Annotated in this window: 46 protein-coding genes (2 of these 46 cut by a window edge); 16 read left to right on the forward strand and 30 right to left on the reverse strand. The window is 38.7% G+C overall.

Translation table 11 applies throughout. The features are described 5' to 3' along the window. The 3 genes from ACJJVX_RS00565 to ACJJVX_RS00575 form a co-directional block, all read right to left on the reverse strand. Positions 1-360, reverse strand: the 5' portion of a protein-coding gene (locus ACJJVX_RS00565) for a sigma-70 family RNA polymerase sigma factor (RefSeq protein WP_054203783.1). 264 nt of this gene lie to the left of the window's left edge; the window shows 360 of its 624 coding nt (coding positions 1-360); the start codon lies at positions 358-360; its stop codon lies beyond the left edge, outside the window. Between the two features lie 66 nt (positions 361-426). Then, a complete protein-coding gene (locus ACJJVX_RS00570; protein ID WP_054203784.1) occupies positions 427-1,005 on the reverse strand; it encodes an LON peptidase substrate-binding domain-containing protein in 579 nt (192 codons plus the stop codon). 206 nt (positions 1,006-1,211) lie between these two features. Next, entirely contained in the window at positions 1,212-1,505 is a 294-nt protein-coding gene (locus ACJJVX_RS00575; RefSeq protein ID WP_054203785.1) for a hypothetical protein, read from the reverse strand. Positions 1,506-1,762: 257 nt separating this feature from the next. Between ACJJVX_RS00575 and ACJJVX_RS00580 the strand changes: the two genes are divergently transcribed. Continuing rightward, on the forward strand, positions 1,763-2,398 hold the full coding sequence (locus tag ACJJVX_RS00580) for a hemolysin III family protein (RefSeq protein ID WP_405629544.1): 636 nt from the start codon (positions 1,763-1,765) through the stop codon (positions 2,396-2,398). A 1-nt stretch (position 2,399) separates the two neighbouring features. On the opposite strand, the gene ACJJVX_RS00585 is transcribed toward ACJJVX_RS00580, so the two are convergent. Then, a complete protein-coding gene (locus tag ACJJVX_RS00585; protein ID WP_054203787.1) occupies positions 2,400-2,705 on the reverse strand; it encodes an MGMT family protein in 306 nt (101 codons plus the stop codon). Position 2,706: 1 nt separating this feature from the next. After that, positions 2,707-3,600 carry a LysR family transcriptional regulator gene (locus ACJJVX_RS00590; protein WP_054203788.1) on the reverse strand — a complete coding sequence of 298 codons (894 nt, stop codon included), beginning with the start codon at positions 3,598-3,600 and terminating at the stop codon, positions 2,707-2,709. A 123-nt stretch (positions 3,601-3,723) separates the two neighbouring features. Between ACJJVX_RS00590 and ACJJVX_RS00595 the strand changes: the two genes are divergently transcribed. Next, on the forward strand, positions 3,724-4,809 hold the full coding sequence (locus ACJJVX_RS00595) for an efflux RND transporter periplasmic adaptor subunit (protein ID WP_054203789.1): 1,086 nt from the start codon (positions 3,724-3,726) through the stop codon (positions 4,807-4,809). Between the two features lies 1 nt (position 4,810). After that, a complete protein-coding gene (locus tag ACJJVX_RS00600; RefSeq protein ID WP_405629548.1) occupies positions 4,811-7,873 on the forward strand; it encodes an efflux RND transporter permease subunit in 3,063 nt (1,020 codons plus the stop codon). A 421-nt stretch (positions 7,874-8,294) separates the two neighbouring features. On the opposite strand, the gene ACJJVX_RS00605 is transcribed toward ACJJVX_RS00600, so the two are convergent. Next, positions 8,295-12,221, reverse strand: a complete 3,927-nt coding sequence (locus ACJJVX_RS00605) for a response regulator (protein WP_405629550.1) — start codon at positions 12,219-12,221, stop codon at positions 8,295-8,297. 178 nt (positions 12,222-12,399) lie between these two features. Between ACJJVX_RS00605 and ACJJVX_RS00610 the strand changes: the two genes are divergently transcribed. Beyond that, a complete protein-coding gene (locus ACJJVX_RS00610) occupies positions 12,400-13,521 on the forward strand; it encodes a response regulator (RefSeq protein ID WP_054454664.1) in 1,122 nt (373 codons plus the stop codon). A 57-nt stretch (positions 13,522-13,578) separates the two neighbouring features. Here ACJJVX_RS00610 and rluF read toward each other — a convergent pair whose 3' ends face one another. The 11 genes from rluF to ACJJVX_RS00665 form a co-directional block, all read right to left on the reverse strand. After that, positions 13,579-14,460 carry a 23S rRNA pseudouridine(2604) synthase RluF gene (gene rluF, locus ACJJVX_RS00615; protein ID WP_054203793.1) on the reverse strand — a complete coding sequence of 294 codons (882 nt, stop codon included), beginning with the start codon at positions 14,458-14,460 and terminating at the stop codon, positions 13,579-13,581. Between the two features lie 63 nt (positions 14,461-14,523). Then, positions 14,524-15,594 carry an ABC transporter substrate-binding protein gene (locus ACJJVX_RS00620; RefSeq protein WP_054203794.1) on the reverse strand — a complete coding sequence of 357 codons (1,071 nt, stop codon included), beginning with the start codon at positions 15,592-15,594 and terminating at the stop codon, positions 14,524-14,526. A gap of 46 nt (positions 15,595-15,640) precedes the next feature. After that, the gene (locus ACJJVX_RS00625; RefSeq protein WP_212760595.1) at positions 15,641-16,720 is read right to left on the reverse strand and encodes a DUF418 domain-containing protein; all 1,080 of its coding nucleotides are present in this window, start codon (positions 16,718-16,720) and stop codon (positions 15,641-15,643) included. Positions 16,721-16,732: 12 nt separating this feature from the next. Next, positions 16,733-17,944 (reverse strand): EAL and HDOD domain-containing protein, encoded by a 1,212-nt coding sequence (locus ACJJVX_RS00630; RefSeq protein WP_054203795.1) that lies wholly within the window; start codon positions 17,942-17,944, stop codon positions 16,733-16,735. A gap of 113 nt (positions 17,945-18,057) precedes the next feature. Continuing rightward, positions 18,058-19,599, reverse strand: a complete 1,542-nt coding sequence (locus ACJJVX_RS00635; RefSeq protein ID WP_405629553.1) for a glycogen synthase — start codon at positions 19,597-19,599, stop codon at positions 18,058-18,060. Positions 19,600-19,877: 278 nt separating this feature from the next. Continuing rightward, positions 19,878-21,179, reverse strand: coding sequence for a glucose-1-phosphate adenylyltransferase (gene glgC / locus ACJJVX_RS00640; protein WP_054203797.1), 1,302 nt, complete (start codon positions 21,177-21,179; stop codon positions 19,878-19,880). Positions 21,180-21,193: 14 nt separating this feature from the next. Then, complete coding sequence (locus ACJJVX_RS00645; RefSeq protein ID WP_405629555.1) at positions 21,194-23,719, reverse strand: glycogen/starch/alpha-glucan phosphorylase; 2,526 nt, start codon at positions 23,717-23,719, stop codon at positions 21,194-21,196. Then, positions 23,712-25,769, reverse strand: a complete 2,058-nt coding sequence (gene glgX, locus ACJJVX_RS00650; RefSeq protein ID WP_054203799.1) for a glycogen debranching protein GlgX — start codon at positions 25,767-25,769, stop codon at positions 23,712-23,714. The genes ACJJVX_RS00645 and glgX overlap by 8 nt, the downstream gene beginning before the upstream one ends. Further along, complete coding sequence (glgB, locus tag ACJJVX_RS00655) at positions 25,753-27,984, reverse strand: 1,4-alpha-glucan branching protein GlgB (RefSeq protein WP_405629558.1); 2,232 nt, start codon at positions 27,982-27,984, stop codon at positions 25,753-25,755. The genes glgX and glgB overlap by 17 nt, the downstream gene beginning before the upstream one ends. After that, positions 27,985-29,979 carry a 4-alpha-glucanotransferase gene (gene malQ, locus ACJJVX_RS00660; RefSeq protein WP_405629560.1) on the reverse strand — a complete coding sequence of 665 codons (1,995 nt, stop codon included), beginning with the start codon at positions 29,977-29,979 and terminating at the stop codon, positions 27,985-27,987. It abuts the gene before it with no gap. 9 nt (positions 29,980-29,988) lie between these two features. Continuing rightward, the gene (locus ACJJVX_RS00665) at positions 29,989-30,288 is read right to left on the reverse strand and encodes an isoamylase early set domain-containing protein (protein ID WP_054203802.1); all 300 of its coding nucleotides are present in this window, start codon (positions 30,286-30,288) and stop codon (positions 29,989-29,991) included. Positions 30,289-30,767: 479 nt separating this feature from the next. Between ACJJVX_RS00665 and ACJJVX_RS00670 the strand changes: the two genes are divergently transcribed. Further along, complete coding sequence (locus tag ACJJVX_RS00670) at positions 30,768-32,693, forward strand: bifunctional diguanylate cyclase/phosphodiesterase (protein WP_231658973.1); 1,926 nt, start codon at positions 30,768-30,770, stop codon at positions 32,691-32,693. An 87-nt stretch (positions 32,694-32,780) separates the two neighbouring features. After that, a complete protein-coding gene (locus ACJJVX_RS00675; RefSeq protein WP_054203803.1) occupies positions 32,781-33,710 on the forward strand; it encodes a hypothetical protein in 930 nt (309 codons plus the stop codon). On the opposite strand, the gene ACJJVX_RS00680 is transcribed toward ACJJVX_RS00675, so the two are convergent. After that, a complete protein-coding gene (locus tag ACJJVX_RS00680) occupies positions 33,702-34,727 on the reverse strand; it encodes a GGDEF domain-containing protein (RefSeq protein ID WP_054203804.1) in 1,026 nt (341 codons plus the stop codon). The genes ACJJVX_RS00675 and ACJJVX_RS00680 overlap by 9 nt on opposite strands. A 445-nt stretch (positions 34,728-35,172) precedes the next feature. Then, complete coding sequence (locus ACJJVX_RS00685; RefSeq protein ID WP_054203805.1) at positions 35,173-35,601, reverse strand: Lrp/AsnC family transcriptional regulator; 429 nt, start codon at positions 35,599-35,601, stop codon at positions 35,173-35,175. Between the two features lie 201 nt (positions 35,602-35,802). Here ACJJVX_RS00685 and ACJJVX_RS00690 point away from each other — a divergent pair, with 201 nt between their 5' ends. Genes ACJJVX_RS00690 through ACJJVX_RS00705 form a run of 4 tightly spaced genes read left to right on the forward strand, consistent with a single transcriptional unit; the run spans position 35,803 to position 40,436 of the window. Continuing rightward, positions 35,803-37,008, forward strand: coding sequence for an aspartate aminotransferase family protein (locus ACJJVX_RS00690; RefSeq protein ID WP_054203806.1), 1,206 nt, complete (start codon positions 35,803-35,805; stop codon positions 37,006-37,008). A 42-nt stretch (positions 37,009-37,050) separates the two neighbouring features. Continuing rightward, complete coding sequence (gene astA, locus ACJJVX_RS00695; protein WP_054203807.1) at positions 37,051-38,085, forward strand: arginine N-succinyltransferase; 1,035 nt, start codon at positions 37,051-37,053, stop codon at positions 38,083-38,085. An 18-nt stretch (positions 38,086-38,103) separates the two neighbouring features. Beyond that, positions 38,104-39,585, forward strand: a complete 1,482-nt coding sequence (gene astD / locus ACJJVX_RS00700; RefSeq protein ID WP_405629565.1) for a succinylglutamate-semialdehyde dehydrogenase — start codon at positions 38,104-38,106, stop codon at positions 39,583-39,585. A gap of 47 nt (positions 39,586-39,632) precedes the next feature. Further along, entirely contained in the window at positions 39,633-40,436 is an 804-nt protein-coding gene (locus ACJJVX_RS00705) for a DUF1338 domain-containing protein (RefSeq protein ID WP_054203809.1), read from the forward strand. 134 nt (positions 40,437-40,570) lie between these two features. On the opposite strand, the gene ACJJVX_RS00710 is transcribed toward ACJJVX_RS00705, so the two are convergent. Continuing rightward, positions 40,571-41,851 carry a flavohemoglobin expression-modulating QEGLA motif protein gene (locus ACJJVX_RS00710; RefSeq protein WP_054203810.1) on the reverse strand — a complete coding sequence of 427 codons (1,281 nt, stop codon included), beginning with the start codon at positions 41,849-41,851 and terminating at the stop codon, positions 40,571-40,573. Between the two features lie 66 nt (positions 41,852-41,917). Then, entirely contained in the window at positions 41,918-42,811 is an 894-nt protein-coding gene (locus tag ACJJVX_RS00715) for a TlpA disulfide reductase family protein (RefSeq protein ID WP_054454685.1), read from the reverse strand. 155 nt (positions 42,812-42,966) lie between these two features. Here ACJJVX_RS00715 and ACJJVX_RS00720 point away from each other — a divergent pair, with 155 nt between their 5' ends. The 5 genes from ACJJVX_RS00720 (at position 42,967) to ACJJVX_RS00740 (ending at position 46,713) form a co-directional block, all read left to right on the forward strand. After that, on the forward strand, positions 42,967-43,224 hold the full coding sequence (locus ACJJVX_RS00720; protein WP_054203812.1) for a DUF3081 domain-containing protein: 258 nt from the start codon (positions 42,967-42,969) through the stop codon (positions 43,222-43,224). A 2-nt stretch (positions 43,225-43,226) separates the two neighbouring features. Further along, positions 43,227-43,529: a hypothetical protein gene (locus ACJJVX_RS00725; RefSeq protein WP_170172815.1), complete on the forward strand. Its 303-nt coding sequence runs from the start codon at positions 43,227-43,229 to the stop codon at positions 43,527-43,529. Positions 43,530-43,635: 106 nt separating this feature from the next. Further along, positions 43,636-45,234, forward strand: coding sequence for an AbgT family transporter (locus ACJJVX_RS00730; RefSeq protein WP_054203814.1), 1,599 nt, complete (start codon positions 43,636-43,638; stop codon positions 45,232-45,234). A gap of 68 nt (positions 45,235-45,302) precedes the next feature. Then, the gene (locus tag ACJJVX_RS00735; protein ID WP_405629569.1) at positions 45,303-45,842 is read left to right on the forward strand and encodes a fused DSP-PTPase phosphatase/NAD kinase-like protein; all 540 of its coding nucleotides are present in this window, start codon (positions 45,303-45,305) and stop codon (positions 45,840-45,842) included. An 82-nt stretch (positions 45,843-45,924) separates the two neighbouring features. Continuing rightward, positions 45,925-46,713, forward strand: coding sequence for a hypothetical protein (locus ACJJVX_RS00740; RefSeq protein ID WP_054203816.1), 789 nt, complete (start codon positions 45,925-45,927; stop codon positions 46,711-46,713). A 77-nt stretch (positions 46,714-46,790) separates the two neighbouring features. On the opposite strand, the gene ACJJVX_RS00745 is transcribed toward ACJJVX_RS00740, so the two are convergent. Together ACJJVX_RS00745 and fdxA are read right to left on the reverse strand one after the other, a co-directional pair. Further along, on the reverse strand, positions 46,791-49,028 hold the full coding sequence (locus tag ACJJVX_RS00745) for a carbohydrate binding family 9 domain-containing protein (RefSeq protein WP_099458977.1): 2,238 nt from the start codon (positions 49,026-49,028) through the stop codon (positions 46,791-46,793). Between the two features lie 133 nt (positions 49,029-49,161). Then, positions 49,162-49,485: a ferredoxin FdxA gene (gene fdxA, locus ACJJVX_RS00750; RefSeq protein WP_054203897.1), complete on the reverse strand. Its 324-nt coding sequence runs from the start codon at positions 49,483-49,485 to the stop codon at positions 49,162-49,164. A gap of 166 nt (positions 49,486-49,651) precedes the next feature. Between fdxA and ACJJVX_RS00755 the strand changes: the two genes are divergently transcribed. Continuing rightward, a complete protein-coding gene (locus tag ACJJVX_RS00755; protein WP_405629574.1) occupies positions 49,652-51,262 on the forward strand; it encodes an NAD(P)/FAD-dependent oxidoreductase in 1,611 nt (536 codons plus the stop codon). 331 nt (positions 51,263-51,593) lie between these two features. On the opposite strand, the gene ACJJVX_RS00760 is transcribed toward ACJJVX_RS00755, so the two are convergent. The 7 genes from ACJJVX_RS00760 to ACJJVX_RS00790 all read right to left on the reverse strand — a co-directional run. Further along, complete coding sequence (locus ACJJVX_RS00760; RefSeq protein ID WP_054454692.1) at positions 51,594-52,895, reverse strand: DEAD/DEAH box helicase; 1,302 nt, start codon at positions 52,893-52,895, stop codon at positions 51,594-51,596. 67 nt (positions 52,896-52,962) lie between these two features. After that, positions 52,963-53,394: a hypothetical protein gene (locus tag ACJJVX_RS00765; protein WP_054454694.1), complete on the reverse strand. Its 432-nt coding sequence runs from the start codon at positions 53,392-53,394 to the stop codon at positions 52,963-52,965. 2 nt (positions 53,395-53,396) lie between these two features. Next, complete coding sequence (locus ACJJVX_RS00770) at positions 53,397-54,200, reverse strand: MipA/OmpV family protein (RefSeq protein ID WP_212760594.1); 804 nt, start codon at positions 54,198-54,200, stop codon at positions 53,397-53,399. A 1-nt stretch (position 54,201) separates the two neighbouring features. After that, complete coding sequence (locus ACJJVX_RS00775; protein ID WP_064435598.1) at positions 54,202-55,431, reverse strand: beta-ketoacyl-ACP synthase; 1,230 nt, start codon at positions 55,429-55,431, stop codon at positions 54,202-54,204. Beyond that, complete coding sequence (gene fabG, locus ACJJVX_RS00780) at positions 55,431-56,156, reverse strand: 3-oxoacyl-ACP reductase FabG (RefSeq protein WP_064435599.1); 726 nt, start codon at positions 56,154-56,156, stop codon at positions 55,431-55,433. Before fabG ends, ACJJVX_RS00775 begins: the two co-directional genes overlap by 1 nt. Then, the gene (locus tag ACJJVX_RS00785; RefSeq protein WP_064435600.1) at positions 56,156-56,611 is read right to left on the reverse strand and encodes a hotdog family protein; all 456 of its coding nucleotides are present in this window, start codon (positions 56,609-56,611) and stop codon (positions 56,156-56,158) included. The genes fabG and ACJJVX_RS00785 overlap by 1 nt, the downstream gene beginning before the upstream one ends. Positions 56,612-56,613: 2 nt before the next feature. Beyond that, positions 56,614-57,671 carry the 3' portion of a beta-ketoacyl-ACP synthase gene (locus ACJJVX_RS00790; RefSeq protein ID WP_064435601.1) on the reverse strand. It continues 112 nt past the right edge of the window, so only the last 1,058 of its 1,170 coding nucleotides appear in the window; its start codon lies off the right edge, out of view — the gene reads right to left on this strand; the stop codon is at positions 56,614-56,616.

Below are 57,671 nucleotides of genomic sequence, written 5' to 3' on the forward strand. Positions count from 1 at the left end.
ATTATCCTCTTTGTTACTTTTCATTTTACGAAGCATATCAAAGGAGGCATTTCGCATAACAGTGTAAATCCACGTTGTCGCAGCGCCCTTATCGTTGTTATATAAGTGAGCTTTTCGCCATACTGAAGTGAGTGTTTCCTGTACAAGCTCCATAGCTTGTGCTTCAGAATTAAACTGTTTTATACCGAAACGTTTAATTTTTGGTGAAAAATACGCGAATAAATAAGAAAATGCTTTTTTGTCTCTTTTAGTAGCAACGGCGAATAGAGCATCAGCAAGTTCTTTGCTTGGTGTATCTGGCATGGCAGTGTAGTTACCTGTTCTAGGTTTACAACGTATTGACGGTTGTTGACTCACCATTTTTATATTCCCCTTAATGTTCTTATTTTTCAATACGCATCTGAAGAACATATGGATCATATATATTTAGGTAAATTCGTTATTAATGACAGTATGTAGGAAAGTGTGGATATTCGCAAAGTCAGATTTATACGCAAGCTGTTGTTTTTTATCTATTGAAATAGGAAGAAGTTCAAGCCATCGTGCAATCACCCAATTAAAGTTATCAAATTGGGTTTCTCGGTACAAATTACGCAGTTGCTTATTATCTGCAAATAAATCTTTTAGTGCGCTCACCAAACATGTATCACTGCGTTCAATTGTGTGGGGCTCTGTGAACCAATTTGGTTCTTTCGTCTTCGATGTTTGACCATAGCGTAGTTTATTTTTATCTTGAACCACATCTGTTATCTCAACAGCATACATCGCCGCCACGTCAATAACTAAAACCCCTCCTTCATCTAAGGTAAAATCGACGATCTCAACTAGGCAACCGCGGGTAGGTGTATTTAGGTAACAATCAATATCATATTGGCATAATACAAAACCACTCCCACTTTTGAGCGACTCTTTGACCATGTCAAGGTAACGCTGTTCAAAAATGCGTAATCGTGTATACCCATGTGGTAATAAAAAAACAGGTAATGGGAAGATTGCACGTTTCATAAGGCCTACTACATCAATTAACTATGCATTACTCTACGTGCCTTGCAGTAAATAAGATCAATTCACCTACTGTTGTTATACCTGTTTAACAGATATTAAACCACTGCCCCACATTACGGATAAGCTCAAACGATGCATATACACCTAATAAACTGAAAACAGGTGCTAACATTAAGGCTAATAATCCTAGTTCACTGCTCATTAGATTACCCTTCATTTGATTGAGATTGAACAGCTACCAACTCAGTTTTTACTATTTTTTCTAGATCTGAACCCTGAGTACGGCTTGTGTTTTGTACAACTTCAGTCATCAATAACTGCGAATTAATTGATAGGCTTTGTTTCAGTGAGTTACTTAATTCTTTATTCATCGTCTTTATATAGCTTGCTATATTTTGTGTTAATACTTGTGTAATCTCAAACTCACCTTCATTTGCACTTGCATGTGTAGAACCGACAATTAAAAGTGCTGCTACTGCTGATTTAATAATGCTTTTCATAATGGTATTCCCTGTTGTGTTATTAAGTTAGTCGCTATTACTTAATCAAAGGTTGTGCCAACTAGAAAATAAAAAATAAACCACTGATTTAAAAAGAAATAAATAAATTAAAATTCATACACCATTCATTGTATGATATTTTTAACCAATCATTTTAGTCAAAAAAACCAAAAAGTAGTGCATTAATTTAGATTGCCAAACTCAGCGTACACTTGTACACTGAAACTCGTTTTTGATTATTATTTTTAGAGCTTTATATGTCGATTGATCATGCTTATTCCCCAAAGGAAGAGCAACTTAATACCGTGTCTCACGGGGCTGGCGTTCTATTTTCAATTTATGTGTTGTGGGAGTTGCTTTCAAAAGCACAAAACTATGCAGAAATAATAAGTGCGGGGATCTACGGCACAAGTTTATTTCTACTTTTTTTATCATCAACTTTATATCACGCAAGTACAAGGAGCGAAGTTCGCGCATTTTATAAAAAATGTGACCACTGCGCTATTTACATTCTCATTGCAGGAACCTATACCCCATTTTTAGTGCTATCACTACAAGGTATATGGTCGGTTGCCACCCTATTATTTATTTGGTCTTTAGCACTTGGCGGAGTCGTTTATAAACTAGTAGTCAAAAACCAAAGTAAAAAAGTTTCACTATCAACATACTTATTAATGGGTTGGTTTGCAGTCGCAATCATCTACCCTATGTACTTAAATGTAGACGTTAATGCATTATGGTGGTTACTTGCAGGTGGCATATTCTATAGCTTAGGAACATTCTTTTACAGCGCAAAACACCGTCAGTTTAGTCATGCTATTTGGCATATTTTTGTGATTGCAGGCTGCGTTTGTCACTATATTTCAATTAGTAGATATTTATTAACGCGCTAATTTAAAGCCAGCGGTAAATTCGCATATTTACACGGTTATTTTTAAACGTCACTCCCTCACAGATGAGCAATTGGTGTTGTGTTATATACTGTGAAGAGCCTTCAGGGAAAGAAATTTTACCCTGACTATTGATAACACGATGCCATGGAATGGTAGAATCTTTTGGCATCAGTTTTAATAAACGCCCTACTAACCGTGCGTTGCTAGGCAACCCAGCCATTGCAGCAACTTGACCATAGCTGGCTACTTTCCCTAATGGAATATTAGCCATCACAGTATAAATCTTTTCTTCTTTGCTTAACTCCATATCATTTCCCTAAATATTCTTTACTTAAGCGTTTAAAATCACGCCATATAGCCCTTGCAACAGGCCCATGATGCGTTGAGTTTTGTCTAAAAACACGAATTTGAGCACTAAAAGTGTGCTCCCTATCGATTATGTTTATTTGCTGTAATGCACCACTATCTAACTCATTTTGACAATGAGCAAGGCTTATTATTGCCCAACCTGCGCCTGATAATAAAAATGACTTTAATGTCGAAACGTCATCTATTTTCATCATCGCAGACCCTTTCGAATAAGATAGACGTTCACTATCAAAACTCATATCACTTTCAAACATGGCTAAACATGGGTACTGCTGTAATTGTTCATAGTCAACTTTATTTGGTAACAACCCATTAGCACTAACAATGCCTATGTCTAACTTCCCAATAGGTAGACTCTCTAAATCTCCTGTTGCATGAAATAAATCAAACCAAGGACCAATCCCCAAATCCACTTGTGCCTTATTTACTTGCTCTAAAGACGCAAACCGCTTACCGCTTGTTACACTAAACTCCGTGCTTGTATACTTTACAAACGCATCACAAATAATATCGTTATAAAACGGTTGATGGCATAGTTGCTCATAGCAAATTTTGTAATTTGCTTCATTCCCTAGTGCCAATTCGTTGGCTAATTGCATTAAATGAGACTCAGCACCTAATAATAGTGCTGCTTCTCGATGAAAAATACGCCCTTTTTCGGTCAATTGGAGACGATAATAGTTACGGTCAAGTAATTCAAAACCCACTTCATTTTCAAGCTTTTTTACTGCAAGTGTCAAAGCGGGTTGGGATTTATGCAGCGCAAGTGCAGCCTGCGATAAACTTTGAGTGCGCACTATCGCATCGAGCATTTTTAATTGGACTAGGTTCATAATAACTTCAACCAAAACATCATTATTTTTATTTATGATCTTTTTAAAATTTAATAATTTTTATTTTATATGTTTGCGGCGTATGCTGCACGTAATATATTGTTTTATGACACGGAGAAGATAATGAAACTGGTGCCTGCCTTTTTACTCTCAGCATTAATGCTCACTTTAATTGCCTGCAAAGAAGATCCAATTCAAGTCGATCAGCAAGCTACAATTCGACCCGTTAAGCTTTTTAAGGTTGGCAGTGACTCTGACGAAACGATTCGAAGTTTTCCTGCTGAAGTTGTGGCTAATCAAGGGTCATATTTAGCATTTAGAGTAAATGGTGAGTTACTTAAGTTTCCAGTTCTGGCTGGGCAGCATGTTGAAAAAGATCAATTACTAGCTAAATTAGACCCTGAAGATTTTCAGTTGCAATACGAAGAACGTAAAGCACGCTACGAATTAGCACACTCTCAACTTGACCGCATAAAAAAATTATTTGATAAATCAATTACCAGTCAATCTGAACTTGATCAGGCACTTGCTAATAAGCAGGTGGCGGAATCTGCATTAAAAATAGCTCAAACAAATTTAGATAATAGTGAATTACGTGCGCCATTTAGCGGCACTGTGGCAAAAGTATTTGTTAAAAACTTTGAAAATATCCAAGCGAAACAAAATATTTTACGCCTTGAGACTCGCGATCTCATGGACGTCGTTATTCAAGTACCTGAAAAACTCATTGCACGTATAGATAAAGACGCAAACTATCAGCCTAGTGTGGTATTTGATGGTTTTCAAAATAAATCATACACACTCACAATCAAAGAATTTGATACGCAGGCAGATCCTATTACACTGTCATATAAAGTGGTTTTTTCTTTACCTGTGCCAAAAGACTTCAATTTACTCGCGGGCATGACTGGTCGTGTTGATATTGATTTAAGTAAGATCACTCACTCTCAATCACAGTATGCATTATTGCCTGTTGAAGCCGTATTTTCAGAACCAACGGAGTCTTCAAACAACAATAGTTACGTATGGGTTTACGACGCTGTTAGCGAAAAAGTAACTAAACAAGCTGTAGAAGTTGGTCAACTCCATAAAAGCGGAATAGAGGTTCTTTCTGGTGTTACAAAAGATCAACAGGTTGTTGCAGCGGGTGTGCATTATTTAAAAGAAGGTATGCAAGTTCGTCCTTGGCAAAAAGAGCGAGGCTTATAATATGAGCATTGCTGAACTTACCATAAAAAGAAAAGTAATTAGCTGGATGTTCGCACTGCTACTTTTAATTGGCGGAGCAGTCTCTTATTTAGGCTTAGGGCAATTAGAAGACCCTGAATTTACACTAAAAAAAGCGATGGTTATTACTCTGTATCCCGGTGCATCACCGCAACAAGTTGAAGAAGAAGTTACATTTCCTATTGAAAACGCCATCCAACAATTACCTTACGTAGATTATGTGACTAGTATTTCCTCCCCTGGTAAATCACAAATTACGGTTGAGATGAAAAGTACTTACCGCAAACAAGACCTGCGACAAATATGGGATGAATTACGCCGTAAGATAAACGATCAAGCCTCCGCTTTACCAAGTGGTGTATACCCAAGTACCGTAATGGATGATTTTGGTGATGTCTATGGCGTTATGTATGCTGTTACAGGCGATGGTTACTCTTATGATGAGCTAAAAAATTATGTTGATTTCTTAAAGCGTGAACTCGTTCTCGTCGATGGTGTAAGTAAAGTTACTGTTGCTGGTGAACAACAAGCGCAAGTAATGGTTGAAATTTCAACTCGAAAACTCGCTCAGTTAGGTATAGCACCAAATAGAATTTATCAATTATTACAATCACAAAATACTGTATCTAATGCAGGAAAAGTCCGCGTTGGTGACGAATCAATTCGCTTGCACCCAACAGGTGAATTTAAAGACGTTAAAGAACTTGAGAGTTTACTTATTTCAAAACCAGGTGCTAGCGAGCTAATTTATTTAGGTGACGTAGCGAAGGTTTATAGAGAGTACGCTGAACTTCCTAACAATATTATGCGCTTTAACCAACAGCAAACGTTACTGGTTGGCGTATCTTTCAGTACTGGTGTTAATGTTGTCGATATTGGTAAGAATATAAAAGCCCATTTAGCATCAATGGAGTATCAACGCCCCCATGGCATGGAAATTAACACCGTATATAACCAGCCCGTGGAAGTCGAAAAGTCAGTTGATGGCTTCATTATCAGCTTATTAGAAGCTATTGGTATTGTTATCGTTGTACTTTTAGTTTTTATGGGAATTAAAAGTGGTGTGTTAATTGGCGCTATTTTATTATTAACGGTTCTGGGTACTTTCATCTTTATGAAACTATTTGCAATCGACTTACAGCGAATTTCTTTAGGTGCACTTATCATTGCGCTTGGCATGCTCGTTGATAATGCAATCGTTGTGACCGAAGGCATTTTGATAAACCTAAAGCGTGGTCAAACAAAAATTAAAGCGGCAGTAAACATTGTAGAGCAAACGAAGTGGCCACTGCTCGGTGCCACGGTTATTGCCATCACTGCATTTGCTCCTATTGGGTTAAGCGCTGATGCCAGTGGGGAGTTTGCTGGAAGCCTTTTTTGGGTGTTGTTAATTTCACTATTACTTAGCTGGATAACCGCCATAACGTTAACCCCTTTTTACGCTGACTTAATGTTTAAGCAGTCTGAAGTTAAAGAAGATAGCCACGATGATGACCCTTATCAAGGAGTGATCTTTAACCTATATAAAAGCTTACTAAGTAACTCGATGCGATTTCGTAAAACAACATTACTCCTTATGGTCGTGCTGTTAATGAGCGCTATATTTGGGTTTAAGTTTATTAAGCAATCATTCTTTCCAGCTTCAAATACGCCTATGTTTTATGTTGATTACTGGCATGCTCAAGGTGCTGACATTCATACTACATTAGATGGTGTAGCAAAACTTGAAGCCTTTTTACAAAAAGATCCCCTCGTTGAAGATGTAACAACGACCATCGGCCAAGGTGCTCCGCGCTTTATGCTTACTTACGCACCTGAAAAGTCATATCCCGCATACGGACAATTGATTATTCGCGTAAAAGATAGAGAAGCCGTTGCTACCATGATCAAAAAAGTACGTGATTATGAATACAATAATGTTCTCGATGCTAAATTAAAAGTAAAGCGCATGGAAATTGGCCCTTCAACAGATGCAAAAATTGAAGCTCGTTTTTCAGGGGCCGATCCTGTCATATTACGCCAATTAGCAAAACAAGCTAAAGACATATTAAGTAGTGACGCAGGTTCATTTAATGTACGTGATGATTGGCGTGAACGCTCTAAATTAATCCGCCCTCAATTAAACGAGCAAAAAGCACGTCGTTTAGGCATCGGAAAAACAGATTTAGATCAATTACTGTTAACCAGCTTATCCGGTAAAAAGGTAGGTGTATACAAAGACGGTACGCAACTATTGCCTATTATTGCCCGCTCACCTGCTGAAGAACGGCTCAATGTTGAAAGCTTACGTGACTTACAAATCTACAGCCCTGTTTTAGGTGTATTTGTTCCGGTTACTCAAGTAGTCGATGATTTTATTGTTGAGTGGGAAGATAGTTTAATAATGCGCCGTGACCGAAAGCGTACAATCACTGTTATGGCCGATCATGACGTTATTGGCGACGAGACCCCCGCTAAACTATTCGCCCGGGTTCGTGCTGATATAGAAGCAATTACATTACCCCATGGTTACGAGTTACAATGGGGTGGAGAGTTTGAGTCATCCAGCAAAGCGCAAAAAGCAATATTTGGCTCGCTGCCACTGGGTTATTTAGCTATGTTTGCAGTGACTGTATTACTATTTAACTCGGTTAAACAGCCTCTCGTTATTTGGGCAACGGTGCCGCTGGCAATTATTGGTGTAAGCGCGGGGCTATTATTAATGAACGCCGCATTTAGTTTTATGGCTTTATTAGGCTTATTAAGCTTAAGCGGGATGTTAATAAAAAATGGCATTGTATTAGTTGATCAAATCAACCTTGAGCTAGCCAGTGGAAAAGACCCATACCAAGCGGTGTTTGACTCTGGGGTAAGCCGTGTCCGCCCTGTTGCAATGGCTGCAATTACAACTATTTTAGGTATGATCCCTTTACTGTTTGACGTATTTTTTCAATCTATGGCCGTCACAATCATGTTCGGATTAGGATTTGCAACTGTACTCACACTCATTGTCGTACCCGTACTTTATACTCTACTGTTTAAAATCGAAGTACCTAAAAACGCATAATAGGCTCTGCCCAAGTAATAAATCCCCTCCTTTATTACTTGGGTTTAAAGTTTTTTGATTACTAAGGCGTGTTGACCTTTCGTGATTGATTTTGCAACAGACTGTTTGGTATTTAGGCAAGGCAGCGCCTATGCAGTGTGGTTGTTCCCCATAAATAGGCGATAACGCAGTATAAATGCCAAACATGCGCTGCCCAAAGGGTTCTTCCTAGGGCGATTAACTCTTTGTTATCTACACGGATGTCGGTAAGGGGCGTGAGCAGGACGCGGAAGCTTTGCTCGGTTTTTACTTATTCTCACATGGATGTGAGCCAGTAGAATCACGCAGGAGCAGTTATCGAGCCCACTCGATTCCAAACCTCGCGTCGCGATTAAATCGCCCCTAGATTGAACAAATCTCAACCCACAAAGGTCAACATGCCCTAGGCCAAGCACTGAGTCAAATACATATCTGCTTTAACATATTCAAAACGACTCACCATTTCTTGTAGTTTATTTATTTGCTGTAGCTCTAGGGTATCACTAACAGATAAGCATTGGACGATTTCACTAGCCTCAGTATCAAAATCTTTAAGCGCTTGCGATAGTTTTTGGATAAGCCCTCCCTGATTATCAACTTCGTTGATTTTTTGCTTACTCGAACTAATTGATTCTATAATTGCTAAACATTGTGGGTTTATTTTCTTCACGTATTCAATAAGACTGTCAATATCATGAGCATCGATCAGGTTAGCTTTTAAGCTTTGTTCTAGGTTCTTCATTTTATCTGCGATCACATAAACAGCTAAGTTCGCAGCGGCACCTTTAATTGCATGCAATAAATTTGACGCTAGCTCATAGTTTTCTATAGTAATTGCCTGTTTAAGGTTTATTAGCTCTTCCACTTGTTGCGATAAAAATTTTGATAGTATGCTGAAATAGGCCAACTCATTACCTGCCGCACGCTCAATTCCTTCATCTAAGTTAACCCCATCTAAATACTTTTCAACTACTTTCGTTTTCGCAATAGATGTCAAGTCAGGCTCAATATAAGTTGGCTCCCTCATCTTTTGTATAGGGGGTTTTGCAACGTGCAGCAAAATTTGTTCAACAAGCATATTTACATCTATTGGTTTTGCTATATGACCATTCATTCCAGCATTTGTGCATCGATTTATATCTTGTTGCATAGCATTTGCTGTCATCGCTAAAATAGGGAGTGCCGTATTTGAAAGTCCCTCTCTGATGATTTTAGTCGCACTGATCCCATCTAATACGGGCATCTGCATATCCATTAAAACAAGGTCATACTTTTCCTTTTCTATTTTCTTTATAGCTTCTTCACCATTATTTGCAATATCAACATGTGCCCCAAAGCTGGTTAAAATCTCATAGGCGATTTCTTGATTTACAGGTTGGTCTTCAGCTAAAAGAAGCTTTATGTTTAAAAGCGCATCATGTGCGTAAGTTTGTTCTTTTAACGGCTGTTCTGATGTATATGTGCCAAAGCATGCAACTAAAGAATCAATTAAATAAGAAGGGTTTATTGGCTTTAATATAATTGCATCTAATAAGCGTTTTTGATCTTCATTTAATTCAAGTTCTCTTCCATACGCTGTTGTTAACATAACCTTTGTATTAGCTAATAAGTCTTCATTCTTAAGTAACTCTATAGCATTCAAACCATCCATTTCTGGCATTTGCCAATCCATGATTAAAAGATCGAAATCATCATTAGCGTGCCTTAACAACTCAATTGCGGCAGTTGCATTATCTCGTCTCGTTATTTGTAATCCGGCATTTACAAGGATACCTTCCAAAACATCTAATGCTTGAGAATTATCATCAACTATCAATACCTGATAATTTGCAAATGATTTGGGTAAAGTACCATTTAATTCACATTCATCTTTTATAGGTAAATTCACATTAAAGTAAAATTCTGATCCCTCACCTAATGTGCTCTCTAAATAAATCTCGCCTCCCATTAGTTTTACTAACTGTTGAGAGATTGTTAATCCTAATCCTGTGCCACCATATTTCCTTGTGATAGATGAGTCAGCTTGGGAAAACGAACTGAACAACCTTTTTTGTTGCTGCCTATCCATACCTATGCCAGTATCTTTGACAGAGAATTTCAATTCAGTATTTTTATCGTCAATTGATTCAGCCACAATCTTAATTGTTACACTTCCTGAATCTGTAAACTTTACCGCATTACCAACTAAGTTGATTAATACTTGGCTTAATCTTAGTGGATCGCCTATAAAACTATTGGGCAAAGAAGGGGGGATATCGAATACCAATTCCAAGTTTTTTTCTTGTGCTTTAATACTGGTAACTGTTGATACTGTTTCTAATAATTTATCCAATCCAAAAGCCGTTTGCTCTATCTCTATTTTTCCCGCTTCTATTTTAGAGTAATCTAGAATGTCATTGATTAATCTTAATAATTGCTTCGCAGCAATGTCTATTTTATTAACATAATTAGCCTGTTTTTCATTTAATTGAGCCCCCATCGCTAAATGTGCCATGCCAATTATCGCATTCATTGGCGTTCGGATTTCATGACTCATATTGGCAAGAAACTCACCTTTTACTTTTGCAGAACGGTCCGCCGTTTCTTTAGCTTCTACAAGATCTCGCTCAAGTTCATTGCGTTTTGTAACGTCTAAAAACATCCCAACAATTCCTGACACAACTCCTTTGTTATCAAAAAATGGAGCTTCATAAATCACTAATTCAACGGGCTGATCATTACCGCTCATTGTCACCATGCTATATTCTACATTAGCTCGATCTTTGATAATTTCATTCGCTTGTTCATTAAATACGGCAGCCGCTTGCTGTTCGAAAATAAAGTCAACCGTAGTGCCAATAACGTCAGCTTCAAATTTATCTATAAAGTTTAAAAAGGCTTTATTAACCCCCATAAAGCACCCTTGCTTATCTCTGTAGTATGTTGGGTTTGGAATCGCATTAATAATATGATGATTAAGCTCTAGCTGTTGTGATAAGGCAACCTCAACTGCATTTTGCTTTTCAATATTGACTCCTAATTTAATTGCAATCGCTAAGTCGTTACATACTTCTTCAAGTGTTTCTATTTGCGCTTTATGGTAAGTAGATGTTGAGGCTATGTAGAGTGCACCTATACATTGTTCACTGACGATTAAAGGCATTAAATGGGCTTCTTGAATTAGGATTTGCTGCCCATTGACAATGATCTTAATTGAATTATTTTCCAAAGCAGTCATCGTCTGAACGTTTTGGTTTTTTAATAACGCCTTTGCTTGTGCACTGCTTTCATCAAAAATAGGGATATGACCTATATATTCATCTAATATTAGGTTATTCCCGTTTACTTTAAATATCGCGCAGCTAGGCGAATTAAAGTTTAGTGAAATAAATTGTAATGACTCTTCGATGATGTCTTTAGGTTTGTGAATTCCACGAATAGCATGATTAAAAGCTTTAATGTGTTTAGATGCACTAATTTTAAAATTTAACTTTTTAAGCGTTAACTCAAATGCACCAATAAGCTCACCCAGCTCCCCTTTAACATCATTTGGTAAAACAATTTGGTGATTATGTAGCTTAATAGATGTAAATACAGCATCGTGGATCCGTTTAATCGGTGAAAAATATCTGCCTTTTAATAACGTATATGAAAAAAGCAGCAGGGCTACTATCCCTCCAAAACACAAAATACCGAGGGCTTTTATTAACTGTAAATGCTCCGCGGCTTTTTTTAAATCTAAGGACTTTCGTGCTTCTATTTCAGCAAGTACACTATTTATTGAAAACATGACTTTACTTTTTTCTTTTATATATACTTCTCCAAACAACAAAAGCCGAGCGTTAGCAACGTTTTCTTGTCCTCCTATTTTAATTAAATCAAACGCTTGCTGCTCAATATCAATCAAAACATTTGAGCTATCCAACGCACTTTTAAAAGCGGCAACTTCATTACGGCGCGCATCATTACTTTGAATTATTTCAAGTAATGATGGCCATGACTTTTGTACAGTACGATGGGGAATTGTACTTTTAGGCGCCAAAGATAAACGTTCCCAATATATGGTCGGGTTTTCAACTGGTGAGGCAAAGCCTGTGCGTATATCAACAACATGATCAAATAACATGCGCCACTTTTCATCCATGGTTATTACGTACATTCTTGCAAACCGTGTTAATGAATCTGAGCTTGTTTTTAATTCAGTCGACATCGCAGTCAATTTTTCTAAAGCAACGAGATTTTTAGTTTGCTTCAAGTTATGCTGAAGAAATAAAACAACAATAAAAACCGACATTAGTAAAAAGGCACAAAACACGATATAGAGGATATTTAATACTTTCTTTGCAGTCATCTCATACGCTCGAATTACTTAATGCTCATATAAAAAATAGTCGTATTAAAAATATAAACAAGCTAAATACACTATAAGCATTTTTTGATGTGTTGCTGATGAAATAATAACTCATATTAAAAAAATAAATATTCTAACTATGGCTATACTTGATGAGATAATGTTAACGGGGTAATAAATGGCTAATATTTTGATTGTAGATGATATTGTGGAAAATTTACATGTTCTCCAATTAATTTTAAAATCTGAAAACCATACTGTTAGAGCTGCCACCAATGCAGCTCTGGCTTTGCAACTCGTTGAAAAAAAACGACCAGATATTATTATTACCGATATAAAAATGCCTGTTATGTCTGGTATAGAGCTATGTCAAACCCTTAAATCCAAAGACGAATCTAAACATATCCCCATTATTTTTGTAAGTGCTCAAACTGACACTGATAACATAGTGCAAGCATTAGAGGCTGGTGGCGTAGATTATTTAACAAAACCATTTCGCCCTGCCGAAATAGTCGCGCGCGTTAGCACTCAGATTAAATTAATTGAAGCTCATAATTTACGTGTAGGCCAAGAGTTATCGCACGCAATTAATCAAATGGTTGTTGGTGTTGCCCATGAAATAAACACACCTTTAGGTACAAGCATTACTGCTGTAACCCATTTAAAGAGCATCATTGAATCGCTTATGTCTAGTTATATGCACAAAACTTTATCCGCAACTCAACTAGAAGCCAAGTTAAAAGATGCAAGTGAAAGCATAACTTTATCTGAGAACAATTTGATGCGTGTAGCTGAGTTCGTTAATTTATTAAAAATGATCTCTAGAGCGAAGGGGCCTAGAAAACTTAAAAATACTAACTTAGAGAGTTTTATTAAAAATATCCTCACTCTATCTCAAGAGCTATACCATGGTCTGACGTTTAATTTACAGTTGAATATCCACCAATCAGATTTTAATCTAGATACTGAGTTATTAGCGCTCGTATTTAATAATTTAATCCAAGACTCTTTTACCCACGCACCACAAGCGGATAAGACACAGATTAATATAATTATTACTGAAAAAAATGATGGATTTGACATTCTCTACTCTGATAATGGTAATGGCTTACAAGGGCTATCGATTGAGCAACTGCTAAAGCCATTCTATACGAGTAAAAGAGGTAATAGTGGGCATGTCGGGCTGAGTGCTCCCATGGTTGCAAGTATTATTTCAGGCCCACTTAATGGTAAATATCAAATAACGAGTTCAAAAAATGGTATTGAATGGGTAATAGAACTCCCCCATCTAAATGCTTAATTAAAAATCACACTAAAAGTAACGCAAGCTGCGTCAATTTTAGTGTTAATTATGTCATTATTTTTTTAAACTCAATGTGCCGGTCACACGTTTTGTACTTGTGCGGGGGGATGTTCTTTTTATAGTACTTTTAGCGACGCTTTGCGTGTTTGTAACTCGTTTTTTAAAGGTTTTTTTATTATCGAAAATCAGGTTATTTTTATTCTCATCAATTGAATGTTCTTGAGTTTTCCCTGAATCCATTATTGAGTTGTTAATCTCTGCCATTTCTAAATCGCTAAGATGGCGCCACTGCCCAACCTTTAAGCCCTTTAAAGTAACATTCATAATTCGAACACGTTTTAGCGTAACAACTTCATACCCTAAATATTCACACATTCGACGAATTTGTCGATTCAAGCCTTGGGTAAGCACTATGGTAAATTGCTGCGCACCTGTTTGAGTTACTTTACATTTTTTAGTAACAGTATCCAAAATTGGTAGGCCACCCGACATTTTACTTACAAATTGTCGATTTAGCGGCTTATCAACGGTAACAACATACTCTTTCTCGTGGTTATTACCCGCTCGAAGAATTTTATTAACGATGTCACCTTCGTTTGTTAAAAAAATCAGACCTTCTGAAGGACGATCTAACCGCCCAATTGGAAATATACGGTCGGGGTAGTTAACTGCTTTGACAATATTACTTTGAATTTTGCGTTCAGTTGTACAGGTGATCCCTACAGGCTTGTTATAAGCTATATAAGCTCGCTTAGGGACCTTTTTTAATGCTTTACCATCAATAAGAACATTATCACTCGCTGAAACTTTAACGCCCATTTCAGGGCGAATGCCATTAACAGTAACACGACCATCTTCAATATATTTATCAGCCTCTCGTCGCGAACAAAAACCGGTATCGCTAATAAATTTATTTAATCGTTTTAAGTCTGTCATGAGCCATATTCATATTAATTTCAAAGGCCGATAGTTTAAACCAGCGATAAAAATATTGCGCGGTTATTTTTCTAGATTAAGGTTATCTTTACGCAGGCTTTTTATATCAAAGCGGTAGCTAAGTTGTTCGTTATCGAGAAGGCGATAGCGGTTAAAATCTACAAAAGACCAATTATTCACATCGATAAGATACTCATATTGATTGATATTGTCTTTTGTGATCACATCAAGATCTATTTCAATATTGGTGTTATTTTTCCAGTAATCGTGGCCGTTTCTTAAATCAACCAATGTTATCAACGCCCAGCCTGCCATCATAAAGTGACCTCCAACACTTGCAGCCAATTTATCCTGCTTTATTAAGCGTAAATTATCTTTTAACCAATCAAAGCCACCCATTGAATAATTTTTCGCATTAGAAACCCCTGTGTAAGCTCCCAATGCCATTAAATCAGATGCACTCCAAATTACGTTAGTTTTTGGATACCGTTGAATTAATTTTTTTGTCTTGGTGATAGCTTCAAGTTTTGACCAGCCCGCATAGACTGTTTGGCTTAATTGCAATTTGTTATCAGCTAAATAGGCTTTTAAACCATCGCTTCTTGCATCTGACTCAGTACCATAATGCCCATTTATAGCCACAACGTGAGGCTGGCGACCTTGATTTTTAGAATGAGTGATTAATGCATCAGCCAAACCCCGGCCTGCTTTAAAATTATCATGATAAATTTCACCTAGCCAATTTTTATAACGTGCTTGTGGTTCGCCAATTGATCCCCGTTCATCGCCTGTAATTGTTTGTTCTAGAGTAATAAAATTAACGTTGTACTGCTTAAGCAAATTCATTGATTGCTCAGCCCCACCGGGGTAATTCAGCAATACTACATAGTCAGGCGTAGCGCGATATTGTAAGTATTTATTAAGCTCCGAGAGCTGAATATAACGATTGCCTTCTCCATAGATCACATCCAGGCTTATATTGTTTTGTTTTGCAGCCACCTCTGCAATACTTTGTACTTTCTCCCAAAATGGGTCCCCTTTAACTGAAGGGTTCACAAATAGTACAGAAAAAGGCTCAACAGCACTTAAGTGCAATGAAATACACGATAGAATGATAAATAAATAGCGCTTCATCTATTTCTCCAGTTTATTACTACCTCTGAGAATAGTCCCAAATAAACTAGCTAGCCAATTTACGCCAAATAAACTCCAAGGGCCCTTGGTCAAAGTAACGTCTATAAAGTACACTAAAAACGAGCTGAAATAAGGCAATTGAAGTAGCAATTAACCAATAATCAATTCGATCGAATGTCAGAACCCATTCCGGATAAAGCATTTTAAATAACATCACTAACAAAACACTTTGCATAATATACAAGGTTAAAGCCAACCGCCCAACGGATTGCAAGCCTGTAAGTAGAATCCCTTTCACTGTTACTAATTTAACCACAACATGTATAATAATTAAAGCCATGAACAAAGCTGAGAACCACGTTATAGGTTCTAAGATCGCAATATCGAATGTGCTATTTTGAGATTCTAGTAATATTCTAGTGCAGCTTAAAATCCCGGAACAAAACAGCGAAATGATTAACACTTTTTTAGGTAAACCATTTTCAAACACATTATTTTTGTAAGCATAAATACCAAGCAGCATAAGCCCTGCGGTCATCCATACGGTAATAAAAGGAAGTATCACAAGCATAAAGCCAAACATTGCCATGTTGCTCAAATACACAGAGCTTCCTGATTCACTATACGTATAAAAATGGTCTAAAAACTCAGCTGAATCACGTGTAATAACGATTGGGGGGGATAATAAACCTAATAAAACGGTGATAACTGAACCGAGTAAAAGAAATTGAAAACCACGCTTTAATTGCATGTTACTTTCTGCGTCGAGGTATTTAATTACGACCCAACCTGCGCATGCGTAAATGAATAATATATCACCAGCCCACAGTAAAAAACCGTGAAGTAAACCAAACACGGCGAGTATTTTTAAACGCTTAGTTAAACGTGATAAATCATTATTTCGTTGCCATTGAATATATAACCCAACCCCAAAAAGAATACAAAATAGGCTCCGAAAACGTCCATCGACAAATAAGAGACTGCTCAATTTAATAACATGATCTGAAAACGGAGGTGACGCTGAAGCAACATAGCCAAATTCAAATAGCCCGAATGAATATGCATTCATATACATTAAGCCAAGCACAGCAATACCACGAATAACATCTATACTGTGATTTCGCATTGTTAAATCCTTTTAATTATATTTATGGTTGTTAGACCATTCTAAAGCATTTTTATATAAACTTGGCAGTATATCACTTGGGATATTTAATAATATTACGGCTTGCTCTAGCGCCCACCAGCTTCCAGATTCATATGCTTTAACAATTTCGAGGATATAATAAAGATTATTCTTTTCTTCCATTAACGCCGACTTGATTATGTCAGGGAAAGGTAAACGTAAAAGCAACTGATCCATCGGCCTATCTAATATGGCATCCAACAATGAAAATAACCCTGTTAAGAATGCACTATTCGCATTGGCTGGTGCCACTTTTTTTGCTATCAATTCACAAAATCGCGCTCGAATTATGCACATTTTAATTAATTCATTTGGCTTACTTTGCGCTACATGGGCCGTCACTAAAAGACTGATAAACTTTTTGATATGATCATGACCCAGATACACCAATGCTTGCTTTAATGATTCTATTTCTTTTTGAACCGGGAACACCCCACTGTTTATCAACCGTAATAATTTGAAAGCAAGGGCAGTATCAAGCTGAAAAAGAGCTGCTATCGCATTAATATCAGGATTCTCTTTCATCGCTTGAGCATAGATAGACAATGCCAGCGCATGATTCATATCGATATCTTTTTGTTGAATCAACAGTGGTTTAGCAAAAAAATACCCTTGAAAATAGTCGAATCCCATTGCATGAGCGACTTTAAAATCAGCAAGCGTTTCTATTTTCTCTGCTAATAGTTTTAAATTTTTGTATTTTTTAAAGCGCACTATAAGCGATTCGATTTGGTTTAGAGGAGTGATTTGAATATCAAACTTTATCAACTTAACAAATTTCAAAAATCGATCCCATTTAGGATCATAGATAAAATCATCTAAAGCTAATGTAAACTCTTTTTTAAACAACTCTTTACATAATTGATAGTTTTCTTCTGTCGGCTCTATAGTTTCTAATAATTCAAGCACAACGTCTTGGGGGGGTAAAAAGCTGCACAAATCCATTTTTAATGAATCTGGGCCTATATTAATAAGCGCTTTCTTACCACATGTAATATGGCGAGTGCCGAAGTTTAGTTGATTTTCTACAATTAATTTGGCTGTAGCTACACTTTCGTCAATATTAGGAAAGCAATTATTAATGCTATTACGAAATAATAACTCGTAGGCAACCACAGACTGCCGACGATTAAAAATTGCTTGCCTTGCTACAAATACTTCCACTAGTCAGCCTTTTACAGTATTTTTTATTAATCAAGCCTATAAACCAATAAAAAAAGACTAGGCCACCTTGAAATATAAACACATTATAACTAGAAAGGTGGCAAATTGCAGTACTAACAATAAAGTTTACTAATGTACTCCTGAGCGACTTTCGACCATGTAAAGCGAGCCGCCCTCGCTTGTTGCACTATATTCTGCCATTGCTTTGGCTTGTGGGCTCGTAAATTAAGGGTATCTGAAAAGCAATCAATCAAGCCTTCACATTGAGTTTCAAGTGAGTTACCAGTAAAACTGAAACCCGTTTCTAAGTGATTTATCGTATCTTTAAGGCCGCCAACGCCATGAACTAAACAGGGTTGCCCAGCACGCATAGCTAACATTTGACTAATTCCACATGGCTCGAATGAACTTGGCATTAAGAATAGATCGCCAAGCTCATAAAGGTCCTCCCCCACTTTATGTCCATACCCTTTAAGGAACAGCAAATTACAATTGCGAGCCATGGCTTCTGTCATTATCTGCTCTAATTTTTCATCCCCAGAGCCTAAAATAATCATATTGCCTTGGTGCTGTGCTAATTTTTCACAAAGATGATCAATTACATATTTATTTTGATAGGTTTGGTGTAATAACAATACCTTTTGATCAGTCAATCGGCCTACACTGGTGATCAAAGGTCCTTTATTTTTTTGTTTTTGAAAGCCTATTAATCGTTGGTGAGCAATATAAAAACTACTAACTAATGTAGTTTTTTGAGCGATCCAACCAAATAGAGTTGACTCTATTTCTTCATATAAGTCAGTTAATTGAAGTGTTGAATTTGCTTCATGAGTTGGGTACTCACAGCCATTTAAAATACCAACGACTTTATTTTCTTCTGCTCCCTTTTGTAAATCTTTCTCAAGGCCTTCACCACCGAAGAAACCATTTTCAGGTGAACTTGCAGCTAAAACTTCCAGCGCATAAGTGGGTGATACTAAATGTACTTTATCTGCAAGATTAATCGCGGTACGCATTGGATTAAAACAATGCGGGTACCTAGGATCACACAATAAATGGCCGTCATAACTTAATGATGGAAACCAAGCTTCAAGGCTCGAATCATCGCCTTTAAAAGGTCGGATCCCCTGTAAAGCTATATTATGTACTGTAAACACTGTTTTTAATTGTGAAAATGCAGTAAAACGATGATCAAACTTTAGCAATAATGCCGCGCAGGCACTATGCCAATCATGTAGGTGCAACACGTCAGGGCGTATAAATATACCTTGTAATAATGCTTCACAAACGCCAGCATTAAACAGTGCAAACTTAGTTGCATCTGTAGCGAATGGCCTACCAGGTTCGTCATTGCAATATACCGCGCCATTATGCTGACTAAAATAAGGGTGAGACAAAACTAATTGCCTTACCCCATTATCAACTGAGTTAATTTCCCATGCATGTATTTCATGAATGTAGCCTGCAAATGGCACATATAATAATCCAAGATGCTCTTTGCTCAATACGCTAAAACCATAATCAGGTATAACAACATCAACTGTTAGCCCTCTTTGTGCTAATGCTTTTGGACTATCTCTAATCACATCAGCAACACCGCCGACTTTAGCATTTGGTAACGTGTCATTTTCGGCTGCAACCATTAATACATGCATATTTTCTTTATTTCCTACAACTGATTTATTAGGGTCTTTTGACCTTTCAAGATTAAAACTCGTTCAATCTAGAGGCGATTTAATCGAGCGGGCTAAGTAAAATCGAGCAAAGCTTGTGCGCCCTACTCACGCCCCTTACCTACATCCGTGTAGGTAACAAAGAGTTAATCGCCCCTAGGAAGAACCCTTTGGGCAGCGCATGTTTAGAATTCATACTGCGTTATTACCTAAATACCAAACATACTGCTGCAAAATTAATCACAAAAGATCAACACGCCCTAGGCTAATTGCTTTTTATCACGCTCTTGGCGCTCAAGTTTTTTTGCAAGCTCAGTGAGCATATCACGGGTAACTAGTACAATACCCTTTTTAGATACTCTAAAACCATTTTCTTCATCTGCTTTACGGTCAAAACCAATCTCAACCCCTGCTGGGATCTCGCACCCGCGATCTATTATGGCACGGCGAATACGACAGTTTCGCTGTATGATGGCACCTGGTAATATAACCGACTCTTCAATTTCACAATATGAACGTATATGTACATTTGAGAACAGCAGTGATTTTCGCACAACCGAGCCCGAGATGATGCACCCGCCCGAAACGGTAGAATCAACGGCCATACCACGACGCTCATCATTATCAAAAATGAATTTTGCAGGAGGTAGTTGCTCTTGGTATGTCCAAATTGGCCATGTTGGGTCATATAAGTCTAGCTGAGGCTCTGGCATTACAAGCTCCATATTTGCTTCCCAAAATGAATCAAGGGTGCCCACATCACGCCAGTAAGGTTGACCTTCATGGCCTGGATCTCTAAATGGAAAGGCAAATACATTATGCTCCTCAATGATAGCAGGGATAATATCGTGGCCAAAATCACGTCCAGACCCTTCATTTTCAGCATCTTTTTTCAATTGCTCAAATAAAAACTCGGTATTAAATACATAATTCCCCATTGATGCTAAACATGTACCCGGTTTGCCTGGAATTGAACTTGGTGCCGCTGGTTTTTCATCGAAGCGACGAACACGCTTTTCTTCATCTACCGTCATAACGCCGAATGTGTCTGCAGCTTCTTCACAAGGAACTTCAATACAACATACCGTCATATCCGCGCCAGTTTCCAAATGCTTTGCTAATAAACCACCGTAATCCATGCGGTATACATGATCCCCAGATAAAATCATGACATACTTTGGTAACTCATGGCGGATAATATCCATGTTTTGAAAAACGGCATCCGCAGTACCACAATACCATTCGTCACCATAACGCTGTGATGCTGGTAAAATTTCAACAGACTCACCAAGCTCTTTTTTGAAGTGTCCCCACGCGCGATTAACATGACGGATCAACGAGTGTGACTTATATTGCGTCGCAATGCCCACACGTCGTATACCCGAGTTAATACAATTAGACAGTGGAAAATCGATGATTCGATGCTTGCCACCAAAATAAACGGCTGGCTTGGCCCGCCAGTTTGTTAACTCATGCAGGCGTGAACCTCTGCCGCCCGCCAGAATTAGTGCATAAGTTTCCCTTGTTAAACTACTAATATAGCGATTTGCATAACTTGGCATAATTTATCTCCGTATTAATCTAAGCTGTTACTAGCGACTTGATTGGCCGAACTAGTTGTTGTTAATGCTTCTAGATGCCAAATATCATTACTGTATTGGCTTATCGTTCTATCACTTGAGAAAACACCACTGGCTGCCGTATTTAAAATACTCATCTGTGTCCAATGCTGTTGATCTAAGTAGGCGTGCTCAACGGCACGTTGGGCGTGTACAAAGCTCTCAAAATCATGCGCTACAAGCCATGGATCATGAGGGCTTTTAATTGCATTTATAATGTCGTCAAATAATCCTGGCTCAAATAAATTGAAGTGGCCACTTTCTAGCAACTGCATTACATTAAGTAAATCAGGGGTATTATGAATTAAATGTAACGGATTATAACTTTGCTTAATACCGTCAATTTGTTCAGTTTGTGCGCCAAACAAGAAGAAATTATCAGCGCCAACAGCATCTCGAATTTCAATATTTGCACCGTCTAACGTACCAATTGTCAATGCACCATTCATCATAAATTTCATGTTACCAGTGCCCGAAGCTTCTTTTCCGGCAGTTGATATCTGTTCAGAAAGATCGGTTGCAGGACAAATAGTTTCCATGGCTGTGACGTTATAATTTGGTAAAAAGGCAACTCTTAAAAATGGCTTAGCAAGCGGGTCTTTATTTATTACATCAGCGACATTATTGATAAGTTTGATAATCCGCTTTGCCATGTAATACCCTGGTGCTGCTTTACCACCAAGTAGTACACAGCGAGGCACTAAATTAGCAGTATCACCACGGCGAATGCGGTCATAAAGGTGAATTACATGGAGGACATTAAGTAGTTGGCGTTTGTATTCGTGAATACGTTTTACATGCACATCAAACATCATACTCGTATCGAACTCAACACCGCATCGCTCTTTAACTAAATCAACTAAGCGCTGCTTATTTTCAAGCTTAACTGCTTGCCATTGTTGGTGAAATTTAGCGTCATCAAAATAACGACGTAACTGACTGATTTGTGAAAAATCACCCACCCAATTATCTCCTATTTTTTCGCCAATTAGTTTGGTTAATTTAGGGTTACAATGGGCAAGCCAGCGCCTAGGTGTGACACCGTTTGTTTTATTGTTGAATTTTTCTGGCCATAACTCATAAAATGTTTTAAATAGCCCTTCTTTTAATAGTTCTGTGTGAAGTGCTGCAACACCATTGACAGAAAAGCTACCAACAATCGCTAAGTAAGCCATACGAACCTGTGGCTCAGGACCTTCTTCAATTAAAGAAAGTGCTTGTTGTTTTACCACATCCCCTGGCCACGCAAGCGCAACGTGAGCAAGAAAGCGTGCGTTAATTTCATAAATAATTTCTAAAATGCGTGGTAATAAACGTGCAAATAGTGACACCGACCATTTTTCAAGTGCTTCTGGTAATAATGTATGATTAGTATATGCCATTGTTTTGGTTGTTATTTCCCAAGCATCGTCCCAATCTAGATCATAATCATCAATTAACAGCCTCATTAATTCAGCTACGGCTATACTTGGGTGAGTGTCGTTGAGTTGGAAAACATGAAAGTCTGCAAAGTCACTAAAATCTTCACCGTGTTGTGAAACCCATACACCGATGATATCTTGCAAGCTGGCTGACGATAAAAAGTACTGTTGCCTTAAGCGTAATTCTTTACCATTTTCACTGGTATCATTGGGATACAATACCATCGTAATTTGTTCAGCAAGATTTTTGTGAGCAACCGCTTCCGAATAACTACCCGCATTAAATTCGCTTAAATCAAATTCATCCGTGGCTTCGGACTTCCATAATCTTAATGTGTTAACTATGTTATTTTTATAACCAGGAATTGGTACATCATAAGGGACAGCGAGTACATCATGTGTGTCTAGCCATTGACGATGAACACGTCCTTTTTTATCAGTATAGCTCTCTACGTGACCAAAAAATTTAATTCGTTTAGCTTGTTCTGGCGCGCTGAGTTCCCATGGATGCCCTTCACGTAACCAATTATCTGGTTGTTCAATTTGATGACCATTTTCAATTGATTGGTTAAACATGCCGTATTCGTAACGAATACCATAACCCGTTACAGGTAAAGCAAGGCTTGCACAGCTATCTAAAAAACATGCAGCTAAACGCCCTAAGCCGCCATTTCCTAGGCCAGCGTCATGCTCGGCTTCTGCCACATCTTCTATTTTGGCACAGTACTGATTGAGCGCATCCTTAACCTGATCATCTAAATCTAAATTTAGAATTGCATTACCAAGTGCACGGCCCATCAAAAACTCTAATGAGATATAAGCTGTTTTACGACGTTTTTCGCTATTCATTTGTTGCTTCGTTGCTCTGCAACGAGCTACTAAACGATCACGAATTGTCAATGCTAACGCATTATATAAATATAGTTGAGATTTACCGACTCGATCACGCCCTAAGGTATAGTAAAAATGGCGTGATAAATCATCTTCAAGCGTACTTTCATCAATTAAAGGAGCATCTTGCCATCCTTTAGCTACACACATTTGTTCACCATTATTAGCCATGACATTCGTCCTCTAAATTGGCAGTAAAAACCCAGCTGCTTTGTGCAGCAACCTCAAATTCATCCGTACTTTTGATCATTGCTTGATCAACACTCGATATCGCTAAACTCCATGTAGATAACCCATTACTCACGGGTAATTGGCATTTGACCTTCACTTTACTGGCATTCAATATAATGAGTAGTGCTGTTTTGGCCTGTAAATCCCGCAGGCTATACATTAAAAATTGCTTAGAGCCATCATGCCAATCACTTTCTTCCATCGCTTTACTTTCTTCAGAATACCAATCAACGCAAAATCGATTATCGCTGTCATGCAAAAACACACTGTGCTTAAAAACATTATGCTCTTTACGTATACTCAACACGTCGTCAATAAAACGGGTTAAGCTGTGTTGACGTTGAGAGTCTTTCCAAGCTAACCAGCTGGTACGATTGTTCTGGCAGTATGCATTGTTATTACCGCCCTGCGAGTGACCCATTTCGCTGCCGGCCGACAGCATAGGAACGCCTTTAGAAAGTAATAATGTAAGAAGTAGGTTCTTTTGTTGCTGTAAGCGTAATTTGGTAATTTCTACATCATCAGTGAACCCTTCAAAACCACAATTAAACGAATAATTTGCACTATGACCATCACGGTTTTGTTCACCATTAGCTTCGTTATGTTTTTGCTCATAGCTAACGAGATCTGTTAATGTAAAGCCGTCGTGGCTAGTTATAAAGTTAATACTATTTAACGGGCCTCGTAGATTATGTTCAAACAAGTCAAATGAACCATGCAAACGCTTTGCAAGCTCAGGTAACATATTGCCTTCACCTTGCCAAAATCGTCTGACAACATCTCGATATTTATCGTTCCATTCACGCCAAGGAGCAGGAAATGCACCAAGCTGATAACCACCGGGCCCTATGTCCCAAGGCTCTGCGATAAGCTTTACTTGGCTTAAAACAGGATCTTGGTTTATTGCTTGTAAAAAGCTATGTGTTTGACTAAAACCATGAGGAGTACGCCCTAGAATAGTGGCTAAATCAAATCTAAAACCATCAACCCCCATCACTTCAACCCAATAACGCAGACTGTCTAGCACCATTTTCAAAGTATAGGGGTCATCTATATTCAACGTATTACCACAACCGGTATCGTTAATATAAACTTCTGGGTTGTTATTAATTGAACGATAATAACCGAGGTTATTTAACCCACGCCAAGACAAAATTGGACCATCACTGCCTGCTTCTGCGGTATGGTTGTATACAACATCTAAAATAACTTCAATATCTGCTTTATGTAGCTTAGTTACCATTTGCTGAAACTCTGCTACTTCGCCATTTACTAAGTAATCTTTATGCGGGGTAAAAAAATTTAAAGAGTTATAACCCCAATAGTTTTGCAAACCTTTCGCTGTTAAAAATTGTTCACTGATAAAACTATGAACAGGTAAAAGCTCTAATGTTGTTACCCCTAGCTTTCGTAAGTGTTCTATAAAACTTGCATGACTCAAGCCCAAATATGTACCTTGGAGCTGACTTGGAATTGATGGATGTCGAGCTGTCGCGCCTTTTACATGACATTCATAAATAACTGTTTTACTCCAGTCATGCGCGGGCTTTTTACCTTTATAAGGCTGTAATTCAGTGACTTTAGATTTAGGCATGTCAATTGCGTTGTTTACTGCACTGAATGTTCCAATAGGCATTTGACCATAATGACGCTCACTCCATGTAAACTCACCAAATAAATCTTTTGCGTAGGGGTCTATCAATAATTTTTGGCTGTTAAAGAATAAGCCTTTTTTAGGCTGATAATCGCCTTCAGCTCGATAGCCGTATAACGTACCTGGCGCGAGTGGACTGATATATAAGCTCCAAATTCCACCTTCATTATTATTCATCGCCAATTTCAGTACTTCGGTATGCCCACTTGCATCAAACAAACATACATATAATTGCTTAGCAAAAGGTGCATAAACAGCAAAATTAACACCCGAGTCAACGACGTTTGCCCCCAACGGAGATATATGACCTTGATTTAACTCAATTGATAGGCTCATCAGACACCTTTTTTAAATAAATTGTCGCAAGCGCAGGCAAAGACAATTTAATACTATGTTGATGGCCATGACTTGCAGTCGCAACAGTACTTATTACTTGCTCCGTTAATGCTACAACATGCACTCCTGAACCAAATAACGCTTCCTCATCTGTATTTAAAATGACCTTAAACTCACCAGCACTTGGCACACCAATACAATAATCATGATAAACCGTGGGTGTTAAGTTACTGATCACGACAACATAATCGCTGGCTTTTTTAGCGAATCGAATAAAACTAAAAATACTTTGCTGTGCATTTTGGCTATCAATCCAACTAAAACCTCTTGGATCATTATCTAGTTGATGTAGCGCTGGTTCAGAGGTATATACTTTGTTAAGTTGACTAATCGTACGCTGTACACCTTGATGCGAAATGTGTTCCAATAAATGCCAATCGAGTGATTGATCGTGGTTCCATTCACTGCGCTGAGCTATTTCCCCCCCCATAAACAATAGCTTTTTACCTGGATGCGCCCACATAAATGCATAATAAGCACGTAAGTTTGCAAACTTTTGCCAATCATCTCCGGGCATCTTTTCGAGTAATGAGCCTTTACCATGCACCACTTCATCGTGGCTCAAAGGTAAAACATAATTTTCACTAAAGGCATACACCATTGAAAAAGTTAATTCATGATGATGATGCTGGCGATACAAAGGATCACGTTGCATATAATGCAAACTGTCATTCATCCAACCCATATTCCATTTATAACCAAAACCTAAGCCATCTTGATCTACTTGACGTGTAACTCCTGGCCACGCTGTTGACTCTTCAGCAACCATCATGATGCCAGGGTTATTGGCATAGCTGCGTAAGTTGACTTGTTTTAGGCATTCAATCGCTCCTAAATTCTCACGACCACCATAGCAATTTGGGATCCATTGACCTTCTTTACGGCTGTAATCTAGGTAGAGCATCGACGCTACCGCATCAACACGTAAGCCATCAATCGCAAACTCTTCAAGCCAATACATTGCATTAGCAACTAAAAAACTACGAATTTCAGGACGATCATAGTTATAGATGTATGTATTCCAATCTGGGTGAAAACCCTGGCGCGCGTCAGCATGTTCAAATAAATGCGTGCCATCAAAACAATGTAGGCCATGCGGATCACTTGGGAAATGACCGGGAACCCAGTCAATAAGCAAACCAATATTTTTTAAGTGGCATTGCTCTACAAAATATCTAAAATCATCCAAACCGCCAAATCGACTCGTCGGTGCAAATAAACCAACCGGCTGGTATCCCCAAGAACCATCAAATGGGAATTCACTAATTGGCATTAATTGAATATGCGTGAAGCCTTGCTCAATTACATACCCAATTAAGCGCTGTGCTAATTCTCGATAATTTAAGTAACGATCCCCAGCCTCTCGCTGCCATGAGCCCAAGTGGACTTCATAAATACTAATGGGTGCATCTATTGCATTTCGCTTGACCCTTTGCGCTTGCATTTCTTTAGTCAACGCTATAGCAGGTGGGCGAATTTGTAATACTGATGCTGTCCCTGGCGCTTGTTGCATTTTAAAAGCAAATGGATCAGCTTTTTCAAGCACCTCACCACTTAACGTTGTAATTGCAAATTTGTAGCACTGGCCTTGTGTTAATTCAGGAATAAATAGATCCCACACACCCGATGCTGGATGAAAACGCATAAAATGCTGGCTTTTTTGCCAGTGGTTAAATTCACCAATAACAGAAACACTACTCGCATTTGGTGCCCACACGCTAAAACGCACCCCTTGTTTACCTGATAATTCAATAAAATGCGCACCAAGGTGTCGATATGCGTGCTCTAATGTCCCTTCATTAAACAAATACATCGCGCTGTCATCAAGGCTACTTTCGAAGCTGTAAACGTCATCGCAAATAATTTCGTATTCACCATAATCAACCACAAATTGATAAGTGCCCATATCTTTACTATTAACATCTGCTATGAATAAATCTGACTCAGAGTATCGTGCGCACTCTAATCTTTGCTCACCAAGCTTTAAACTTACTTTGCCAGCGCCTGGCATGTAACAACGTACTTCACTTTTTGTTTCAGAAATTGAATGCGTTCCTAAAAAGCTAAATGGGTCTTTAAAACAACCACGCTGTAATGCATTAACTTGCGGGCCATAGTGCTGCAACGTCGATTGTTTACGAACAATACTGTTCATTTAATTAGTCCTTATGGAATTAATAGCACGCAGGAATTCACGATGACGATCGAAAATGCTTTCACTTGAATAAGTGAGCACTCTACGCCAATTAGGGTATTCCTTATCTGTCCCTGGGATATTTACAGGTAGGGTTTGATCATCTAAATCGTCTAGTTGGATAGTAAATAAACGTGCGGGTGAATGAGCTAAACTTAATGTTAGCGCCTGATAAACATCACTCACTGGGCTTTGTAAACACAGTGATTTTCCACAGTTTGCCAAGAAACGTAATAATCGCTGCCTTTCTAAGTCTCTTGCTTGTTGTTGTTGAATTAATTGCGATTCATCAATTAATTCATAGTCATATTTTAAACTCAGATCACAGCCTTGCCACCAGCCAAAAAAAGGCGGTACATCATGATTTGCAACCATCAATAATGATTGCGCTGAAAAAGAACTAACAGGTAAAAATTCACCGTCACAATCCTTTTCAAAGTAAAATAAGCCATTTGAGAAGATTGCTTTGTCAGCTAATGCAGCTTTGACTTCAGGCGGTACGACACCCAAATCTTCACCAATTACAATACATTGATTTAAATGAGATTCAATGGTTAAAACAGCCAGCAAATGTTCAAATGGATAATAAACATAACAGCCATCTTGCTGGTATTGGTTGTTAAAACACCACCATAAACGGCGAATAGCCATTACATGGTCAATCCGTAAGCCTCCCACGTTTTCCATATTGGCGCGGATCAATGCTCGATAATAAGCAAAGTTATTATCGCTAATCTTAATCGGGTTAAGTGCTGGTAGCCCCCAATTTTGACCTTGTTCAGCCCAAGGGTCTGGTGGCGCGCCAACATAAGCAGAATCTGTAAATAAGTGTTGCTGATTAAGATACTCACTACCATCACCAGCACAGCCAACAGCTAAATCATTAATTAAACCTATACTCATGCCACTTTCACGCGCAACCACTTGGCACTGCTTTAATTGTAGGTGGGCCTGCCACTGAAGATAGCTCGCAAACTCAAGATCATCCACTTTCAAAGTCGCGAGTGTTTCGCTATGTTGCAGACAAAAATCTGCAAATAACTGCTTACGGACACGACTTCCAGATTGACAAAAACCTTGATACAGCAACTTAAAAACAGCATATTTAAAATAATTTACAGCTGTGTAATCAATATATTGCGCCTGCTGATTAGTAACTTTAAAATCCAGAATATCTGCATTTTTCATAAAAATCGCAACTGATTCATTATCAAGATAATCTTCACATGACTCAACAGCAATATAAAGCGGGTTTAATAATGCTCGGCTATTTGGACTATAAGGGCTTGCTCGTTCTGGCTGTTCACAAAACAGTAAGTGCAATGGGTTTAATAGGATGTAATCGAGCTGGTGTGTTGCAGCTTGCTTAACTAAATCAAGCAAATCAGTAAAATCGCCTATTCCTAATCCCGCTTTATTTTTTAAACTGTAAAGTTGGATTGAAAGCCCGCTTTGTTTTTTTTCTGTTACTTGGTAACTGTGCTTTGGTGTTACCCACAATTGGGTCACTCCAGATATTTCAGCAACGTCAACACGAACATGGTGATAACCGATTGGTAGTTTAGGTAATGGACAAGCAAGTTCTAAATATTTAATACCGTTAAATATATAATCGCCAGTACACATTAAATCAGCCAAACAGACATTAATATTTTCTAGTTCAAGTTCCATGAATGAAATAACACAATGTTGCGCCAATAAACGTTGATCAATACGTATTTTGAATATTGGTTTCTCTTCGCAGACAATGCTGCAATTAGGCACTAGTTGCAGCCATTTATTTGCATCTAAGGTGACATTTAAATGTTCAACTTCAGCATTATTTGTAATATCAATCCCACAGCAACTTAATGCCGCACCGCGAGTTTCGTCACTAAAAATAACGTGTTCACCAGTGTACTTTGTATACTCATACCCAATTCCATGCAGGTAAAAAAGCTGCGAAAGTGACTCCATAATCGCGCCTTATATACGTTGTGTATTAACTATACTATTTTCTGTTCCGAAGCTATTTGCAATGTAACCATCAGCTTGATGATCATTGTCCCAAATGCAGCCATTTACTAAATATCTAAAGTGGAACTGTTGATCACTTGGTAATCGTTGTTTGAATTTAAAACAGCGCCCTTTCTTGTTGAACTTCATATTAACGGGTTGCCAATCAGTAAACTCAGCAACAAGTTGAACTTCTTCAGCTTCCGGGTGCTGAAATTCAAATGTCACTTCAGCTTCATTTTTGGTTTTAAAAAATCGTTTGCTTAACATAGCGGGCTCCAACTAAACCTTTTGGTTAATTAATCCTTGCCACCGTGCTGTGTTCAACTACTCAACATATGCAGGGGTGTTATACGTAAAAACATTGTTTGTTAGTAAATCAAAGTTATGTTTATGCTTTATGACAGTGCAATTAAAATTTAATTGCACAATTTTAGTGCAATAAATGATAAAAAACCCATCAAAAAGAAACATCGCAATGAAGATAGCAATAAACAAACCACTTTGTGGTTAATGTTCGAAATATAGCCTATAAAGTAGTTAAGAATTATTCTCAGGTAAAGTGAAAAAAATTAATGTCCTCCTTGAGTAAAAAGCCATACACCTTATGTATTTACTCTATTTCATCATAAAAATGATCACTCCTGTACAATTGTACTCGAAATGTTTTGTCACCCGCTGTCACAAACTATATACTGAGAAAAACCTTCAATCCCTAATAATAACTTCAAAGCTGAAATGGGATCCTTATGGCTAATGTAATGACTAACTTTTTTCGTTCTTTCGGTATTGCTTTAATAGCCATTATTGTTTTTGGCTATTGCCTAAATGTATTGCTTACAAAACAAATCAACAACATCAACCCTCAGCAATCAAACATAGCTCTACGTACGTTTAAAATCGCCAATACACAGCTTGAAATGCCGCCTTGGTACAATCCGATATTGAGCGGACACCATCTAATACACAGTAATAACAACGACTATTTATTAATAAAAATTACAGAGACCGAGTTTATTACTGCCAAAGCGTCATCTGTTTTAAACGCAACACTACTATCCCCTGCCAATTTAATATTATTAATATTGCTGGGCTTATGGTTAACTTGGTATTTAGGGAAGGCTCGCCAAATAAAGCGCGAACATAATGTTATTAACCAATTACACCTGCAAACACATAAATTGGTAAGTGCTTTTAATATTCAGCTTCCTCCACTTGATAATCCCACATCAGTAGCAAAATTGAGCCAAGCAATTAACGCCCTCAATAACCATGTCACTACATACGCACGAGAAACTCAAACAAGTATTTGCCAAGATAAGCTCACGCTACTGATTGATCGCCATGCTTACATCGAGCACTTAGATCGTCAGCTAAATGGCGCTGAAATAAAAAACATTAACTGTGCATTATTGTTCATTGATTTGGATGGCTTTAAACAAGTTAATGATTCATTTGGACATAGCTTTGGTGATGAAGTACTCATTCAAGTCGCCGAGCGACTTGCTAATGTTCTTCGCCACCATAAACTGAATGATTTAAATCCGACCAGTTTATTAGAACAAAATTTAGCTCGCTTAGGTGGTGATGAGTTCTCAATTTTTATTAATGAAATCGATTCTGACACTAAAACCTTAGATGTTGCTCAACACGTTTTAAATGAAATAGAACGTGACTTTGTACTCGGTAATAAAATTATAAAAATTAGTGCCAGTGTCGGTATTGCCGTTTACCCAGAAAGCGCATCAACACCCCATGCGTTATTACAAATGGCCGATGTGGCTATGTATCGGGCAAAAACAGATGGTCGTGGTATTTTTAAGGTCTATTCGCCTGAAATGGGCAACAAGATGCGTCGTTACCATTATTTATTAGAAGAGTTACGTTTAGCAATAGCGTGTCAGAATTTTCACTTATCTTTTCAGCCCATTGTTCACGTAGAAGACTGTGCAATAGATTACTTTGAAGCTCTAGTCCGTTGGGATCACCCTGTAGAAGGTGCAATATCCCCTGTTGAGTTTATTCCGATAGCAGAAGAATCAAATCTTATTTTAGAGCTTGGTGATTGGATAATGCTCGAGTCGTGTAGACAAATGTCAGCATGGCATAATGCTGGTATGCGTAAAGTAAAAATATCTGTCAATGTGTCAGGTATCCAACTTAAACATCGTCCAATTCACGAATGGGTAATGAAAAAACTAGCTAAAACAGGACTTCCACCAAGCTCCTTGATGCTAGAAATAACGGAATCAACGTTGATAACAGCCAGTGAGACTATAATTAATGAACTTGAAAAATTGCGAAAAGAAGGTGTAACCATCGCCATTGATGATTTTGGTACTGGTTTTAGCTCTTTAAGTACTCTAGCTGATTTGCCAATTGATGTAATAAAAATAGATCGATTATTCATCGCACAAGCTAACGAAAACCCTAAATATAATGAAATTCTAAACTCAATCAGTGAACTAGGCACAAAATTAGGGCTTAAAATTGTTGCAGAAGGTGTTGAAGAAATAGAACAATTTGAACTAGTAAAACGTATGGGAATTAGCAGCGTACAGGGTTACCTTGTAAGTCGTCCACAGTCATCGCTAAATGTTGGTAATAAAGTTTTACAAGGTAATGTTAATCATATCGCAGCGACGGGGACCGGCGTGTGGAATCTGGAAAGTTAAATATTGACTCTAAATTTATTAGACGTAGAAATTTACGCTAAAATAGATAATAATAGTTAGCAATTTAGTACTTAGACATCCTCATACATGCTTAAAAAAAGCCTATATTCACTTATCTCTATCGTATTTTTAGTTACAACTATTTCAATAAGCATTTCAATTTATACCCTATATAGTAAAAAGGCAGTGAGTGTCGATCCTAAACTAAAAGAAATTTCCGGTATTGAGTTTGATAAAGGTAATCACCTGTGGGCTATAAACGATGGTGGTGACGAAGCTAAACTTTATCGCCTAAGAGAAGATGGGTCTATCGCCAAGGAAGTACTTGTCACAAACGCAAAAAATATTGATTGGGAGGATATGACTCAAAATGACTTCGGGCACTTCTTTTTAGGTGATTTTGGCAATAATAAACAAGAGCGAAAATGGCTAACAATTTATAAAATTGAAAACCCGATTGATATAAAAACAAACACCACAGAGGCTGAAATCATAAAGTTTACGTATCCTGAACTTGATGGGAGCCCTATTGCTGCAAGTAAACGCAATTTTGATTTAGAAGCATTTGTTGCTTTTGGTCGTCATTTATATCTATTTACTAAAAATCGCACTGTTCCCTTTGATGGCATAACTAATGTATACAGAGTAGGTGATCATGCAGCTAATTTTGACGCAAAACTTGTCGGATCTTTTAAAACCTGCACAACAATGGAAAAGCTATGTTGGATAACTTCCGCAGCACTAAGCCCTGATCGAAAAAAACTTGTATTACTTGATTCAACCAGTATTTGGTTATTCGAAAACTTCTCCGAAGATAAGTTTTTTTCCGGTGACGTATCGCGTATTGATTTAGGTATTGTTACTCAAAAAGAAGCTATTACGTTCTACGATGAAAATACCATAGTCTTCACAGACGAGGAATTTAAAGGGATCGGCGGGAATGCTTATATCATCAAGCTTGATGAAGTAAAAAAGAATAAAATAATCAGGTCTGCCTCAAGTAATAGATCAGAATAAATCGATGTCTGAACTCTTATCAGGTGAATCAATCAAGTTATCAGCAATTAGCTCCTCATAAAAACAAAGTTTATCGCGTCCATTTTCTTTTGCGTAATACAGTGCCTTATCTGCATTTTCTAATACCGTTATCGGAAAGTCATAAGGGCTGATACGCGACATACCGATACTCAGGGTCATCTTTGCTACAAATGGGAAATGAGTTGCTCTTATCATCTCAAGAAATTGACTCATCTTTTCATTAATTGATTCAAAATTAGTTGGTTCAAATACAATAACAAATTCCTCGCCACCAAAACGAAATATCAAATCGGTCGAACGAAAAAAATGACGCATTCTCTGAGCAAGTACCAGTAACACCTCGTCTCCACAGACGTGTCCGAACTTGTCATTAATACTTTTAAAGTGATCAATATCAATCATTGCAAGCCAAGATGTTGAGCTTTGCTTTAACTTCCTATGGCAATCAACCTTCGTTAACTTGTGTTGCTTTAGTACCTGTTTTTCAATGAGCTGCTTAATTTTTTTATCAAAAGTTTGACGGTTTAGCAACCCCGTTAGCTTATCTCGCTCATTTTCATGTAAAATAAATAAGTAGTTTTCAAAGATTCGGCAAAAAGCGTTCAGTAATACTTGATCCGCACTTTTCAATTCGTTACATACTATTGAGATTGCGCCTATGGGTTTGTCTTGAAATGAAATTGGCAACCAGCGCTTTTCAACTCCATCATTCGACTTCACTGTGATAATACATGCAGAGCGTAAGCACGATACAAGTTCAGGTTCGGGATCATCTATTATCTGTCTTGGCCCCCAGATAAATTCTTTATCGTTAAGAGTCTGCAAAGACAAACTACGTTCAATTGTCAATTCTTCTTGGACATCCAAATCTTTATAAACAGCAATTTCTGAGCAATCAACAAACTCATTAATTGTTGAAATAAGGCTATATTCTAGTGAATCAATGTCTCTATTTTTAGTTATTTTAATAACAGAATTTAATAAACTTTCCTGCATATGACCTCTGTATTCGAGTAACTAGCAAATTGATAATAATTTACAGAATAAAATAAGTACTGAATTAATATACCCAAACCACCTCAATATGTGAGCGTCGTTGGAATTTAAAACGATTTAGGCAAGGCATTGATTGCAAGTAATAGTGGTTCTATTGTTAAAATCAATCCCTTATAAAAGTAACGCAGTATAAATCGTTTTAAAACCAACCCATTGGGCGTTTCACCGGCACTTACTCTCATCGTTGTTGCTTCTTAAAAGGGACTGCCATTCTTGCAAAGTAACGCCTTGATATTAGGCCCCTGTGAAACGCTGAACTCTGCATATTGAGGTGGCTTGGGTATAGTATAGTGTGTTAATACAATTTAAGCTTAAAATATTAGTAAAGTTATTTTAAGTAAAGTTTAATCCCATCCTATTTTCTCAACGGAGGTAACCCTACATATTACCGCTTAAATTTGGTCTCTAAGATAACCGATGAGGTTGTACGCTCAACGCCATCTAAATTACCAATATCATCGAGTAAATGACTTAGCTTTTCTAAATTTTGCGCTTGAACAACTGCAATTAAATCAAATTCACCGCTAATTGCATAAAGTTGTGAAATAGCGTCAATTTGCTTTAGTTCAAGATTGGTTTTTGTTGTTAGCTTTTGCTTCACTTTAATCGAAACGTGTGCCGATACCATGGCATTTAAATACGCCTCTCCATAATCAACACTGTACCCTTTAATAATGCCGCTTTCTTCGAGTTTTAGCATCCTACTTTGTACTGTAGAGCGTGACAAATTTAACGCTCTTGCTAAATCTGAAATACTCGCACGTGCGTTTGTACGTAGTATAGATAGTAATCTTTCATCTTGTTGACTAATCATTTTGGCAACACTCTTCGTTATTTTGCTTTTTATTATCGTCAATTTTAACAAAATAGCACTGCAAATTGAATCTCTGAACCATGATAATAGTAAAACAACAACTAAAGAGCTGTTTTTAAGCAGCTATATATTTTATAAATATTCGTTTTTATAACTTTTTTATAATTTATCCTCTCATATTCGTTATTTTAGGTGCGTCAAATGCAAGTAAATAGAGACTTATTCAATCATGTTATGGTTCCAAACTACAACCCGTCGGATGTTATTCCTGTTCGCGGACAAGGATCACGAGTGTGGGATCAAAACGATAAAGAGTTTATTGATTTCGCCGGTGGCATAGCGGTTAATTGTTTAGGGCATTGTCACCCTGCACTTGTAAATGCTTTAAAAGAGCAAGGCGAGAAAATTTGGCATTTATCAAATGTTATGACTAATGAGCCTGCATTGCGTTTAGCAAAGAAAATTACCGATGCAACATTCGCAGACAAAGTTTATTTTGCGAACTCAGGAGCAGAAGCAAACGAAGCGGCACTTAAACTTGCTCGTCGTTTTGCGTTGGATATACATGGTGCTGACAAAACGCAAATTATCGCATTTAACAAAGGCTTTCACGGTCGTACATTTTTCACTGTAACTGTAGGTGGGCAAGCCGCCTATTCTGATGGATTTGGCCCTAAACCTGCTGCAATCGATCATTGTGACTACAATGATTTGAACGCATTTGAAGCACTTATTAGCGACAAGACATGTGCGGTTATGATGGAGCCCTTGCAAGGTGAAGGTGGTATTATTTCGCCTACAAGCGATTTTATTAAAGGTGTGCGCACTTTGTGCGACAAACACAATGCATTACTTATCTTTGATGAAGTGCAAACGGGTGTTGGCCGTACAGGGTCTCTTTATGCATACGAAGAATTAGGTGTAACCCCTGATATTTTAACAACAGCAAAAGCCCTTGGTGGGGGATTTCCAATTGGCGCAATGATCACAACAACCGACATTGCAGCACATCTAAAAATTGGTACACATGGCTCAACATATGGTGGCAACCCATTAGCTTGCGCCGTTGCAGAAGCTGCATTTGATACCGTTAATACCCCTGCTGTACTTGCTGGCGTTAAAGAACGTGAACAACTTTTTCGAGCCGGCTTTGCTCAAATCAACGAAAAATACGACGTATTTAGTGAAGTCCGTGGTAAAGGTCTATTATTAGGTGCTGTACTTAACAGTAAGTTTGAAGGACGTGCACGGGACTTTCTCGTCGCAAGTACTGAACACGGACTTATGAGTTTGGTCGCTGGTACAAACGTTATTCGGTTTACACCTTCGCTCGTGATCCCACTAGAGGATATAAAAGAAGGTTTAGCACGCTTTGAAAAAGCAGTGGCAGATGTTGTAAACGCTTAACCTAATTTAGCACCCTACATGGGTGCTAATGGAGCACTTTGAATGCAAGTATTACGTCCTATCACCGCCAACGATTTTGATGCGTTAAAGCAAATTGCAATCGAATCTGGCCATGGTTTTACATCATTGCCCGTTGATGATGCTTTATTGCTAGAAAAAATTGAACGCGCAGAAAGGAGTTTCGCGAAAAACATTACTCAGCCCCACGACGAAACTTACTTATTCGTATTAGAGGACAGTGAAACAGGGCAAGTCGTTGGCACCACAGCGATTGAGGCTGCGGTGGGTTTGAACGTGCCATTATACCATTACCATCTAGGTAAAACAGTTCACCACTCTGCAACCCTGAAAGTATATAACACAGTTGATATTTTAAGCATGTGTAATGATTACACAGGCTGCTCTGAGATTTGTACATTATTTTTACGCGAAGACAGCCGTAAAGGCTTGGCTGGACGTTTTTTATCACGTTCACGATTTTTGTTTATGGCACAGCACAGTGAACGATTTGCTGACACGATCATTGCCGAAATGCGCGGTGTAAGCGACGAAGACGGCCACTCACCTTTTTGGCAATGGCTTGAAGAACACTTTTTTAGTATTGAATTTCCTCAAGCTGATCACCTTGTTGGTTTAGGCGATAAATCGTTTATAAGTGAACTCATGCCTAAATACCCTATTTATGCCAATTTACTCAGTAAGAAAGCGCAGGCAGTAATAGGAAAAGTTCATGAGCATACAAAACCTGCACTGAAACTCCTTGAAAAAGAAGGCTTTGAACATCGTGGCTACGTTGATTTATTTGATGCTGGGCCAACCGTTGAAGCAAAGTTAGGAAATATACGCAGTGTGCGTGAATCCTTAGTGTGCCCGATATCAATTGGTGAGCTGGATCATATTAATGAACAAAGCTCCGACACACTCGCTATTTGCAACCAAGGCGTGAATGACTTCAGAGCAACGTTTACCAAACACGCTCACTATAACCATGCCAAGCACACTTTAATTATTAGCCGTGAAGTTGCAACCGCACTTAAATTAAAACAAGGGGATGCAGCGCGTTTCTTCCGCCTGTAAACCTCGTAGGAGTTTATAATGAGCATTGAGACTCAAAGTACACAGTTAATCAATAACCAATGGCATGCTGGCCTAGGTCATGACTTTAATTCAATTAACCCTAGTAATGGTCAGATAATCTGGCAAGGCAAAACGGCAAGTAAAGAGCAAGTTGATGCTGCAGTAAAGTCAGCGCGTCTGGCACAATTAGCATGGGCTGAATCATCAATTGAAAATAGAATTACAATTCTTGAAAACTTCGTTGCTCAACTAAAAAAACACAGCGAAGAGTTTGCTACCATAATTGCAAGCGAGACAGGGAAACCACTTTGGGAATCGCGCACTGAAGTTGGCGCAATGGCAGGTAAAGTTGCTATTTCTATCAATGCACATAACGAACGTACGGGTACCACAGAAAACTCAATGCCAGGTGCCAAAGCATTTATTCGTCATAAACCACATGGCGTAGTCGCTATTTTTGGCCCATATAATTTTCCTGGCCATTTACCAAACGGCCATATTGTTCCAGCCATTTTAGCTGGCAATACGGTGGTATTTAAACCCTCAGAGCTGACGCCTTTAGTCGCGCAATACACGCTCAGTTTATGGTTAAAAGCAGGTTTGCCAGCAGGTGTCATTAACCTTGTCCAAGGTGAAGTGCAAACAGGTATAGCACTTGCGAGCCATCAAGATACTGACGGTTTATTTTTTACTGGTAGTTCAAACACAGGCCATTTATTGCATAAACAATTTGCAGGTCACCCTGGCAAGATTTTAGCATTAGAAATGGGTGGCAATAACCCCCTTATTATTAAAGGTGTAGCTGATGTAAGTGCCGCAGTCCATGACATCATTCAATCAGGGTTTATTACTTCTGGCCAGCGCTGTACCTGCGCGCGTCGTGTGTTTATTGAAAACACACCAAATGGCGATGCCATTTTAGAAAAACTGATCACCGCCACTAAACAAATTAATGTAGCGGATAGTTTTAGTGAAGTTCAACCCTTTATGGGCGCTATGATCAGCGAAAAAGCAGCGTTAGGTATGGTGGCCGCTCAGCAGCAGCTATTATCGATGGGTGCCAAGTCACTCGTTACGCTTGCTCATTTAAAGTCAGGAACAGGATTTGTAAGCCCAGGTATTATTGATGTAACCAACGTGGCTGATATTCCTGATGAAGAACACTTTGGACCGTTAATTAAAGTTTACCGTTATAACGATTTTGACAGTGCTATTAGTGAAGCGAACAATACGTCATTTGGTTTATCTGCTGGTCTATTAAGTGATTCACGTGATGACTATGATCATTTTTTAAAGCGTATTCGCGCTGGAATTGTTAACTGGAACCGCCCAATTACAGGTGCATCCAGTGCGGCACCTTTTGGTGGTATTGGTGCCAGCGGTAACCACAGAGCAAGCGCCTATTATGCAGCAGATTACTGCTCATATCCTGTTGCATCAGTTGAAGCATCACAGGTTAATCTACCTACAACCCTTGCGCCGGGCTTAATCATCGAATAATCAGCCTGTGGCGTAACGGCCACAGTAACCAAATTAAGGAATTAAAAATGCACACAAATGTAAATACTCTTTTTGACAACTTATGGCAAAACTACCTTGCAGTCACTCCTTCAGCTGTAAAAGTACATGAATTACTTGGATCAACGCAAAAAGATGATGTGATCAATGATCATATTGCGCTTCGTACCTTTAACCATGAAAAAATTGGGCTTGAAAAACTAGCAGCTCATTTTCTAGCGGTAGGTTACAAAGAATGCGGTGAATACCACTTCGAAGCTAAAAAACTATACGCCAAACATTATGAACACACTGATCCAAAACAGCCAAAAGTATTTATCTCTGAGCTGCTAGTAGAAAAGTGCTCCACTGAATTGCAAAATATCGTCAACGAGATGGTTGCAAACATCGACGAAAGCGCAGTTACCGGCGATAATTTTTTATATTCGGGTACTCATTGGCAAGTTGACGCTGATACCTACAAGGCATTATTAGCTGAGAGTGAATACGCAGCATGGATGTCAGCATGGGGTTACCGTGCAAACCACTTTACCGTAAACATCAATGAGCTTGCCAAGTTTGATAACATTGAAGATGTAAACCAAGCACTTAAAGACGCAGGTTTTGCACTTAATACTTCAGGCGGGGAAATAAAAGGTTCGCCTGCTGTACTATTAGAGCAATCATCAACACTTGCTGATGACTTTGAGGTTGAATTTAGTGACACAAAAATGAGCGTTCCGAGTTGTTTTTATGAGTTTGCTATTCGTTATGCTAAGCCTGATGGTGAGCTTTATACCGGCTTTGTTGCCGCCTCAGCAGATAAAATATTTGAAAGTACTAACGCGCGTTAATAAAATAATGCGGCTTGCTAAATTATTTACATAAAAGCTGAACTAAGGCCCTACAATTTTTGTAAGGCCTTTTTGTAATACATACTAATTAGTTAAGTTGTTCAATTATTTAACCGATTGATGTAATAAATTCATCACAAAAATAGCGGTTTATAATCATTCTCTAATTGTTCAAATGACAGGTTACCTATAAAACGGCCAAAACTAAGCCACGTTGCCAAACCTCTTAAATCTTTAAAGTGCGGTGGCACAAACTTAGGTGATTCTATTACGCCTAAATCATGCAACTGGGAAATCAGTCTAAAGTCATCTATCGAAATTTTACCGACTAACAATAATGGTAATTGATCAATACGACCAAGCTGTATTGCTACACGTATTAAATTATAAACCAGTACAAACCCTTTTATATATGCGATGTCTTTTGTAAAGGGTAATCCTGTCGCTGTACTGCCTCTAAATACGCGTTGTGCCAGGGTATAGCTTTCATCTTTGCTTAAACCTTGCGCAACGTAATCTCGATAAATATCAACAAACTCAGCGCCATCAATCACCTTAGTCACAGCTTGAATGCGGTTTACTAGCTTCGCTAAACGACGCGGTGTTGATTTAAGCGTGATGATCTCAGTTAAAACAGCAAGCCCTTCTTGGGTCACGGTAGAGCTGGGTGTCCCTTTGCTTAAACATGTTAAATAAGGCTGAGCTAAGCCATTTTGTGTGGTGCCAACATGGATCCACCCTTCATGAACTTCTAAAATATCTAGCTCACGTTGTGAAAACTTCACGTCTTGATTCAGCTTAATATTGTTAGCGCCCGCAGCGGCGTCACTGACGATCCCATCGCTAATCATCACCTCAACATCGATACCTGGCATGCTTAATTTTACTTGTTCAGCAAGAATTTTAACCGCTTCATCGGCATCAATATTCTTAGGGTCATCAGGTAAAATGTCCGCAGAAAGTAAGTTTTTAAGAGGCAACTCGAGCATATTTGCAAGCTCTGATAATGATGGCTCCCCCGCATGAAATAAATCTTTTGGATGCCCAAACAACTCGACAGATAAGTCATGGAACTCAGGTGTGCCTCTGTATTCAAGCATACTCAGTACTGTTTTATATTCAGTACACATTTTGCTCATGTATTGCGCTATCGGGTTTAATTGCCCGAGCTGGCTGATAATATTACGATTTAAATCAGAAAATGCTTGACGTAAATCACTCGGGACAAAGCCTAAATCACGTTGTTGGTAATAGGCTCTATCTACGAGCGGGTTCTTTTGACACTTTTGTCTGAAAAACTCTTCTTTTACGCTTTTATCCCAATTAATGGCATCTAAAATACGTATCGGTGTTTGCAGCGCGATTAATCGATCTGATAACTCCCGAGTTTTAAGTAATAACGCCTTATCTATCATGCTCTAAGCTCAGTGGGGTATGAGCCTTGAGCATAGGATAGTTTTTCGTATATTCAAAGCAAATTATTACTGCTTTAGCATATTAATTGGGCTTGAAAAGTCAGTAACTCGCTGTATTACTTTAGCGTCTTTATAGAGTAATAAAGTAGGAACTTGACTCACTTCATTGGAAATAAATAAGTCATTCCCATGATCTATATAAAGTGGATGAAGCACTTTAAATTTTTCTACGTACTCAGCCACAGCGGCTTCATCCGTCCATAGTTGACTCACTCTCGCCTCTGTATCTATTCCCTGCGCCGTTAAGGCATTTATTTGCTCTTGTGCTGCAATACAGTTTTTTGCCATCTTTGGGCGAGTATCCGCTAAATACCAGTCGCACCAAGTCGCTGTATATAAAACGGCTTTTAAGCCTTTGTCTGGAATGGTGAGAGTAAGCGCTACTTTTTGACTCTCTTTATCCAATAAGCGTGGCTTTTCAACAACACCATCATGAGATAGTAATCGTAGTGTGTTATCAAGTGCTTTGTCAGCATCATGCCCTTGAAAAATCACTCTCCCCGTTTTATCCAGTAATACATGAAAAGGCGTACCTCTAAACTCATAGTGTTTCGCGACTTTAGCGGTATCATCAGTCATAATCGGCATTGTTAAATTAAAGCGTTTTTTAACAGCCTCCACAGCACTCGGATCATCATTGAGGTCGATATTAATTGCTATCGTATCAACTGACTCCCCATATTGTTCATATGCATGCTGAAAATGCGGCATTTGTTCCATACACGGTTTACACCACGTAGCCCAGAATTTTAGATACACAGGTTTTTTACCTATAATTTGGTTTAGTTCAAAGAGTTCGCCCTGTTGGTTTTTTAAAGTCAGGCTTGATTCATTTGCCTGTGTAGTTGCACTGCCTAAACATAAAAATAACCATAACGCTGTAACGTATATATATTTCATCTTTGTCATCCCTAAAATAAAAACACTTTAGCATAGCAACTTAAGAGCTAACTTGTAATTTTGCGACATTTTCAGTGACTTTAATTCGATGGTTTAAACTAAATGTTATGCCCATACGTAATGATTAATAGATCAACAAATAATTTGGAGTAGCAATGAAAAATGACATTGATGGCAAACAAGTACTTGCGGTATATGAGCGAATTATCCAACGTGGTGAGATTACTGAAGAAGGCAAATACTATATGGGGTTAACGGCGTTTTCTGATATTGATGGGTACACGGTTTATTTAAAAGGCAGTGGTGTAACGCTGAGATTTGGGTTTCACAATACTTACCATCTTGATTATGAACACGACAAGCATAAAGATGACTTTCTTAAAAAAATCATTAACATCTTTAATGAGGAATAATTGTGTCACTACATCGTCCTCGTCGCGCGCGACCTAAGAATAATAGCAAAGGCACTGTATTCATAAACCATGTAATTGAACGTTTGCGTGAAGATCCGAGCAAGTTAGATATTATCCGAAAAAACTTGGATGAATATCGCCAGCAACGTTTTCTCAAACGTGGTTTTTTATTAGCTATCGAAAGATTTGATTGGGTATTTGAGGCCTCAAATAATGTTGATGATATATGTGAGCAGATATTAGCTGATGACTATATAGGCAACAGATTACGTCGTTACCCTTTGTTATTTAAAGGTGTTCGCTAACATTAGGGGTAATTTAACGTACTAAGTAAGTAAGTCACCGTTTATAGGTGATACTAAACGTAAAAAATGATAGATTGCGGCAATTTTAAAATTTTGAGAACCAGCTATGTCAAAAGTTGTCGACACTGCGAATTCAACACCGCCTGAAAAACAATCGGGGTTATTTAACCGATTTTTAGCAACCGTTGAGTTTATGGGGAATATGTTACCCCACCCTATCACCTTATTTGCGATGTTTTGTGTAGCCATCGTTGTTTTTAGTGGCATCGCCGACTGGTTTGGCTTAAGTGCGATTGATCCGCGTCCAATTGGATCTGCAGGACGTGATCCTGATGGTGTTATTGAAGTGGTCAGTTTACTAAGTGCTGAAGGTTTACAACGCATAGTGACCGGGTTAGTAACTAATTTTACAAGCTTTGCCCCTTTAGGGACTGTGCTTGTGGCCTTACTTGGTGTAAGTGTTGCTGAGCATTCAGGGCTTTTATCTGCTGCAATGCGCGGCATGGTTATGGGTGCTTCAAAACGTTTAGTTACTTTTATGGTTGTTTTTGCGGCTATTTTATCCAACACCGCATCAGAGCTTGGTTACGTTGTTTTAATTCCGCTCGCTGCAATGATATTTCACAGCTTAGGCCGTCACCCATTAGCGGGCCTTGCTGCCGCTTTTGCCGGTGTTTCCGGTGGTTACAGTGCCAACTTATTATTAGGAACTATTGATCCATTACTTGCGGGTATCACTACTCCTGCAGCACAAATGATCGATCCTACTTATCAAGTTGGCGCAGAAGCTAACTGGTATTTCATGATGATTTCGGTTTTACTTATCGCAGTTCTAGGTACCTTAGTCACCGAAAAAATTGTTGAACCACGCCTTGGTAAATACAACCCTGATGATGCAAGTGCAGATTTAGAGCAAAATAATATTCAAGGTTTAACAGCCGTTGAAAAGTCAGGCTTAAAATGGGCAGGGTTTTCTTTATTAGTTGTATCACTATTATTAGCGTGGACTATTGTGCCTGCTGATGGCATTTTGCGTAATCCAGAAACTGGTCTAGTTACACAATCACCATTTTTAAAAGGGATTGTCGTATTTATATTTGTTACTTTTGGTATTCCTGGGTTTGTGTATGGTCGTGTTGTCGGCACCATGAAAAATGATAAAGATGTCATTGATGCTATGAGCAAAAGCATGAGTTCAATGGGCATGTACATTGTATTGGTATTCTTTGCAGCACAATTCGTCGCATTTTTTAAATGGACAAATTTAGGCACTATTTTAGCAATCAATGGCGCTGCTATGTTACAAGCGCTTAATCTGACTGGCCCCGAGGTATTCGTACTCTTTATTTTTATGTGTGCTTTAGTTAATTTAAGTTTAGGCTCTTCATCGGCGCAATGGGCCGTAACCGCCCCTATTTTTGTACCAATGCTTATGTTAATTGGTTATGCACCAGAGACAATTCAAGCCGCGTACCGTATTGGTGACTCTGTTACTAATTTAATCACACCAATGATGAGTTACTTTGGGCTCATACTCGCGGTAGCCACTAAGTATAAAAAAGACATGGGAATTGGTACACTCGTCGCTACGATGCTGCCATATAGCATGATATTCTTTGTTGGTTGGGTCGCCTTGTTCTATCTGTGGGTCTTTGTTCTAGGCTTACCTGTTGGGCCTGACTCACCCATTTATTATACTCCTTAATAATATTTTAATAATGCCAGCACCCGCTGGCATTATTACATTTATACCTACCAAATGAGGCCTCAACTATGAAAGCACTTTTTCTCATCTTATTTACTTGCTGTTTATTAAGTACACCTTGCATAGCAGAACAAAAAAATCCTCAAGTAATTGAGTTAATAAAGCTAAACAATTTCGCTAACCCTCAAGAAAATATTTATACCTCAGGGCAGCCGACACAAGCACAGCTTTCGCAACTTGCTGACAAAGGGGTAAAGCATATTATAAACCTACGCGGTAAAAATGAAACTCAGTGGGATGAAGAAGATGTTGTAAATACACTTGGTTTGCAATACGCGGCATTACCAATAACTTCAAAGGCTGATATAAATGTTACAAACGCTATTTTATTACAGAAATTGCTAAATGAAACATCATCTGAGGCAACTTTATTGCATTGTGCCAGCAGCAATCGTGTCGGTGCCCTTGTTGCTGTATACCATGCAACTGAGCTTAAACTGCCCATTGAGCAAGCAATAGCAATCGGTAAGCAATGGGGTTTAAAAAGTTTAGAATCAGTTGTCACAGATGAAGTTACCCGCTATCAAAACACGCTAATAAAAAAATAATAAACGGAGGGTAATAATTAGTTGTTTTAATTATAAATCTCGATTGTTAAACTCACCCCAACTTACTTAAATGGATTTAAAAATGAAAAAAATTCTACTTTTACTTGCTCTATTTTGTTCCTCAGCTCAAGCAATTGAATTTCAAAAATACCCTATTCTTTTAGAGTCATCCAGTGGCGAACATGTAACGATCATTGAAAGCCGAGATAAGTCTCAGGCTTTAATTAAAGTGGTCGGTGTTAATAGCCCAATTGATGAAGTCGTTTTTTTAACTGACTTAAAACCTCACGGCAGTATTGAAGCTTATAAATACACTTTTGATGGTGAACAACGCGCTTTAATCACAAAAGGAAAAAGCTATAGCTGTTGCAACTACACGCTATATTTGCCGAATACACGACAAGGTATTTACTTATCAGAACTAAAAGATAAACGCTCAACCGCTATTTCTGAAGATGTATATGCGCAATATCAGGCACAACAAGAACAAGGTATACAACTAAAATTGGCTAAGTTTGATCGTGACAATAGCATTAAACAATCGCAAATAGCATTAACTGCTGCAACCAAAGAACTTAATAAGTTTTGCGGTAAAAACATTACAACAACAGTTAATTGGCAAGAACTTGATGATAAAATACTGCAGACCTACGCTGTCGGTGCTTATTGTGCTCAAATTGCAACAAGCTTGGCACAACAATGTAAAAAACAACCTGAATTTAAAACGAAAGCACAGCGGTTTGGAAAAATTTCATGTGAGTTTGCTGATGAACTAAAGCTACGCCACACCGATACGTTAATTCAATTTAAAACAGCGCCAAAAGCCCCAAATCAAGCTCAGTTTGTTGAAGCCTATTTACGTAATCTCTAGCTCAAAAGTAAAAAGCCCTAACATTAGGGCTTTCAAATTCTAATAAAGTACGGTTAACGCTTAAAGTAACTGTTCCTTTAAAGCTGCCATGCATAGCTAAGCTTTGTAAAAAACGTACGTTGATTTCGTTCTAAACTTTTCAGCGAATCATTTTGGTAACCTTTATCAGAATACCCTAAGTAAAACAGTGTTTGAGCATTGATCTTGTAAGAATAAATTAGCTGATTACCTAACTCTCGATTCGTCTGATTAACAGCATAATAATAGGCCTCTTTATTACGGTCAATATCTTCAAACTGCATAACCAGTTTAAGCATAGAGCGCATATTAAATTTATAGTAAATACGTAAATCAGTTTGATTAGCAGTATAAATTCGCTCGCCATTTTGAGCATTCAAACGACTATAGCTATGCTCTAATTGCACTTGCCAATGGTCATTAATATCCCAAGTAAACTCAGGTTCAATGGCCAGTAACTCACCTAGCTGCTCATTGCTATAATCTATTTTACTGCCAAATTCACTGTATAATGTTAAACGAATGTCATTAGTTGGATTAAACCCACCGTACACAAAACCAATGTTTTGGTTATAAAACTCATCATAATAATTTTCATTTCGGTGGGTTAAACCAAATTGTAAAAATGACTGTAACTGTCCATTTAATTCAACAACTGCTTCATATTCTTCTTCAAGTAAGCGGCCATCAAGTGCCCATGATTTATCCCAATCAGCTTCATATGAATATTCTGTTATGATGTTATCAGCATCGAGATACCAGGTTTGACCGCCCCCTAGATTTACTTTTTTGTAATCAACTTTTGCTTGGTAACCTAAATCAGTACGGTAATCTTCACCCACGTGCTCGTAACTTGCATATAACTCATAATCACGCTTTTCTCGTGTAAATTCAATTTTATAGGCTTGATCTGATTGATCTTGCTTTAAATTATATTTATCAACAAGGTAAGTCGAATTCTTCGTGTCTGCGGTAGCAACTTGGTACATTAAACTATCTGTTTGGTTAAACCAGTAACTACCATCAAGAGACAATACCGTATTATGATAATCAGCTGATTCACGATGGGTAGTCATTACGCCAATGGTACCTTGTTCGCCTATATCATATTGATAACGCCCTACTGAGGCTTTTGATTTACCCCCTAAGTTAGCAAAACCTGAACCTTGATTTGTAGGTAATAACACACTGGTATTTTCATCATCAGCATACATAAAACCATAGCTATGGTTATTGGTTTTACCTGTTATTTTTGCGCCAATTTCAGGCTCTGCAATAGTACGGGTATAAAGTAATTCAAATAGACTACTCTTAAAATACGATGCGCCATCTAAAAAGAAGGGGCGCTTTTCAGCAACATAAATTGAATAGGTGGTGTTTACATCCAGCTCTAACTCATCTGCTTCCACTTGTGAGAAATCAGGGTTAATTGTTGCATTGATCACCGCATCTTGCGTGATCCCCCAGCGTAAATCTAAACCAGCTTCAGTATCAATATCACCATTTTCCCAATCGCCAGGCACTGTGTCTTTAACATCATGACGTAGTGCTGTAAAAGTTGGTGTTACTTGAATATTTTTACTAGGCTCCATGGCATTAAAGCCAGTAATTTTGTCAAATTGGCAAAAGCTGCATTTTGTGTCACGGTCAAATCCGACGTTCGACATTTGGTATGTCACATCACGAGGATAATTTCGCCACGCAGCAAAACTCCATGTCATATCCGCTTTATTTTTAGGAAATCGCAATGCGGTAAATGGAATTCGCATTTCCACCACATAGCCTTGCTCAGTAATTTGACCGGCGCTATCCCAAATTGCATTCCAAGATGGGTCTTCACTCCAGCCATCTGTATCAGTCATACGCATATCCCCTTGAGCACCCAGCGGATTTACATAAAACTCATAGCCTGTACGTTCATCATTGAATGTATCAATCATTATTGCGACATTATCGTCAGACCATAAAGTATCTCGGTCTCTTAATGCTGCACGTATTTGACTCGGATCATTATCGTATGCAATAAAACCAACATATAGATAGCTGCCATCTTCATACAGGTAGGCATCAGTTTTTACCGGTGGCGTACCTTTTTCATTAGGTTCATTTTGATATTTCAGAGCAACTAATGTGGCTTGTTGCCAATGGGGTTCATTGAGTTGGCCGTCTATATCGATACTTTTATCAATATGGGCCAGATTGAATTGTTGCTTTTCAGCTACGCTAAAGAAGCTACATACTGTCAGTACGACAAAGAATACTTTTATATTTATCGATTTTAGAAGCTGCATAAACATCCGTTTAGAATCAGATTACTCATCAGGAGTAAATTAATTCGTAAAGTTTAATTCAAGCAGGGTCATTTGTTAATAGTTTAATTAAATAAATGTTATTAATAATTAATAAATTGGAGGTGAAATGGTATTTAAATTAACTTTCGATTAATTTTAGTTTGTTTGCAACGCCATTCCAGGTGTCTGCATCATCTGGTGCGGGTTTAACTTCAGTTATTCTCGGCCACACAAGTGCAAGTTCAGCATTAAGTTCGGTAAAATCTTTTTGCGATTCGGGTAATTCATCTTCTTGATATATTGCTTCAGCAGGACACTCAGGTACACATAAACCACAATCAATACAATCAATTGGACTAATTGCTAAAAAGTTAGGCCCCTCATAAAACGCATCTGCAGGGCATACTGATACACAGTCCGTGTATTTACATTTAATGCAATTTTCAGTGACTACAAATGCCATATTCTTACTATGCCTATATTTACTCAACAACAGCGCTGGATCATACCCAACGCTTGAAAAAATACAATAAATAATCACTGCCATCGCAGCTTAAATTAACGTAAAATACGCGCCATTGTGAGCGGTTCGCCAAAGTGACTGCTAAGACACCTAATAGAGATTAAATATGATACGTTTAACAGAAATAAAACTGCCTCTTGAGCATAGCGAAGACGCAATTGAACAAGCCATTATTACCAAGCTTGCCATTAATGCAGATCAACTTCACAGTTTTAACGTCTTTAAACGTGGTTACGACGCACGTAAGAAAACCGCAATCTTACTCATTTATACACTTGATATTGTCGTTGATAATGAAGAGCAACTACTCGACAAGTTTTCAAAAGATCAACACGTTAAAGTCGCACCTGATACCAGCTATAAGTTTGTAGGTAAGGCACCTTCCACAATCCAAGAGCGTCCTGTTGTTATTGGTTTTGGGCCTTGTGGTTTATTTGCAGGCTTGATATTGGCACAAATGGGCTTCAAACCTATTATATTAGAACGCGGTAAAGAAGTACGCGAACGCACAAAAGATACATTTGGTTTTTGGCGTAAACGTACTTTAAATACGGAGTCAAATGTACAATTTGGTGAAGGCGGCGCAGGTACATTCTCTGACGGCAAACTATATAGCCAAGTAAAAGATCCAAAGCATTATGGTCGAAAAGTAATTACTGAATTTGTAACCGCAGGTGCACCAGAGGAAATTTTGTACGTAAGCAAACCTCATATCGGTACCTTTAAACTCGTTACCATGATTGAAAAAATGCGTGCAAGCATTGAAGCGCTTGGCGGTGAAATTCGTTTTAGCACACGTGTCGATGATATTTTACTAGAAGACGGTCAAGTTACCGGTCTTAAACTTTCATCAGGCGAGCAACTCAATACTCGTCATGTTGTGCTTGCTGTCGGTCACAGTGCCCGTGATACTTTTCAAATGGTGCATGACAAAGGTATTTACGTTGAAGCAAAACCATTTTCTGTTGGCTTTAGAATTGAGCATAAGCAATCAATGATTGATGAATGCCGTTTTGGTACGAATGCGGGCAATCCAATTCTTGGTTCAGCTGATTATAAACTTGTACATCATTGCGACAATGGCCGGACTGTTTACAGCTTTTGTATGTGCCCGGGTGGAACTGTGGTTGCTGCAACATCAGAGGAAGGTCGCGTTGTTACCAACGGCATGAGCCAATATTCACGCAGTGAACGCAATGCAAACAGCGCTATCGTTGTGGGCATTTCCCCCGATGAAGATTTTCCAGGGCATCCACTAGCTGGCATTGATTTGCAGCGCAAACTCGAAGAACAAGCATACGAGTTAGGTGGCAGTAATTATGACGCACCTGCACAATTAATTGGTGACTTCTTAAAAGGGAAAGACTCAAGTACATTAGGTGATGTTAAACCTTCGTATACTCCAGGCATTAAGCTAACTGATTTGGCAAAAGTGCTACCACGTTTTGCAATTGACGCCATCCGTGAAGCAATCCCTGCATTTAACAAGCAAATTCGTGGTTTTTCAACTAATGATGGATTATTGACGGGTGTTGAAACACGCACTTCATCACCTATTTGCATCAAACGCGATAAGAGTATGCAAAGCATTAATACCCTAGGCTTATATCCTGCCGGTGAGGGTGCGGGCTACGCAGGTGGTATTCTTTCCGCAGGTATTGATGGGATAAAAGCAGCCGAAGCTTTAGCATTATCAATGATTGAGAAAAACACATAACCAAGTTTTTGACTTAATTTGATGTAAGCTCCACAAGTTGGGGCTTTTTTATGCCCATATTTTAAGTAATACCAATCGTGTTAAGTTACTGACCAATTATAGCGACTGGTAAGTGGAGTGATAACAAGGCATAAATTTTGACATGGTGTTGTTCTCGGCAATTGCTTCTGCATTGCTCTACCTCCTGCATCCAGTCGTACATGAAAAAATTATAACGCAGTTAGCGCTTTATTTAGCTCGCTAGGATGGTTAAATATTTAAGTCGATTGGTATAAGAGTAACAAAAAAGCCTGAGTAAACTCAGGCTTTATCACTTTGTGTACTTTTAATATTACTTTTTCAAAGCAAGCTTTTCGCCTTTAAGGCTTTTACGTACACCTGAAATACGCGAACGGTTTTTTGCACGAGCTTCACCCGTTGCTTGACCAGAGACTTTATTACTGCGCGAACGACGTAAATGAGACGGTTTTTTACCAATTTTATCAATCAGTACTTCACGGTTACTTACTTTATAACCTGGTAAGTATTCACGCTCAATTTTTTGACCTATTAGGGTTTCAATTTCGAATAAAGTATTTTCTTCTTCACGGCTTACAAACGAAATTGCCTCACCTTGATTACCAGCACGGCCAGTACGGCCAATACGATGTACGTAATCTTCTGCAAGCCATGGTAAATCAATATTGATCACACGCGGTAAACCATCGATGTCGATACCTCGCGCGGCCACTTCAGTTGCTACGAGCACGCGAACTTTACCCGCTTTAAAATCACTTAATGCGCGACGACGATTACCTTGCGTCTTATCACCATGACATACGGCCGCAGGAATACCATCAAGATTAAGTTCTTTGACTAACTCGTCAGCTGTGTCTTTCATATTTACAAACACAAGCACTTGCTGCCAGTTCTTTTTTCCAACAAGTTCAGATAGTAATTCTTGCTTACGGCGCTCTTCTACTGGGTAAACAACGTGATGTACAGTTGCTGCAGTGCTGTTTGTTTGATCAACGCGCACAATTTCCGCTTGCTTTAACACTTTACTTGCAAACTGCTTAATTGCCGCTGGGAATGTAGCCGAAAATAATAATATTTGGCGCTCATCAGCACAGGCATTGATCACGGTTTGCATATCACCAATAAAGCCCATATCAAGCATACGGTCAGCTTCATCAAGAACTAAATGCTTAACCTGAGCAAGGCTCAAGTTACCAAGGCGAATATGATCAAGTAAACGACCCGGAGTAGCAACAACGACATCTACCCCCTCTTTTAGACCATTCGCTTGACCTGCTATGTTAACACCGCCGAAAAGGCAAACGGTTTTAAGAGCAGTATACTTAGCAAAATCTTTAAAATTATTGGCTATTTGCTCTGCAAGTTCACGAGTAGGTGCTAATACTAATGCACGCGGTGCATTTGTTGGCGTATGCTCAACTTCAGATAACTTTTGAATAATAGGTAGAGCAAATGCAGCTGTTTTACCTGTGCCTGTTTGGGCACTGGCTAAAACATCTTTGCCTTTACGCACTGCTGGAATAGCATTACGTTGAATGGGCGTAAGGGTGTGATAGTTAAGTTCATCTAACGCCTGAAGAAGTTCAGGGGCAAAACTAAAAGATTTAAAATTCATGCTGTATAACCTGCGGCCACATTATCAAGGGTCGCAAATTATACAGCAATTTGAAGTAAGCAGTTAGTTATAACTTAACTAAAGTGCCTTTTAATGCCACACCGGCCATAATTGTGCCCGCGCCGCATTCATATTCAGTGCTACTAATGAATTTACGTTTTTTATAATACGACTGAATATTAACAACCGCATTCATCCCCTCTTTAACAGCACGTTGCTGTAGTGCTTTTAGCGCACTAAGCATCACCCATTCGCATGCTTCAGTATCAGATTTACCAAATGCATTGGTTTTTTTATTACTGATCACTTCACCGTATTTACTGCTTTCTTTACTGTAGCTTTGATCTGCAAAATACAATGGAATATCTAATAAAGCATCCTTTGCTTTACTGCTTTCTAGCAGTTGTTGAATTGGGTATTTAGTTATATCGTCACGCGCTTCAACAGCTGTTGTTATTAAAGTAGTCGCCAATAACAGAGCGCTATAAACTATTTTCATCTTTATTTTCCTTGTTGAGTATAAAATTTCCATGCAACACCAAAACCAACTGAGACATTACTATCTTGTTTAATTAAAGGACTACGTTGCTGTTTACTATCTGCTAAGTGGTGATATTTCACAAATCCACCCAGCCAATATTTTTTAGTATCAAAATTTACCCCTAAAGATAAATCTGTACCTGAATATCCTGAACCAACGGTAAATTCACTGCGATTTATACGGCTATTTAACGCTGATATACCATAGAAATAATTTAAATAACGACTATCAGCAAAGTTTACATTCGCTCGGATAGTGGTGGTTATTTCATAATTATCACCCGTTAACAAAAGGGTTTCAAAATAAACACTCGGCCCATACCGCCACCCTGCATTTGTCAGTGAACTAAAATCCGTCGCCATTGCTTTACGAGTAAATAAACCAACATATAACTGTTCTTCGGCTTTAGGTGACCCTAGTAAGTAGTAATTTAATGAAGGACCGAGTTCAAAGACCCAATCAAGGTCTTCCATCCCTTCTCGTGCCTGGTTATCTTTACTATCAACCGCTAAACTAACCCCTGCTGAAATATCTAAATGCAATTTATCATGTTGCCATAAATACCCTGTTAGGTTATTACGATCTAAATCTAACTCATCACTTTGATAACGGATATAGGGCACTGGCAATATATATTGCTCACTTTGATCTGAGCCTAAATAATGGGGAATATCAGCCGCAAAAACGCCACCACCAATTTCCAGCTTAGAAGCGGATAAAACAGCACCACTAAATAGAGTAAACAATAATAGTAGCCAGCGCATTTTATTCACCTCTAAAACGCTTAAAAATAAGTGATGTATTAATCCCACCAAATGCAAAGTTATTACTCATTACATAATCAGTGTGTATCTCACGACCTTGCTCAGTGATGTAATCAAGCGGGGCACATTCACTATCAATCTCTGTTAAATTGATCGTTGGGGCAAACCAATTATCGCTCATCATATTAATACTTGCCCACGCTTCAATCGCGCCGCATGCACCTAAAGTATGCCCCAAGTAACTTTTAAGCGAGCTAATTGGTTTTGTACCTAAAGCATTAAAAGTTGCATGGGATTCTGCAATGTCACCTCGATCAGTTGATGTTCCATGGGCACTTACATAACCAATTTCATCCGCAGATAAATCAGCATCCTGTAACGCCATTTCAATCGCTACTTGCATTGTAGATGCAGTCGGCTGAGTGACATGCTGACCGTCAGAGTTACAACCAAAGCCAACTATTTCAGCTAAAATTGTCGCACCACGTGCTTTTGCATGTTCATATTCTTCTAAAATAAGCGTAGACGCGCCTTCACCTATAACTAACCCATCACGGCTTTTATCAAACGGACGTGGTGTCATTTTTGGTGTGTCATTTTGCGTGCTGGTAGCATAAAGTGTATCAAATACAGCAGCTTCAGTAACACATAGTTCCTCAGCACCACCAGCAACCATTAACTTTTGGCGACCAAACTTGATTGCTTCATAGGCATAACCGATGCCTTGTGAGCCAGAGGTACACGCTGAACTAGTAGTAATAACACGTCCTTTAAGGCCAAAAAACACCCCTACATTTACAGGAGCCGTATGCGCCATCATTTGAATATAACTGGTTGCCGTTACACCATTCATAGAGCCAGTTTCCATCATCCGACCAAATGACACCAGCGGTTCAGTTGAGCCGATTGACGAACCATACGATACACCGGTTGAGCCATCAGTAAGCGAGGGGTGTTCTAATAATTTAGCTTGTTCAAGTGCACGTTCTGTCGCAACGGTCGACATCAACGATACTCGTCCCATCGAACGTACTTTTTTACGTGAATAATGTGCAGGGCGACTAAAATTTTCAACTGGGGCAGCGAGATTAGTATTCAAACCATCTATGTATTCCCAGCTTTTCATCTGCTTAACGGCATTTTCGCCTTTTACTAAAGCAGCCTTAAACTCATCCCAGTTATCACCAAGCGCAGTGATTGACGCCATACCTGTTACTACTACACGTTTCATTACGCCATTCCACCATTAACTTGAAGTACCTGACGAGTAATATAACTTGCTCCATCAGACATTAAAAATGCAACAGCTGCTGCAACTTCATCAGCGCTTCCCATGCGGTTCGCTGGGATCATTTTAGTCATTTCTGCAATTGGAAGGTCATCAGTCATACCCGTATCAATTAAACCAGGCGCGACACAATTTACGGTAATTTTACGTTTTGCTAATTCAACTGCCAACGCTTTTGATGCACCAATCACGCCCGCTTTTGATGCACTATAATTGACTTGCCCACGATTGCCTGCAACACCAGAGACTGATGACATAGCAACAATACGGCCACCTTTACGGGTGCGGACCATTGGCATAACCAGTGGATGAAGCACATTATAAAAACCATCTAGGTTAGTGTGGATAACACTGTCCCATTCATCATCAGTCATTGCTGGAAAGGCCGTATCCGCAGTAATGCCTGCATTACAGACTACACCATAAAAAGCACCATGTTGCTCAACATAATCATCAAGTACCGCTTTTGCAGTCGCTCTATCGGCTACATCGAATTGCAGAATATCAACATTAACACCTAATGCGCTGATCTCAATTTTTACTTGCTCCGCTGCCTCTATGCCTGAACGACAATGTAAGCTAATATCAAAGCCATCTTTGGCCAGTTGCAAAGCCACCGCTTTACCAATACCTTTACTTGAACCTGTGACTAATACACGTCGTGACATTACAGTTGCTCCGCTAAAAATTGTTCTGGATTTTCAGGTTGAAAAACATTTATTTTGGCATCAACTAAAATGCTATTGCCTTCTCGAATCACACATTCAAACGCGCTTAAACCATTGGGTTCGCTATAAAGTTTTGTGACATCAATTGTAAGCTTACTGCCTAGTTTAAAACCATTACAATGTATTTTATATTTGCGACTACTCACTAAAAAGCCTATCGCGACTGTCGCACCACTATCTATTTGATTGGCATTAGCATATGCGGCAATCGATTGCGCCATATATTCAATACCAACATGACTTGGCACTGTTTGTGATTGTGGATTATAAAAATTACTGTTTGGGGTAATCGTTACCGAGCAACGACCACTCTCTTCGTCGTAGCTATCTAAGCTATCAATTAAAATCATCGGTGCGGTGTGCGGTAATACATCTTCAATTTGGTGAACGGTCATAACTATAATCCGATTAATACACTAACGTTATTGCCGCCAAACGCAAAAGAGTTTGACAAGCACGTGGTTATTTTAGTTGGGTGTTGAGTTCCTACTGCAACAAGGTTGATTGCGGGTAAACTCTCATCTTGTTGGCCATCCCATATATGAGGTGCATAATCAGAACCACCTATTAATAGCCAACATAGCCCAACTTCAGTTGCACCTGCTGCGCCTAATGTATGACCAATCATTCCTTTTGAAGAACTGCATGGCGTATCTTTACCAAACACTGTCGCTACAGCAATGGCTTCCATTTCATCATTTTTTGGTGTTGCTGTACCGTGTAAGTTGACATAATCAACATCACCCGCTTGATAAGATGCAGCATTAAGTGCAGCGGTCATCGCCGCCGCCGCGCCCTCCCCTTGTGGGTGCGGCGCTGACATATGATGCGCATCACTTGACTCACCTACACCTAATAATTTTACTCGCCCTTGCTTTTGTACGATGCACAACGCCGCAGCTTCACCTAAATTAATACCATCGCGGTTACGGCTCGATGGATTAGATACACCCGCAGAAGTTGATGCTAAAGCAGAAAAACCGTTGACGGTCATACCGCATAAGCTGTCAACACCACCAACAATAGCGGCATCCGCGAGGCCTGATGCAATCATTTCTTGAGCTGTCGCAAAGGCCTTTGCACTTGAAGAGCACGCCGTTGAAAGGGTTAACGCGATACCTTGCAATCCCAGTTCACTACAAATGAACTGTGCCAGGTTATCCATTTCCTGCTGCTGATAATGATATTCGCTTGGAAATTCTCCCTGCGCGTGACGAGCTTTCATTGCCTGCTCACCTTGAGCAATCCCTGAAGTACTCGTACCTACAATAACGGCAATACGCTGGGCGCCATATTGCTGTTTAAGCTCTGCAATTGGATCTGCGAGTTGCGCGATGGCAAGTGCTGCTAATTGGTTATTACGGGTTTGAAACTCGATCGCCCTATCATTCAATGTTGGTAACTCACCTTGCACGGCCCCAACAAAAATAGGGCCTTCGTTTAACAAAGTATCAT

The organism is Pseudoalteromonas sp. Ld20, assembly GCF_045064175.1.
Lineage (GTDB): Bacteria > Pseudomonadota > Gammaproteobacteria > Enterobacterales > Alteromonadaceae > Pseudoalteromonas > Pseudoalteromonas neustonica.

Bases quoted from the DNA above. Each gene is read 5' to 3' on its own strand.
- ACJJVX_RS00570 (WP_054203784.1), bottom strand. From the start codon at position 1,005: ATGAAACGTGCAATCTTCCCATTACCTGTTTTTTTATTACCACATGGG.
- ACJJVX_RS00575 (WP_054203785.1), bottom strand. From the start codon at position 1,505: ATGAAAAGCATTATTAAATCAGCAGTAGCAGCACTTTTAATTGTCGGT.
- ACJJVX_RS00580 (WP_405629544.1), top strand. From the start codon at position 1,763: ATGTCGATTGATCATGCTTATTCCCCAAAGGAAGAGCAACTTAATACC.
- ACJJVX_RS00585 (WP_054203787.1), bottom strand. From the start codon at position 2,705: ATGGAGTTAAGCAAAGAAGAAAAGATTTATACTGTGATGGCTAATATT.
- ACJJVX_RS00590 (WP_054203788.1), bottom strand. From the start codon at position 3,600: ATGAACCTAGTCCAATTAAAAATGCTCGATGCGATAGTGCGCACTCAA.
- ACJJVX_RS00595 (WP_054203789.1), top strand. From the start codon at position 3,724: ATGAAACTGGTGCCTGCCTTTTTACTCTCAGCATTAATGCTCACTTTA.
- ACJJVX_RS00600 (WP_405629548.1), top strand. From the start codon at position 4,811: ATGAGCATTGCTGAACTTACCATAAAAAGAAAAGTAATTAGCTGGATG.
- ACJJVX_RS00605 (WP_405629550.1), bottom strand. From the start codon at position 12,221: ATGACTGCAAAGAAAGTATTAAATATCCTCTATATCGTGTTTTGTGCC.
- ACJJVX_RS00610 (WP_054454664.1), top strand. From the start codon at position 12,400: ATGGCTAATATTTTGATTGTAGATGATATTGTGGAAAATTTACATGTT.
- rluF (WP_054203793.1), bottom strand. From the start codon at position 14,460: ATGACAGACTTAAAACGATTAAATAAATTTATTAGCGATACCGGTTTT.
- ACJJVX_RS00620 (WP_054203794.1), bottom strand. From the start codon at position 15,594: ATGAAGCGCTATTTATTTATCATTCTATCGTGTATTTCATTGCACTTA.
- ACJJVX_RS00625 (WP_212760595.1), bottom strand. From the start codon at position 16,720: ATGCGAAATCACAGTATAGATGTTATTCGTGGTATTGCTGTGCTTGGC.
- ACJJVX_RS00635 (WP_405629553.1), bottom strand. From the start codon at position 19,599: ATGCATGTATTAATGGTTGCAGCCGAAAATGACACGTTACCAAATGCT.
- glgC (WP_054203797.1), bottom strand. From the start codon at position 21,179: ATGCCAAGTTATGCAAATCGCTATATTAGTAGTTTAACAAGGGAAACT.
- ACJJVX_RS00645 (WP_405629555.1), bottom strand. From the start codon at position 23,719: ATGGCTAATAATGGTGAACAAATGTGTGTAGCTAAAGGATGGCAAGAT.
- glgX (WP_054203799.1), bottom strand. From the start codon at position 25,769: ATGAGCCTATCAATTGAGTTAAATCAAGGTCATATATCTCCGTTGGGG.
- glgB (WP_405629558.1), bottom strand. From the start codon at position 27,984: ATGAACAGTATTGTTCGTAAACAATCGACGTTGCAGCACTATGGCCCG.
- malQ (WP_405629560.1), bottom strand. From the start codon at position 29,979: ATGGAGTCACTTTCGCAGCTTTTTTACCTGCATGGAATTGGGTATGAG.
- ACJJVX_RS00665 (WP_054203802.1), bottom strand. From the start codon at position 30,288: ATGTTAAGCAAACGATTTTTTAAAACCAAAAATGAAGCTGAAGTGACA.
- ACJJVX_RS00670 (WP_231658973.1), top strand. From the start codon at position 30,768: ATGGCTAATGTAATGACTAACTTTTTTCGTTCTTTCGGTATTGCTTTA.
- ACJJVX_RS00675 (WP_054203803.1), top strand. From the start codon at position 32,781: ATGCTTAAAAAAAGCCTATATTCACTTATCTCTATCGTATTTTTAGTT.
- ACJJVX_RS00680 (WP_054203804.1), bottom strand. From the start codon at position 34,727: ATGCAGGAAAGTTTATTAAATTCTGTTATTAAAATAACTAAAAATAGA.
- ACJJVX_RS00685 (WP_054203805.1), bottom strand. From the start codon at position 35,601: ATGATTAGTCAACAAGATGAAAGATTACTATCTATACTACGTACAAAC.
- ACJJVX_RS00690 (WP_054203806.1), top strand. From the start codon at position 35,803: ATGCAAGTAAATAGAGACTTATTCAATCATGTTATGGTTCCAAACTAC.
- astA (WP_054203807.1), top strand. From the start codon at position 37,051: ATGCAAGTATTACGTCCTATCACCGCCAACGATTTTGATGCGTTAAAG.
- astD (WP_405629565.1), top strand. From the start codon at position 38,104: ATGAGCATTGAGACTCAAAGTACACAGTTAATCAATAACCAATGGCAT.
- ACJJVX_RS00705 (WP_054203809.1), top strand. From the start codon at position 39,633: ATGCACACAAATGTAAATACTCTTTTTGACAACTTATGGCAAAACTAC.
- ACJJVX_RS00710 (WP_054203810.1), bottom strand. From the start codon at position 41,851: ATGATAGATAAGGCGTTATTACTTAAAACTCGGGAGTTATCAGATCGA.
- ACJJVX_RS00715 (WP_054454685.1), bottom strand. From the start codon at position 42,811: ATGAAATATATATACGTTACAGCGTTATGGTTATTTTTATGTTTAGGC.
- ACJJVX_RS00720 (WP_054203812.1), top strand. From the start codon at position 42,967: ATGAAAAATGACATTGATGGCAAACAAGTACTTGCGGTATATGAGCGA.
- ACJJVX_RS00730 (WP_054203814.1), top strand. From the start codon at position 43,636: ATGTCAAAAGTTGTCGACACTGCGAATTCAACACCGCCTGAAAAACAA.
- ACJJVX_RS00735 (WP_405629569.1), top strand. From the start codon at position 45,303: ATGAAAGCACTTTTTCTCATCTTATTTACTTGCTGTTTATTAAGTACA.
- ACJJVX_RS00740 (WP_054203816.1), top strand. From the start codon at position 45,925: ATGAAAAAAATTCTACTTTTACTTGCTCTATTTTGTTCCTCAGCTCAA.
- ACJJVX_RS00745 (WP_099458977.1), bottom strand. From the start codon at position 49,028: ATGTTTATGCAGCTTCTAAAATCGATAAATATAAAAGTATTCTTTGTC.
- fdxA (WP_054203897.1), bottom strand. From the start codon at position 49,485: ATGGCATTTGTAGTCACTGAAAATTGCATTAAATGTAAATACACGGAC.
- ACJJVX_RS00755 (WP_405629574.1), top strand. From the start codon at position 49,652: ATGATACGTTTAACAGAAATAAAACTGCCTCTTGAGCATAGCGAAGAC.
- ACJJVX_RS00760 (WP_054454692.1), bottom strand. From the start codon at position 52,895: ATGAATTTTAAATCTTTTAGTTTTGCCCCTGAACTTCTTCAGGCGTTA.
- ACJJVX_RS00765 (WP_054454694.1), bottom strand. From the start codon at position 53,394: ATGAAAATAGTTTATAGCGCTCTGTTATTGGCGACTACTTTAATAACA.
- ACJJVX_RS00770 (WP_212760594.1), bottom strand. From the start codon at position 54,200: ATGCGCTGGCTACTATTATTGTTTACTCTATTTAGTGGTGCTGTTTTA.
- ACJJVX_RS00775 (WP_064435598.1), bottom strand. From the start codon at position 55,431: ATGAAACGTGTAGTAGTAACAGGTATGGCGTCAATCACTGCGCTTGGT.
- fabG (WP_064435599.1), bottom strand. From the start codon at position 56,156: ATGTCACGACGTGTATTAGTCACAGGTTCAAGTAAAGGTATTGGTAAA.
- ACJJVX_RS00785 (WP_064435600.1), bottom strand. From the start codon at position 56,611: ATGACCGTTCACCAAATTGAAGATGTATTACCGCACACCGCACCGATG.